The 55,334-nt window shown below is 67.3% G+C and carries 54 protein-coding genes, 2 pseudogenes and 1 riboswitch (2 of these 57 running past the window's edge); of the genes and pseudogenes, 30 read left to right on the top strand and 26 right to left on the bottom strand.

The annotated features are described in order from the left end of the window. Nucleotides 1-493: the 5' portion of a dethiobiotin synthase gene (gene bioD, locus FHW78_RS12695; RefSeq protein ID WP_183641407.1), read on the bottom strand. Its footprint begins 176 nt before the window's first position; 493 of the gene's 669 nt are visible here — the first part of the coding sequence; the start codon lies at nt 491-493; its stop codon lies beyond the left edge, outside the window. Nucleotides 494-688: 195 nt separating this feature from the next. Here bioD and FHW78_RS12690 point away from each other — a divergent pair, with 195 nt between their 5' ends. Then, the gene (locus tag FHW78_RS12690; RefSeq protein ID WP_183640847.1) at nt 689-1,174 is read left to right on the top strand and encodes a GAF domain-containing protein; all 486 of its coding nucleotides are present in this window, start codon (nt 689-691) and stop codon (nt 1,172-1,174) included. Nucleotides 1,175-1,176: 2 nt separating this feature from the next. After that, nucleotides 1,177-1,560: a TfoX/Sxy family protein gene (locus FHW78_RS12685; protein WP_141454604.1), complete on the top strand. Its 384-nt coding sequence runs from the start codon at nt 1,177-1,179 to the stop codon at nt 1,558-1,560. Between the two features lie 6 nt (nt 1,561-1,566). On the opposite strand, the gene cobS is transcribed toward FHW78_RS12685, so the two are convergent. Genes cobS through cobT form a run of 3 tightly spaced genes read right to left on the bottom strand, consistent with a single transcriptional unit; the run spans nt 1,567 to nt 3,967 of the window. Continuing rightward, complete coding sequence (cobS, locus tag FHW78_RS12680) at nt 1,567-2,313, bottom strand: adenosylcobinamide-GDP ribazoletransferase (RefSeq protein ID WP_183640845.1); 747 nt, start codon at nt 2,311-2,313, stop codon at nt 1,567-1,569. Next, entirely contained in the window at nt 2,310-2,906 is a 597-nt protein-coding gene (locus FHW78_RS12675) for a histidine phosphatase family protein (protein WP_183640843.1), read from the bottom strand. Before FHW78_RS12675 ends, cobS begins: the two co-directional genes overlap by 4 nt. After that, a complete protein-coding gene (gene cobT, locus FHW78_RS12670; RefSeq protein WP_183640841.1) occupies nt 2,903-3,967 on the bottom strand; it encodes a nicotinate-nucleotide--dimethylbenzimidazole phosphoribosyltransferase in 1,065 nt (354 codons plus the stop codon). The genes FHW78_RS12675 and cobT overlap by 4 nt, the downstream gene beginning before the upstream one ends. A 168-nt stretch (nt 3,968-4,135) precedes the next feature. Further along, nucleotides 4,136-4,376, top strand: a riboswitch (cobalamin riboswitch). A gap of 125 nt (nt 4,377-4,501) precedes the next feature. On the opposite strand from cobT, the gene btuB reads away from it, so the two are divergent. Beyond that, a complete protein-coding gene (btuB, locus tag FHW78_RS12665; RefSeq protein WP_183640839.1) occupies nt 4,502-6,337 on the top strand; it encodes a TonB-dependent vitamin B12 receptor in 1,836 nt (611 codons plus the stop codon). A gap of 306 nt (nt 6,338-6,643) precedes the next feature. On the opposite strand, the gene dinB is transcribed toward btuB, so the two are convergent. Both dinB and FHW78_RS12655 read right to left on the bottom strand, forming a co-directional pair. Next, entirely contained in the window at nt 6,644-7,714 is a 1,071-nt protein-coding gene (dinB, locus tag FHW78_RS12660) for a DNA polymerase IV (protein WP_183640837.1), read from the bottom strand. Nucleotides 7,715-7,930: 216 nt separating this feature from the next. Further along, nucleotides 7,931-9,367 (bottom strand): PLP-dependent aminotransferase family protein, encoded by a 1,437-nt coding sequence (locus FHW78_RS12655; protein ID WP_183640835.1) that lies wholly within the window; start codon nt 9,365-9,367, stop codon nt 7,931-7,933. Nucleotides 9,368-9,507: 140 nt separating this feature from the next. Here FHW78_RS12655 and FHW78_RS12650 point away from each other — a divergent pair, with 140 nt between their 5' ends. Then, nucleotides 9,508-9,831, top strand: coding sequence for a hypothetical protein (locus FHW78_RS12650; protein ID WP_183640833.1), 324 nt, complete (start codon nt 9,508-9,510; stop codon nt 9,829-9,831). A gap of 28 nt (nt 9,832-9,859) precedes the next feature. Continuing rightward, nucleotides 9,860-10,066, top strand: coding sequence for a twin transmembrane helix small protein (locus FHW78_RS12645; RefSeq protein ID WP_183640831.1), 207 nt, complete (start codon nt 9,860-9,862; stop codon nt 10,064-10,066). Between the two features lie 165 nt (nt 10,067-10,231). On the opposite strand, the gene FHW78_RS12640 is transcribed toward FHW78_RS12645, so the two are convergent. From FHW78_RS12640 to FHW78_RS12630, 3 genes and pseudogenes are all read right to left on the bottom strand, one after another. Next, nucleotides 10,232-10,426: a hypothetical protein gene (locus FHW78_RS12640; RefSeq protein WP_183640829.1), complete on the bottom strand. Its 195-nt coding sequence runs from the start codon at nt 10,424-10,426 to the stop codon at nt 10,232-10,234. Beyond that, nucleotides 10,423-11,574, bottom strand: coding sequence for a PepSY-associated TM helix domain-containing protein (locus tag FHW78_RS12635; protein ID WP_183640827.1), 1,152 nt, complete (start codon nt 11,572-11,574; stop codon nt 10,423-10,425). The genes FHW78_RS12640 and FHW78_RS12635 overlap by 4 nt, the downstream gene beginning before the upstream one ends. Before the next feature lie 8 nt (nt 11,575-11,582). After that, nucleotides 11,583-13,631 (bottom strand): annotated as a pseudogene (locus FHW78_RS12630) (TonB-dependent siderophore receptor). A gap of 225 nt (nt 13,632-13,856) precedes the next feature. Here FHW78_RS12630 and FHW78_RS12625 point away from each other — a divergent pair. From FHW78_RS12625 to FHW78_RS12610, 4 genes are read left to right on the top strand one after another with little or no spacing between them, the layout of a single operon-like run. Next, nucleotides 13,857-14,591, top strand: coding sequence for a DUF3348 domain-containing protein (locus tag FHW78_RS12625; protein WP_183640825.1), 735 nt, complete (start codon nt 13,857-13,859; stop codon nt 14,589-14,591). A 1-nt stretch (nt 14,592) separates the two neighbouring features. Next, nucleotides 14,593-16,689: a DUF802 domain-containing protein gene (locus tag FHW78_RS12620; RefSeq protein WP_183640823.1), complete on the top strand. Its 2,097-nt coding sequence runs from the start codon at nt 14,593-14,595 to the stop codon at nt 16,687-16,689. Then, nucleotides 16,686-17,345 (top strand): OmpA family protein, encoded by a 660-nt coding sequence (locus FHW78_RS12615; RefSeq protein WP_183640821.1) that lies wholly within the window; start codon nt 16,686-16,688, stop codon nt 17,343-17,345. Before FHW78_RS12620 ends, FHW78_RS12615 begins: the two co-directional genes overlap by 4 nt. Beyond that, complete coding sequence (locus FHW78_RS12610) at nt 17,335-17,931, top strand: DUF2894 domain-containing protein (RefSeq protein ID WP_183640818.1); 597 nt, start codon at nt 17,335-17,337, stop codon at nt 17,929-17,931. The genes FHW78_RS12615 and FHW78_RS12610 overlap by 11 nt, the downstream gene beginning before the upstream one ends. 40 nt (nt 17,932-17,971) lie before the next feature. Here FHW78_RS12610 and FHW78_RS12605 read toward each other — a convergent pair whose 3' ends face one another. Continuing rightward, the gene (locus FHW78_RS12605) at nt 17,972-19,501 is read right to left on the bottom strand and encodes a serine hydrolase domain-containing protein (protein WP_183640816.1); all 1,530 of its coding nucleotides are present in this window, start codon (nt 19,499-19,501) and stop codon (nt 17,972-17,974) included. Between the two features lie 56 nt (nt 19,502-19,557). Next, nucleotides 19,558-19,884: a hypothetical protein gene (locus FHW78_RS12600; protein ID WP_183640814.1), complete on the bottom strand. Its 327-nt coding sequence runs from the start codon at nt 19,882-19,884 to the stop codon at nt 19,558-19,560. A gap of 101 nt (nt 19,885-19,985) precedes the next feature. Here FHW78_RS12600 and FHW78_RS12595 point away from each other — a divergent pair, with 101 nt between their 5' ends. The 10 genes from FHW78_RS12595 (at nt 19,986) to fabB (ending at nt 29,287) form a co-directional block, all read left to right on the top strand. Next, nucleotides 19,986-20,591: a sigma-70 family RNA polymerase sigma factor gene (locus tag FHW78_RS12595; protein WP_255443208.1), complete on the top strand. Its 606-nt coding sequence runs from the start codon at nt 19,986-19,988 to the stop codon at nt 20,589-20,591. After that, nucleotides 20,588-21,058, top strand: a complete 471-nt coding sequence (locus FHW78_RS12590) for a hypothetical protein (RefSeq protein ID WP_183640812.1) — start codon at nt 20,588-20,590, stop codon at nt 21,056-21,058. The genes FHW78_RS12595 and FHW78_RS12590 overlap by 4 nt, the downstream gene beginning before the upstream one ends. A gap of 212 nt (nt 21,059-21,270) precedes the next feature. After that, a complete protein-coding gene (locus tag FHW78_RS12585; RefSeq protein WP_183640811.1) occupies nt 21,271-21,945 on the top strand; it encodes an ABC transporter ATP-binding protein in 675 nt (224 codons plus the stop codon). Then, a complete protein-coding gene (locus tag FHW78_RS12580; RefSeq protein WP_183640809.1) occupies nt 21,929-22,912 on the top strand; it encodes an HlyD family efflux transporter periplasmic adaptor subunit in 984 nt (327 codons plus the stop codon). The genes FHW78_RS12585 and FHW78_RS12580 overlap by 17 nt, the downstream gene beginning before the upstream one ends. After that, complete coding sequence (locus FHW78_RS12575; RefSeq protein WP_183640807.1) at nt 22,909-23,898, top strand: HlyD family efflux transporter periplasmic adaptor subunit; 990 nt, start codon at nt 22,909-22,911, stop codon at nt 23,896-23,898. The genes FHW78_RS12580 and FHW78_RS12575 overlap by 4 nt, the downstream gene beginning before the upstream one ends. Then, nucleotides 23,895-25,193: a hypothetical protein gene (locus FHW78_RS12570; RefSeq protein WP_183640805.1), complete on the top strand. Its 1,299-nt coding sequence runs from the start codon at nt 23,895-23,897 to the stop codon at nt 25,191-25,193. Before FHW78_RS12575 ends, FHW78_RS12570 begins: the two co-directional genes overlap by 4 nt. Then, nucleotides 25,190-26,455: an ABC transporter permease gene (locus FHW78_RS12565; protein ID WP_183640803.1), complete on the top strand. Its 1,266-nt coding sequence runs from the start codon at nt 25,190-25,192 to the stop codon at nt 26,453-26,455. The genes FHW78_RS12570 and FHW78_RS12565 overlap by 4 nt, the downstream gene beginning before the upstream one ends. Before the next feature lie 446 nt (nt 26,456-26,901). Continuing rightward, entirely contained in the window at nt 26,902-27,279 is a 378-nt protein-coding gene (locus FHW78_RS12560) for a bleomycin resistance family protein (RefSeq protein ID WP_183640801.1), read from the top strand. Between the two features lie 281 nt (nt 27,280-27,560). Next, nucleotides 27,561-28,076: a 3-hydroxyacyl-[acyl-carrier-protein] dehydratase FabA gene (gene fabA, locus FHW78_RS12555; RefSeq protein ID WP_141454298.1), complete on the top strand. Its 516-nt coding sequence runs from the start codon at nt 27,561-27,563 to the stop codon at nt 28,074-28,076. Nucleotides 28,077-28,078: 2 nt separating this feature from the next. Beyond that, nucleotides 28,079-29,287, top strand: a complete 1,209-nt coding sequence (gene fabB / locus FHW78_RS12550) for a beta-ketoacyl-ACP synthase I (protein WP_183640799.1) — start codon at nt 28,079-28,081, stop codon at nt 29,285-29,287. A 64-nt stretch (nt 29,288-29,351) separates the two neighbouring features. Here fabB and FHW78_RS12545 read toward each other — a convergent pair whose 3' ends face one another. The 6 genes from FHW78_RS12545 to FHW78_RS12520 all read right to left on the bottom strand — a co-directional run bounded on the left by FHW78_RS12545 (nt 29,352) and on the right by FHW78_RS12520 (nt 34,379). Next, on the bottom strand, nt 29,352-29,777 hold the full coding sequence (locus tag FHW78_RS12545) for a hypothetical protein (protein ID WP_183640797.1): 426 nt from the start codon (nt 29,775-29,777) through the stop codon (nt 29,352-29,354). Nucleotides 29,778-29,858: 81 nt separating this feature from the next. Next, a complete protein-coding gene (locus tag FHW78_RS12540; RefSeq protein ID WP_183640795.1) occupies nt 29,859-30,650 on the bottom strand; it encodes a MetQ/NlpA family ABC transporter substrate-binding protein in 792 nt (263 codons plus the stop codon). Between the two features lie 30 nt (nt 30,651-30,680). Continuing rightward, nucleotides 30,681-31,361: a methionine ABC transporter permease gene (locus FHW78_RS12535; RefSeq protein ID WP_183640793.1), complete on the bottom strand. Its 681-nt coding sequence runs from the start codon at nt 31,359-31,361 to the stop codon at nt 30,681-30,683. After that, nucleotides 31,358-32,365, bottom strand: a complete 1,008-nt coding sequence (locus FHW78_RS12530; RefSeq protein ID WP_183640790.1) for a methionine ABC transporter ATP-binding protein — start codon at nt 32,363-32,365, stop codon at nt 31,358-31,360. Before FHW78_RS12530 ends, FHW78_RS12535 begins: the two co-directional genes overlap by 4 nt. Before the next feature lie 476 nt (nt 32,366-32,841). After that, nucleotides 32,842-33,696 carry a PhzF family phenazine biosynthesis isomerase gene (locus FHW78_RS12525; RefSeq protein ID WP_183640788.1) on the bottom strand — a complete coding sequence of 285 codons (855 nt, stop codon included), beginning with the start codon at nt 33,694-33,696 and terminating at the stop codon, nt 32,842-32,844. Further along, complete coding sequence (locus tag FHW78_RS12520) at nt 33,696-34,379, bottom strand: hypothetical protein (RefSeq protein WP_183640786.1); 684 nt, start codon at nt 34,377-34,379, stop codon at nt 33,696-33,698. Before FHW78_RS12520 ends, FHW78_RS12525 begins: the two co-directional genes overlap by 1 nt. A gap of 60 nt (nt 34,380-34,439) precedes the next feature. On the opposite strand from FHW78_RS12520, the gene FHW78_RS12515 reads away from it, so the two are divergent. After that, on the top strand, nt 34,440-35,891 hold the full coding sequence (locus FHW78_RS12515; protein WP_183640784.1) for a PLP-dependent aminotransferase family protein: 1,452 nt from the start codon (nt 34,440-34,442) through the stop codon (nt 35,889-35,891). Between the two features lie 206 nt (nt 35,892-36,097). On the opposite strand, the gene FHW78_RS12510 is transcribed toward FHW78_RS12515, so the two are convergent. From FHW78_RS12510 to FHW78_RS12495, 4 genes are all read right to left on the bottom strand, one after another. Then, nucleotides 36,098-36,502 (bottom strand): hypothetical protein, encoded by a 405-nt coding sequence (locus tag FHW78_RS12510; protein WP_183640782.1) that lies wholly within the window; start codon nt 36,500-36,502, stop codon nt 36,098-36,100. Nucleotides 36,503-36,623: 121 nt separating this feature from the next. Further along, nucleotides 36,624-37,049, bottom strand: coding sequence for a hypothetical protein (locus tag FHW78_RS12505; RefSeq protein WP_183640781.1), 426 nt, complete (start codon nt 37,047-37,049; stop codon nt 36,624-36,626). A gap of 49 nt (nt 37,050-37,098) precedes the next feature. Next, on the bottom strand, nt 37,099-37,341 hold the full coding sequence (locus FHW78_RS12500; RefSeq protein ID WP_183640779.1) for a hypothetical protein: 243 nt from the start codon (nt 37,339-37,341) through the stop codon (nt 37,099-37,101). A gap of 479 nt (nt 37,342-37,820) precedes the next feature. After that, nucleotides 37,821-38,084, bottom strand: coding sequence for a hypothetical protein (locus tag FHW78_RS12495; RefSeq protein WP_183640777.1), 264 nt, complete (start codon nt 38,082-38,084; stop codon nt 37,821-37,823). Nucleotides 38,085-38,578: 494 nt separating this feature from the next. Between FHW78_RS12495 and FHW78_RS12490 the strand changes: the two genes are divergently transcribed. Next, the gene (locus FHW78_RS12490; RefSeq protein ID WP_183640776.1) at nt 38,579-39,154 is read left to right on the top strand and encodes a TetR/AcrR family transcriptional regulator; all 576 of its coding nucleotides are present in this window, start codon (nt 38,579-38,581) and stop codon (nt 39,152-39,154) included. Nucleotides 39,155-39,158: 4 nt separating this feature from the next. Next, complete coding sequence (locus FHW78_RS12485; RefSeq protein WP_183640775.1) at nt 39,159-39,509, top strand: VOC family protein; 351 nt, start codon at nt 39,159-39,161, stop codon at nt 39,507-39,509. Between the two features lie 150 nt (nt 39,510-39,659). Here the strand turns inward: FHW78_RS12485 and glmS are convergent, their stop codons facing one another. Beyond that, on the bottom strand, nt 39,660-41,486 hold the full coding sequence (gene glmS / locus FHW78_RS12480; protein WP_183640774.1) for a glutamine--fructose-6-phosphate transaminase (isomerizing): 1,827 nt from the start codon (nt 41,484-41,486) through the stop codon (nt 39,660-39,662). A gap of 192 nt (nt 41,487-41,678) precedes the next feature. On the opposite strand from glmS, the gene FHW78_RS12475 reads away from it, so the two are divergent. The 7 genes and pseudogenes from FHW78_RS12475 to FHW78_RS12445 all read left to right on the top strand — a co-directional run. Next, on the top strand, nt 41,679-42,956 hold the full coding sequence (locus FHW78_RS12475) for an efflux RND transporter periplasmic adaptor subunit (protein WP_183641403.1): 1,278 nt from the start codon (nt 41,679-41,681) through the stop codon (nt 42,954-42,956). A 97-nt stretch (nt 42,957-43,053) separates the two neighbouring features. Then, complete coding sequence (locus tag FHW78_RS12470; protein WP_225562498.1) at nt 43,054-43,782, top strand: ABC transporter ATP-binding protein; 729 nt, start codon at nt 43,054-43,056, stop codon at nt 43,780-43,782. 10 nt (nt 43,783-43,792) lie between these two features. Beyond that, nucleotides 43,793-45,094 carry an ABC transporter permease gene (locus FHW78_RS12465; RefSeq protein ID WP_183640773.1) on the top strand — a complete coding sequence of 434 codons (1,302 nt, stop codon included), beginning with the start codon at nt 43,793-43,795 and terminating at the stop codon, nt 45,092-45,094. A gap of 88 nt (nt 45,095-45,182) precedes the next feature. Further along, nucleotides 45,183-46,409 (top strand): FtsX-like permease family protein, encoded by a 1,227-nt coding sequence (locus tag FHW78_RS12460; protein ID WP_183640771.1) that lies wholly within the window; start codon nt 45,183-45,185, stop codon nt 46,407-46,409. 58 nt (nt 46,410-46,467) lie between these two features. After that, complete coding sequence (locus FHW78_RS12455) at nt 46,468-47,712, top strand: ABC transporter permease (RefSeq protein WP_183640770.1); 1,245 nt, start codon at nt 46,468-46,470, stop codon at nt 47,710-47,712. 2 nt (nt 47,713-47,714) lie between these two features. Continuing rightward, nucleotides 47,715-49,052 carry a sigma-54 dependent transcriptional regulator gene (locus tag FHW78_RS12450; protein WP_183640769.1) on the top strand — a complete coding sequence of 446 codons (1,338 nt, stop codon included), beginning with the start codon at nt 47,715-47,717 and terminating at the stop codon, nt 49,050-49,052. Then, nucleotides 48,977-50,386 (top strand): annotated as a pseudogene (locus FHW78_RS12445) (HAMP domain-containing sensor histidine kinase); the annotation flags it as partial. The gene FHW78_RS12450 and the pseudogene FHW78_RS12445, both read left to right, overlap by 76 nt. Nucleotides 50,387-50,605: 219 nt before the next feature. Here FHW78_RS12445 and glmU read toward each other — a convergent pair. Beyond that, nucleotides 50,606-51,973 (bottom strand): bifunctional UDP-N-acetylglucosamine diphosphorylase/glucosamine-1-phosphate N-acetyltransferase GlmU, encoded by a 1,368-nt coding sequence (gene glmU, locus FHW78_RS12440; RefSeq protein WP_183640765.1) that lies wholly within the window; start codon nt 51,971-51,973, stop codon nt 50,606-50,608. 90 nt (nt 51,974-52,063) lie between these two features. Between glmU and FHW78_RS12435 the strand changes: the two genes are divergently transcribed. Next, a complete protein-coding gene (locus FHW78_RS12435; protein ID WP_183640763.1) occupies nt 52,064-52,447 on the top strand; it encodes a GtrA family protein in 384 nt (127 codons plus the stop codon). A 134-nt stretch (nt 52,448-52,581) separates the two neighbouring features. On the opposite strand, the gene FHW78_RS12430 is transcribed toward FHW78_RS12435, so the two are convergent. The 3 genes from FHW78_RS12430 to atpG all read right to left on the bottom strand — a co-directional run. Then, nucleotides 52,582-53,004, bottom strand: a complete 423-nt coding sequence (locus tag FHW78_RS12430) for a F0F1 ATP synthase subunit epsilon (protein WP_183640762.1) — start codon at nt 53,002-53,004, stop codon at nt 52,582-52,584. A 148-nt stretch (nt 53,005-53,152) separates the two neighbouring features. Continuing rightward, nucleotides 53,153-54,553, bottom strand: a complete 1,401-nt coding sequence (gene atpD, locus FHW78_RS12425) for a F0F1 ATP synthase subunit beta (RefSeq protein WP_141454321.1) — start codon at nt 54,551-54,553, stop codon at nt 53,153-53,155. Between the two features lie 151 nt (nt 54,554-54,704). Beyond that, nucleotides 54,705-55,334, bottom strand: partial view of a F0F1 ATP synthase subunit gamma gene (gene atpG, locus FHW78_RS12420; protein WP_183640761.1) — the 3' portion only. The gene runs 234 nt beyond the window's last position; 630 of the gene's 864 nt are visible here — the last part of the coding sequence; its start codon lies beyond the right edge, outside the window — the gene reads right to left on this strand; the stop codon is at nt 54,705-54,707.

Below are 55,334 nucleotides of genomic sequence, written 5' to 3'. Positions count from 1 at the left end.
CGGCACGGATGGCGCGCGCGGTCAGCCGCGCATGGTTGAGGCAACCCAGCCGCATGCCCACCACCAGCACCACCGGCAGGCGCAGCGCGCGCACCAGGTCGACCTGATCCAGCGACGCCGACAGCGGCGCCGCCCAGCCGCCCACGCCTTCCACCACCACCACGTCCGCCTGCGCCCGCAACCGCTGGAAGGCATCCACGATCGGCGGCAACGCCAGGACCACGCCGGCTTCCCGCGCGGCGATCTCCGGGGCGAGCGGCGCGGGCAACGCATAAGGATTGAGATCGGCATAGGCCGGACGCGGGTCGCTGGCAGCCAGCAACGCCAGCGCATCCTCGTTGCGCCAACCGTCCACGGTGCGTTCGCAGCCGCTGGCGACCGGTTTCATCCCGACCGCGCGAAGGCCCCGACCACGCAGGGCATATAGCAGGCTGCTGCTGGCGAAGGTCTTGCCGGCCCCGGTATCGGTGCCGGTGACGAAGAAGCTGTGCATCCGTTTCCTGTGGCAATGCGCCCCGTCGGCGCGTGGCCGCCCATCGTAGCGGGCCGGTCCGGCGAAGGCAGCCGCGTGCCAGCGGGACATTCCGACGCCGGCGCGTCCTGTTTTGGCCGGTCATCACGTTGTCTTCATCAATCCAACCATTCCCGGCGCACCGGCCCCCTCGCGGGTTCGGGCTAGAATCCAGTGATGTCCTTCACCAGCCAGACCCTGACCGGCAGCAAACCGGAACAATACGCGCAGCTGGCCGCCCAGGCGCGCGCCCTGCTCAGCGGCGAAAGCGACCACGTCGCCAACGCCGCCAACCTGTCGGCGCTGGTCTACCACGCGCTGCCGGATCTCAACTGGGCCGGTTTCTATTTCCACGACGGCACCGAACTGGTGGTCGGTCCTTTCCAGGGCCTGCCCGCCTGCGTGCGCATCGCCCTGGACAAGGGCGTGTGCGGCGCGGCCGCGCGCACCCGCCAGACCCAGCGGGTGGAAGACGTGGAGGCCTTCCCCGGCCATATCGCCTGCGACAGCGCCTCGCGCTCGGAACTGGTGGTGCCGCTGGTCAAGGGCGATCGCCTGATCGGCGTGCTGGATCTGGACAGCCCGCGGTTGGCGCGTTTCGACGAGGAAGATCAACGCGGGCTGGAAGCCATCGCCGCCATCTACGTGGAGACGCTGGCATGAGCATCAGCACCGCGAAGATGCGCAATATCGGTCCCAAATCGGCGGCCTGGCTGCGCCAGGTCGGCCTGCGCACGCAGGAGGATCTGGTGGCGGCCGGTTCGGTGGAAGCCTTCATGCGGGTCAAGCGCGCCGGTTTCCGTCCCAGCCTCAACCTGCTGTACGCGCTGGAAGGCGCACTGCTGGACTGCCATTGGCAGCACCTGCCGGAGGAACGCCGCAGCGAACTGCTGGTGGCCTACGACGCCGCCGCCGCGCTGCTGCCGCCGCCCCGTGGCCGTCCGGCAGCCGCGCCGGTGACCACCACCACCCATGGGCAGGAAGATGAAGGCAGCGCGCCTTCGATGAACCTGTTCGACTCGCCGGGCGGCGGCGAACAGGACGACTGATCCGCCTCAGGACAGGCGCCACGCCGCCGGCGCGAGCGCCAGCGCCAACAGCAGCAGCGTTTCCAGCACCTCGGTGCTGGCGCCGAGGCAGTCGCCGGAGATGCCGCCGAGGCGGCGCTTCCAGTACCACGCGGTCAACGGTGCCAGCAGCAGGCACACCAGCAACGGCGGCGCCAGCCACAGGCTGATCGCCGCCAGCGCCACGCCCCACGCCCAATCCCAGTACGCGCCTTCGTTGCGGTACCAGGCGAAGCGCTCGGCCATGCCCGCATGCAGCGGCGGCAACCAGCGGCTCCACAACAGCGTGGTGGCCCAGCGCGCCCACGCAGGTACCAGCAGCACGCCCCACAGCCACGCGCCATCGGCCAGTTCGGCCAGCAGCACGAACTTGGCCAGCACCTGCATGACCACGGTGACCACGCCGAACACGCCCATGTGCGGATCCTTCAGCACTTCCAGGAAGCGCTGCGGATCGCGATGCGCGGCACCGAAGGCGTCGGCCACGTCGCCCAGCCCGTCCAGGTGCAATGCGCCGGTGACCCACACCCAGGCCAGCAAGGCCAGCAGGCCGGCCAGCCACGGGCGCGCGTCCAGCGCCCACAGCGGCAGCGCCACCAACACGCCGATCAGCACGCCCACCAGCGGGAAATACACCGCCGTGCGGCTCAGTTCTTCCTCGCGGAAGTCGCGCAGCTGCGGGGTGGGCAGGCGGGTCAGGAACTGCACCGCCAGGATCAGCTTGCGCATGCTCATGCCTGTCGCACCTCGATCAGTTCGCCCCACAGCTGATCCCGGTCATCGATCTGCACGCGCAGGCGCAGGCGGGTGCCGTAATCGATGCGCACCGCCCACAGCGACGCCAGCGGCAGGCCGCAGGCCAGCGCCAGCGCCAGTCGCAACGGGCCGGCATGGCTGACCACCAGCGCGGGCGAGGTGTCTTCGCGTCGCGCCAGCGCGCGCAGGCCGCGACCGACGCGTGCTTCGAAGCCGGCCCAGGGTTCGGCGTTGGGCGGCGGATGCGCGCCGGGATCCCGGTAGAAATCCTGCAAGGCGCGCTGCGAGTGCGGGTCTGCCGCAAGGGTGTCGCGATGGCGACCGTCCCAGTCGCCGAAATCCCACTCCGCCCAGTCATCGGCGATGTCCACCGGCAACGCCTGCGCGGCGGCCAGCGCCTGCGCGGTATGCAGCGCACGCTGGCGTGGCGAACTGATCACCCGTGACCAGGCAATGCCCGTGCAACCGCCGCAGACCGCGTCGGCGGCGCCCGGCAGTAGCGGCGGATCGGTGCGGCCATCGAAATGACCGACGCGTCCGGTCGAGGCGTGGCGCACCAGGTCGAGGATCATGGCGTCTCGTCGCGTCCGGAAACCGCGGCTTCGGCGAAGGTGGCCATGCCGGCGTGCAGCGCGCAGGCCAGTCGCAGCAGCGGCACCGCCAGCGCGGCGCCGCTGCCTTCGCCCAGGCGCAGATCCAGTTGCAGCAGCGGGCGCGCTTCCAGCGCGGCCAGCACGCGCGCGTGGCCGCGCTCGGCGGACTGGTGCGAGAACAGCAGCCATGGCCGCGCCTGGGGTTGCAGGCGGACCGCCGCCAATGCCGCGGCCGAGACGATGAAACCGTCCACCAGCACCGGTACGCCCCGCTGGGCGGCGGCGATCATCGCGCCGGCCATCGCGGCGATTTCCAATCCACCGACACGACGCAGCGCCTCGCGCGCGGGCTGCGGGTGCGCGGCGATGTGCGGACGGTGCAATGCAAGCGCGTCCGCGATCACCCGTTGCTTGTGCGCAATCCGATCGCCCTGCAATCCGGTACCCGCGCCGACCAGTTCCTCCAGCGGCAGGTCCGCCAGCGCGCAGGCCAACGCGCTGGCCGCGGTGGTGTTGCCGATGCCCATTTCGCCGAACACGAACAGATCGGCGTCGCCGGCCGCTTCCACCGCGCGCCTGCCCGCCGCCAGCGCATGCGCGAGTTCATCCTCGCCCATCGCCGCTTCCACGCTGAAGTCGCGGGTGCCCAGGCAGGGCTTGTCGGCGTGCACGCCGGCGATGGGCTGGCTGCCGCGGGTGCCGGCATCCACCAGCCGCAGCGGCAGACCGAGTTCGCGCGCCAGCACCGAGATCGCGGCGCCGCCGTGGGCGAAGTTGTGCAGCATCTGCACCGTCACCTCGGACGGAAACGCCGACACGCCCTGGGCGACCACGCCGTGATCGCCGGCGAACACGATCACCGGCACCCGTGCCAGCGTCGGACGATCGGCGCGTTGCAGCGCCGCCAGTTCCACCGCCAGGGTCTCGATGCGGCCCAGCGAGCCCTGCGGCTTGGTCAGCTGATCCTGGCGCGCGCGCGCGCGTTCGGCGTGTTCGGGGGAAGGTTGCCGGCAATCGGCGAGGATCCAGTCGGAAGACACGAGGCGATTTCTTGCGGCGAGGGAACCGGGATTCTACGGGAGGCCTCGCGCCCATCCCCGTCCGCCCCGATGCATGCCTTGTCTTGCCCGCTTTCCATCGATGCGCGCTGCCGCCCGGGCGCGGCCCGCCCATCCACAGGCTCGGCATCCGCCAGACCGGTATCTGGTAGGATCGCCGCGCTTTCTGGTGACCCGCGGACGATTCCGCCCCGGGTTGAAACGGGAAGCCGGTGAACCCGCGCACGCCATCCCGGCGCTGCGGGTGATTCCGGCGCTGCCCCCGCAACGGTAAGCGAGCCAGGACAGGGCATACGCCACTGTGCATCCGCACGGGAAGGCGCCCTGGCCGGCGATGGTGCCGCCATCGCGCTCGCAAGCCCGGAGACCGGCCCGAAAGACGACTGGTTGCGACGCGGCGGGCGTTGCGGCGGCGAGCGCCGTGCGTACGGCCGTTTCCGCTGTCTTCCCGTTCCCGCGTTGCCGCCTCCCCTCGTTATGCCGCGCGGGAGCGCGCGGCGCATGGAGCCGATTGCAATGCCACCTATCCGTACCCTGTCCCTGGCCGTCACCCTGGCGCTGCCGGGCCTGGCGCTCGCCCAGGACGCCGCCACCGAACTGGACGAAGTCGTCGTCACCAGCACCCGCACCGCGATCGCGCTGGAAGACAGCCTGGCGCCGGCGCAGGTCATCGATCGCGCCGACATCGAGCGCAGCCAGGCGACCTCGCTGCAGGATCTGCTGCGCGGCCGCGCCGGCATCAACCTGACCAATGCTGGTGGCCCGGGCAAGCAGACCTCGCTGTTCCTGCGCGGCACCAACTCCAGCCACACCCTGGTGCTGATCGACGGCGTGCGGGTGAACTCGGCCGACTTCGCCGCCGCCGCCATCCCGGATCTGCCGCTGGCGCAGATCGATCGCATCGAGATCGTGCGCGGCCCGAACTCCAGCCTGTACGGCTCCGAGGCGATCGGCGGCGTGATCCAGATCTTCACCCGCCGCAACCAGGGCACCTACGCGCCGCACTTCCAGATTGGCGGCGGCAGCAACGGCCTGCGCCAGGCCAGCGCCGGTTTCGGTGGCGGCGGCGAACGCGGCTGGTTCGGTGCGGATGCTTCCTACCAGCGCACCGACGGCATCAATGCCTGCCGGGGTTCGGCCACGCTGTTCAAGGGCTGCTATGCGGACGAACCGGATCGCGACGGCTACCGCAACGTCTCGGCCAGCCTGCGCGGCGGCTACAAGCTGACCGACACGCTGACCGCCGAGGCCAGCGCGCTGCGCGCCGAAGGCGCGAACCGGTACGACGGCTACTACAACTACACCGAGAACGTGCAGCAGGTGTTGAATGGCAAGGTCCGCTACGTGCCGACCGACCGCTTCGCCCTGACCGTCAACGTCGGCCGCAGCGACAACGAGACCGACAACTACCGCAACGAAGTCGATCACGACAGCACCCACAACACCCACCGCAACACCGCCAGCGCGCAGGCCGACATCGGCCTGGGCCAGGATCAGTTGCTGACCGTCGGCGCGGATTGGTACATCGACCATCTCGACAGCACCACCGACTACGCCGCCGACAGCCGCCGCAACACCGCCGGCTTCGTCGAGTACCAGGGCAAGTTCGGCGCCCACCAGTTGCAGGCCAGCGTGCGCAACGACGACAACGAGCAATTCGGCAACCACACCACCGGCAACCTCGGCTGGGGCATGAGCTTCGGGCGCGGCTTCAAGCTCAGCGCAACCTACGGCACCGGTTTCAAGGCGCCGACCTTCAGCGATCTGTACGACCCGTGGAGCGGCAACCGCGACCTGGAGCCGGAGAAATCGAAGAGCCTCAATGTCGGTATCGCCCAGAACGGCGACGCCTGGCGCTGGGCGCTGGATCTGTACGAGACCCGCATCGATGATCTGATCACCTATGACGGCAGCAGTTTCGCGATGGTGCAGGTGGACGAGGCCCGCATCCGCGGCGCCGAGTTCACCGTCGACGTCACCCTGGCCGGCTGGGATCTCTCCGCCCAGCTCAGCCACACCGACCCGCGCAACCGCAGCGCCAGCAACAACGACAAGCTGCTGCCGCGCCGCGCGCGCAACACCGGTCGCATCGACGTGGATCGCGCGTTCGGCGACTTCCGCGTCGGCGCGACCGTCAATGGCGCAGGCTACCGCTACGACGAGCTGACCAATGCCACCCGCCTGGGCGGCTTCGCCACCGCCGACCTGCGGCTGGAATACGCGGTCACCCCGGAATGGACGTTGCTGGCCAAGGTCGACAACGTGTTCGACCGCGAATACGAAACCATCGCCTGGTACAACCAGCCCGGTCGCGAATACGGCCTGAGCCTGCGCTACCAGCCCAAGCGCTGATTGCGTGCATGAAAAAGCCCGGCAGACGCCGGGCTTTTTCTTTTTTGCCATCCCTCCCTTGTGGGAGCGACGTAAGTCGCGATACCGGAAAGCCGGAAACTCCGGAAAAGCTCGCGACTCACGTCGCTCCCACAGGGAGACATCCGGGTTACGGAGATTTATCGAACAATCCTTGCTGCTCGACCGCGAGTGCCGGGCGCCTTGTTGCCTTTCTCCCTTGTGGGAGCGACCTAGTCGCGATACCGGAAAGCCGGAAACTCCGGAAGAGCTCGCGACTCACGTCGCTCCCACAAGGAAAAATCCAGGTTACGAGGCGTCTTCAAACAGCCCGGGCTGCTCGACGACATCCTCGCGATCGCGGAAGCCGGACAGGCCCACGCCGACCAGCCGGTACAGGGTGTCGGCCGGCAGGTCCACGCGTTCGCGCAGGGCCAGCGCGATGGCGGTGAACTCCTCGAGGGTGGCCGGCGGCGCTTCTGGGGTGAAGCTGCGGGTGAGGATGCGGAACTGCGCGGTCTTCAGCTTCAGCACCACGGTGCGGCCGACGCGATCGGTCTTGCGGGTCGCTTCCCAGGTCTTGCCGGCCAGGCGCCGCACCGCCTCGCCGATGTCCGCCAGCGGCACGTCGCGCTCGAAGGTGTCCTCGGCGGAAATCGACTGCACCGGCTGATCCGGTTCCACCGGGCGCTCGTCGACGCCGCGCGCACGCCGGAACAGGCTGCCGCCGAAACTGCCGAAGCGCTGTTCCAGTTCGATCTGCGACCACTCGCGCAGTTCGCCCACGGTGCGGATGCCCATCGCGTGCAGCTTGCCCAGCATCACCTTGCCGACGCCGGGAATCCGCTCCACCGGCAGCGGGATGAGGAAGGCGTCCACCTGACCCGGCTTGATCACGAACAGGCCGTCCGGCTTGCGCCAGTCCGAGGCGATCTTGGCGAGGAACTTGTTCGGCGCCACCCCGGCGGAGGCGGTCAGCGCGGTTTCCTCGCGGATCTGCGCGCGCACGGCCTCGGCGATGGCGGTGGCCGAAGGCAGGTCGGTCTTGGGCGCGGTCACGTCCAGGTAGGCTTCGTCCAGCGACAGCGGTTCGACCAGATCGGTCTGGCGCAGGAAGATCTCGCGCACCTGCCGCGACACCGCCTTGTAGCGCGTGAAGTCCGGCGGCACGAAGATGCCGTCCGGACACAGCCGTTCGGCGCGCACCGCCGGCATCGCCGAGCGCACGCCGAAGGTACGCGCCTCGTAGGAGGCCGCGCACACCACCGAACGCGCGCCGCGCCAGGCCACGATCACCGGCTTGCCGCGCAACGACGGATCGTCGCGCTGCTCCACCGACGCGTAGAACGCGTCCATGTCGATATGGATGATCTTGCGCATGCCGGCGGTATTGTAAGAGTCCTGCCGCCCTCTTTTCCTGTGGGAGCGATGTCGGTTGCAATGGCGGGAACCTTACCCTGAGGAAAAACTCGCGACTGACGTCGCTCCCACAAGTGGGGTTATGGATGGCAGGGCCAAGGATTTGAGAATTTTTCCTTGTGGGAGCGACGTCAGTCGCGATGGCCGGAATCGTCCGCTGAGGGAAAAGCTCGCGACTTACGTCGCTCCCACAGGTGGGGACAGGAAGGCGGTGGCCAGCGTGCCCAGAGTCGTGATGGCCTGTTCGGCGCGTGCGTCCAGCGGATGGCCGTAGTTGAGGCGGATGCAGTGGCGGAAGGCGCGGCTGGCGGAGAACATCGGTCCGGGCGCGAGGCTGATGCCCTGGGCGAGCGCCTGCCGGTGCAGGGCCAGCGCATCGACCTGCGACGGCAGTTCCACCCACAGGAAGTAGCCGCCCTGCGGCCGGGTCATCCGCGTGCCCTCGGGGAAGTGCCGGGCGATCGCGCCCATGTATTCCTGCTGCTGCCGTTCCAGCGTCTTGCGCAGGCGCCGCAGGTGGCGCTCGTAGCCACCCTTTTCCAGGTACACGGCCAGGCCGAGCTGGCTGGGCGCCGAGGTTGCCAGCGAGAACGTCAGCTTGTGATGGGCGATCTCGCGCCGGTAGCGACCCGGCGCCACCCAGCCCACCCGATAGCCCGGCGCCAGGCTCTTGGAGAACGATCCGCAATGCAGCACCCGTCCGCCGAGGTCGAACGCCTTGGCCGGCGGCGGGCGGCGTTCGCCGAAATACAGCTCCGCGTAGACGTCGTCCTCGATCAGCGGGATATCGTGACGATCGAGCAGGTCCACCAGCGCCCGCTTCTTCTCGTCCGGCAGGGTGCAGCCCAGCGGATTCTGGAAACTGGTCATCAGCCAGCAGGCGCGCGGACGATGGCGTTCGATGGCCTGCGCCAGCGCGTCCAGATCGATGCCTTCGCGCGGATGGGTGGGCACCTCCAGCGCGTGCAGGCCATGCCGTTCCAGCGCCTGCAGGGCGGCATAGAAACAGGGCGATTCCACCACCACCGTATCGCCGGGCCGGGTGACCGCCTGCAGGCACAGGTTCAACGCTTCCAGCGCGCCGTTGGTGATGACGATCTCGTCGGCCGACACCTGCACGCCGGCGATCAGGTAGCGCAGCGCGATCTGCCGGCGCAGCTGGATCTTGCCGGGGGTCAGATCGTCCACCGTGCTCCACGGATCCAGCGATTGCGCGGCGCCGGCCATGGCCCGGCCCAGTTTGTCCAGCGGATACAGCAGCGGGCTGGGAAACGCCGAACCCAGCGGCACCACGTCGTGGACCATCGCCGATTCCAGCACCTCGAACACCAGTTCGCTGACGTCCACCGGCCGCGCGCCATCGGCTGGCTGCGAGGCGCGCTCGGGCTCCGGCGGCAATGGCCGCGCGTCATCGGCCACGTAGTAACCCGAGCGCGGGCGCGAGCGGATCAGGCCGCGCGCTTCCAGCAGGTAATAGGCCTGGAACACCGTGGCCGGACTGACCTTGCGGCGGGCACTGGTCTGGCGCACCGACGGCAGCCGCTGGCCCGGCCGCAGCAGGCCGTCACGGATGGAGCGGGCGATGTCCTCGGCCAGGGATTCGTAGCGCTTCATGGGAGCCTTCCAAATCAACCGGTTACCGACATGGCGTCAAATCTGATCCGGTTTTCTGGCAAGGATTCTGATTCTTGGACAACTGCTCCGCAATGCCTAGGATCCCCTCCAGACTTCTCCTTCCCGCAAGCCCCGACTCCATGAACGCGCAGGTCGAACTCAATCTGGCCCTGATCCTGTTCCTGCCCTGGTTCGCGATCCTGGCCGCGCTGTACTGGATCTACCCGCGCCAACCGCGCGGTACCGGCCGGCGCCTGTTCGACACCATCGCGCTGGTGCTGGCCACCGCGCTGTCGGCCTGGGGCATGCACTGGGGTTTCCTCAACGCCGATCCCAATGCCGGCGCGATCTGGAAACAGGTGCTCGCCACCTCCGTCGCCTACGGCCTGTTCCTGATGGTGATGACCCTCGCCATCACCGTGCGGGCCTGGTGCATGCCCGCTTCCCCCGCGCGCGCCCGCTGACGCTCGCCCACTTCACCGGACCACGTCCATGAAACTCCTGCTCGTCCTCGGCTTTCTCGGCATCATCATCTACAACCTCGGCGCCGGCCTGTACTACATGCTGGTCGACACCGGCGGCAGCAAACGCACCGTCAACGCGCTGACCCGGCGCATCGGCTTCTCCGTGGCGCTGATCGTGATAGTGATGATCGGCATCGCCAGCGGCTGGATCCAGCCGCACGGCGTGCTGAACTGATTTCGTCGCCAGCGGGTGGCGTTCGACACGCCACCTCGTCCGGGCATCGCGTCAAGAAGCGGCGCCATGCCGATTTCGATCCGACTCAGGCCCGCGCCGTCCATGTACAGGCGGTGCTGCCGCCACTAGGCGCCCTGCACGCGCGCGATTCGGATCCGGGATAGATCAGGAACGCCGGCCGCGCTCGCGTTTGACCCAGGCGCGTATCGCCAGCGCCACCAGCGCGGTGAACACCAGCCACGACACCAGATTGAACAGGCCGTCCCCCATCAGCGCGCTGACCAGTCCGACCAGGCTGGCCAGCGTGATCCACGCCGGTGCCACGAACGGACTGGAAGGACCGCGTCGGGCCCGGCTCATGCCTGCGCCTCGCCGTTGCCGACCAGGCCGCTGCGCTCGATTTCGGTGACGCGCGCCTCGGTGCTGCCACGCTTGAACCACAAGTACAGCCCGGACACCAGCACCCCGATGGTCAGCAGGTCCAGCAGCGCCCACAGGATCTTCAGCGGCATGCCGCCGTAGTCGCCGAAATGCAGCGGCTGCGAAAGCAGCAGCGTGGTCATGTAACCGGGCAGTTCCGGCCTGGCGGTGAGTTCGCCGGTTTCGGCGTCGATCAGCACCGGGCGATACAGGCGTTCGGTCAGCGGCGTGTCGCCGTGCATGAACACGCCGTAGTGGTGATTGCCGCTGTACCCGGTGCCCGGGAAGCTCACGAACGCCGGCACCATGTCCGGCTCGGACGCGCGCGCCGTCGCCACCGCCGCGTCCAGCGAGGCCAGTTTTGCGGATCGCGGGCGGTCCTGGTAACGCGCGGCGAACTCGCCGAGCTGTTCGGCCTGCCACGCCTGTTCCAGCGGACCGGCCAGCGTGTTGATCGCGCCGGTGATGCCGACCACGAAGGCCCAGCCCAGCGTCACCACGCCCAGCACGTTGTGCAGATCCAGCCAGGCCAGCCGGCGGCTGCGACCGGTCCGCAGCGTGCCGAACGGCAGCTTGCGCATGAACGGACCGTACAGCACCAGGCCGGACACGATCGCCACCGCGAACAGCAGCGCCATCGCGCCCAGGAACAACATGCCCGGCAGGCCGACGAAGACGTCGGTGTGCAGCCGGTAGAGGAAATACATCACCCCTTCGTTGAACTGCGCCGCCGGCAGCACCTCGCCCGTGTACTGGTGCAGCACCGCGGTGTGCATCTCCGGCGGCGGCGTGTCCGGCCGCGCGCCGGTGTTGACGTAGACGCTGGGCGAATGGTCGTCCCAGCCGAAGAACAGCGGCACGTCGCCCGGATACTTCGCCAGCGCCTTTTCCACCAGCACGTCGATGTTGGCCGGCTGCGCACCCGGCGCCGCCGCCTCGACTTCGGGATCGGCGCCGGTGAGGTGGCTGATTTCCTCCCAGAACACCAGCGGCAGGCCGGTCAGGCACAGCAGCAACAGGAACAGCGTGCACACCAGGCTGGTCCACTTGTGGACCAGGAACCAGGCCTTGAGCGTGCTTCGCTGCATGGCGGGCCTCAGAAGCGGTAGGTGACGGTGCCGGTCACCATGCGCGGATTGCCGCTGAAGCAGTCACCGAAGTTGCGGCACGGCGCGTAGTACGCCTTGTCGAACAGGTTGGTGATGTTGAGCGCCATCGTCCAGGACGGCATCTGCAGTTCCAGCAGCGCGTCGGCCAGTGTGTAGCTGGGCGTGCGCACCACGATGCTCGCACCGGTGGAGACGGTCGAACCCACATGACGGCCACCGATGCCGGCGCGCAGCTTCATGCCGTCGCCGATCTCGAAGCCCTTGGCGACCCAGACCGAGGCCAGATCCTGCGGGGTGTCGTTCAGGCGCTTGCCCAGTTCCGGGGTGAAGTTGCTGCGGGTGACCTTGGCGTTGTTGTGGCTGTAGGCGGCGGTGACGGTGAAATCGTTGTCCGACACATAGGCGGCTTCCAGCTCCACGCCCTTGGACTCGATTTCACCGGTCTGCACCGTGTTCAGCACGTTGTCCGGGTCGTTGGTCTGGCGGTTGGTCTCGGTGATGCGATACACCGCCAGGGTGGCGAACAGGTTGCGGCTCGGCTGCCACTTCACGCCGGTCTCTTACTGGTCGCCGCGCATCGGCTCGAACGCGCGGCCGTACAGATCCTGGCCCGGCACCGGCAGGAACGACTCGCTGTAGCTGATGTACGGCGACAGGTTGGCGCCGATGTCGCCGATCACGCCGATGCGGTAGGTGGTCTCGTTGTCGGTCTTGTCGCGCAGGCCCTGGGTCTTGGACCGCACGTGGTCGCGACGCGCACCGAGCACGAGCGACACGCGGTCCGCATAGCGGATCTGATCCTGCACGTAGACGCCGGTCTGGGTGGTGCGCTGGTCGGGCAGCCGCCCCCATTCCGGGATGGTGACGCCGGTGGAGACCGGGTTGTAGATGTCGATCGGCGTGCCGGCGCCCGAGAAGCTCAGCGCCTCCTCGCGGAAGTCGGTGTAGTCCACGCCGGCCAGCAGCAAGTGGCGGAACGCGCCGGTGGCGAAATCGAACTGCAGCGCGTTGTCGGTGGTCAGGATCCGGTTGTCCGGCTTCACGCCGTAGGACAGCCGGTTGAGCACGCGGTTGTCGGCATCGATGAAGGGATTCTCCGGATTGCTGTAGGTATCCGGGAACAGCTCGCGGAACTCGGTCTCCGAGTCGATGTAGCGCAGGCTGGAACGCCAGGTGATCACGTCGTTGAAGGCGTGATCGAACAGCACGGTCGCGCTGATCTGGCGCGCGTCGAGCTTGTCGAAATCCTTGTCGCCCAGGAAGGTCGACGGATCCAGCCGACGGCCCGGCGGCGCCTTCAGGGTGGCCGCGACCGGCAGGAACTGCTGGCTGGAGGCGGTGCGATCACGCTGGTAGCTGGCCAGCACGGTCAGGTTGCTGCGTTCGCCGCGCCAGGTCAGCGAAGGCGCCAGGTAGATGCGGTCGTCGTCGATGTGATCGGTCTGCATGCCCGAATCGCGCACCACGCCGACCAGCCGGCCGGCCAGGTTGCCCGAACTGCCCAGCGCGCCGGTGATGTCACCCTGCAGCTGGCGGCGGTCGAAACTGCCGACCTGCAATCCGATCTCACCGGCGGACTGGAAACTCGGGTGCTTGCTCATCGCGTTGATGATGCCGCCCGCGCCGCCGGCGCCGTACAGCACCGACGAGGGGCCGCGCAGGACTTCCACCCGCTCCAGGCCATAGACCTCGGGCCGCGCCATCGGGCTGAAGTTGTAGAGCTTGCGCATGCCGTCCAGGTACTGCACCGGATCCAGGCCGCGCACGGTGCTGGCGTCGCCGCGGGTATCCAGGCCCCAGGCGTCGGCAGTCACGCCGGCGCTGTAGCGCAGGGTTTCCTGCAGGTTGTTGGCGCCGCGATCGATGAACAGGTCCGAGGTCACCACGCCGATGGACTGCGGGGTCTCGGTCAGCAGGGTGTCTGTCTTGGTCGCCGTGCTGGCGCGGTCGGCGACCACCTGCACGCTGTCCAGGGTCCTGGCGTCGCCGGAATCCTGGGCCTGGGCCAGGGCGGAGGCCAGCAGGGAGGGCGCCATCAGCGACAGCAGCAGGCCGTTGCGGCGGCCTCGGACAGGAGCGGGCATTGCGGTTTCCGGTCGGTTGGGAGCCGGAAATTATGAGAAGCGGCACCTTCAAACGCAAATGATTATCGTCCACCTGGACTCCCGTCCGCGGCCGCGCCCGCCAGGCCGGCGGGATGGCGGCTTCGGCCAGCGCTTCATGCAAGCCGTGTAAAATGTGCGTTTTTTCAGCCCCATCGAATGTTGGAAGCCCCCCAACGGGCGGCGATTCGTGGCCCGACGTTCATCCGTCTGCTGGCCCGCCTGACCGCCACGGACGTCCCCTCGCCCACGCAACCGCTGTCGGACCGGCTGAGCCACTGGATCGACTGGACCCACGCCGTCGCCCTGTCCACCGCGCTGGACAGCCGGTCCGAGTCCGATCCGCTGGCCGATCCTTTCGCCGAACCCGCTTCGGCCGAAGCCGTGGAAGCGGACTGCGCCCGCGTGCGCGCCGCGTTGACCCGTGCCATCCACGAAGACTCCGCCTTCGATCCCGCCGCCCGGCGCGGCGGCGCGGAGGATTCCCCCGATTACCTGTTCTTCCGCCAGCGCTACCTGTTCCTGCAACAGTCCATGGACACCGCCATCGGGCTTCTGCGGTCCCGCCTGCGCGACGCGCTGGCGCCGCGCTCGGCGGAACTGGCGCGCCTGGCCGCCGTCGACGCGTCGATGGAACGCGCACTGGCCCGCCGAGAACGCCGGCTGCTGGCCGCCGCGCCCACCCTGCTCGGCCCCCATTTCGAACGCCTGCGCGCGAACGCGTCGGCGATTTCCCCTTCATCCAACGAACCCGGCGAACCCGCGACCGTTTCGGACGCGTGGCTGGACAGCTTCCGCAGGGACATGCGGAACCTGCTGCTCGCCGAACTGGATGTCCGCCTGCAACCAGCCGAGGGCCTGCTCTCGGCCCTTCGCACCCACCTGCCTGGATAACATGCTCAGAAACCTGCTCGCTCCCGTCCTCTTTCTCGCCGGTCTGGCCGCTGTCTGCTGGATTGCGGTGGGCTATGTCGGCGCCAACCCGCTGGCCTTGTCCGTCACCCTGCTGATCGGCGCCTGCTATGTCGTCGGCGGATGGGAGCTGTACCGCTACCGGCAGGCCACCGCCACCCTCGTCGGCGCCGTGGAGGATCTGTCCGCGCCTCCCACCGCGCTGGCCGACTGGCTGGCGCGCCTGCATCCCTCGCTGCGCAACCCGGTGCGCCTGCGCATCGAAGGCGAGCGTGCCGCGCTGCCGGCGCCGTCGCTCACGCCTTACCTGGTCGGCTTGCTGGTGCTGCTCGGCATGCTCGGCACCCTGCTCGGCATGATGACCACCCTGCGCGGCACCGGCATGGCGCTGGAAAGCGCGGCGGATCTGCAGGCCATCCGCGAGTCGCTGGCCGCGCCGGTCAAGGGACTGGGTTTCGCCTTCGGCACCTCGATTGCCGGCGTCGCCGCCTCGGCCATGCTCGGCCTGCTGGCGGCGCTGTGCCGGCGGGAACGCCAGTTGGCGGTGCAATCGCTGGACGCGGGCATCGCCTCCGTCCTGCGCGTGCATTCGCAGGCGCACCAGCGCGAGGAAGCGTTCCGCCTGCTGCAGCGGCAGACCGACGCGATGCCCGCGCTCGTCGATCGCCTTGAAGCGATGATGGCCGCGCTGGAGCAGCAGAGCCGCGCCGCCAACGATCAGTTGCAGGCCCGACAGGATGCATTCCACGAGCGCACCGAGGCCGTGCATGCGCGTCTCGCCGCTTCGGTGGAGACCTCGCTGAAGGAAAGCGTCGGCGAAAGCGCGCGCGCCGCCAGCGCGGCGCTGCAACCGATCATGGAAACCACCATGTCGGCGATCGCGCGTGAGACCACCACCCTGCATGGCGCCCTCAACCAGGCCGTGCAACAGCAACTGGACGGGCTGTCGTCCGGCTTCGCCACCACCACCACCACGGTCGCCGATCTGTGGCGGCAGGCACTGGCCGAGCAGCGCGAGTCCAACGCCACGCTGGTGCAGGATCTGCGCGGTTCGCTGGAGCGCTTCGCCGGCACCTTCGAACAGCGTTCGGCCGAACTGCTGGAAAGCGTCTCCGCGCGCTTCGACGCCGCCAACGGCGCCGCCGCGCAGGCCTGGAACGACACCGCGTCGCGACAGGCCGCCGCCAACGAGGAACTGGCCACGCGCAACCAGCAGGCGCTCGCCGGCGCCGCCGCCACCTTCGAACAGCACGCCGCTTCGCTGGTCGACCGGATGCGGCAGTCCCACGAGGATCTGCAGGCCGCGCTGGAAGCGCGCGACCAGCAACGCCTGTCCGCCTGGAGCGAAGCATTCGCCGCGATGAGCGATGCGCTGGGCCAGCGCTGGGAGCAGACCGGCGAACAGGCCGCCCGCCAGCAGCAGGCCATCTGCGACACCCTCGCCGCCACCGCGCAGGACATTTCCGCGCAGACCCAGGCGCATGCGCGCGACACCATCGCCGAAATCTCGCAGCTGGTGCAGGCCGCCTCGGAAGCGCCGAAGGCCGCCGCCGAAGTCATCGCCGAACTGCGCCAGAAGCTCTCCGACAGCATGGTCCGCGACACCGCCATGCTGGAGGAACGCAGCCGCCTGCTGGAAACCCTGCAGACCCTGCTGGACGCGGTCAACCACGCCTCCACCGAACAGCGCACCGCCATCGACGCACTGGTCACCACCTCGGCGGATCTGCTGGACCGCGTCGGCACCCGCTTCACCGATCACATCGAGGCCGAGACCGGCCGGCTCGGCGACGCCGCCAGCCAGGTCAGCGCCGGCGCGGTCGAAGTCGCCAGCCTGGGCGATGCCTTCGGCGCGGCCGTGCAGCAGTTCGGCGACTGGAACGACCGCCTGGTCGAACGCCTGCAGGGCGTCGAGACCGCGCTGGACAAGTCGCTCGCCCGCAGCGACGAACAGCTCGCCTACTACGTCGCGCAGGCGCGCGAGGTCATCGACCTGAGCATGCTGGCGCAGCGCCAGATCATCGAGGATCTGCAGCAGTTGGCAGATCGCCAGGCGTCCGCTGAAACGGAAGCCGCATGAGCGTGGACATCGAGGCCGAGGTTGAATCGAGCACGCCGATCTGGGCCGCCTTCGGCGACCTGATGTCGGTGCTGCTGGGGGTGTTCGTGCTGATCCTGGTCGGCGTGATCGGCGCGCAGATGCAGCTGTCGCACCGGCTGGACGAGGAAGTCCGCCAGCGCCAGCTCGAGTCGCAGCGGCGCAAGGCGCTGGAACAGGCGCTGGCGGTGCCGCTGGCCGAAGGCCGGGTGACCCTGGTCGATGGCCGCATCGGTATCCGCGGCAGCGTGCTGTTCGCGTTGAACTCGGATCAATTGCAACCCGAAGGCCAGGCACTGCTGAAGAGCCTGGCCGGACCACTGGCCGACTACCTGCGCGCGCGCGACGAGATCCTGATGGTCAGCGGCTTCACCGACGACCGCCAGGTGCGCGACGGCAACCGCCAGTTCCTCGACAACTGGGACCTGTCGGCCAATCGCGCGCTTACCGTGACCCGCACCCTGATCGCCGAGGGCGTGCCCGCGTCGTCGGTGTTCGCCGCCGCGTTCGGATCCGAACAGCCGGTCAGCTCCAACGCCAGCGAGGAAGGCCGAGCGCGCAACCGGCGCGTGGAAATCGCCCCGATGCCGCGACCGAAGGCCGCCGCCGCCGCACCCGATCGCGCACATGAGCGATAACGGCGACCGCTTCCCGACACCCACGCCCGTCCGGCAGTTGCTGGCCGAGGCGCTGGCGCGTCGTGCCGGCGATCGCAGCGATGCCGTGCGACAGCGGCTCGAAGCGCGATTGGCGACGTTGCTCGATGACGGCGACGGCCAAGCTCGCCGCGTGGTCGCCGTCCCCACCCCGCCAACCAGCAGCGTGCTGCGGGAACTGCTCGACCACATCGCCGACCAGGCCGCCGTACGCGACAGCGAGCAGTTGGCGGCCGGTGATTCGCCGCGCCCCGCCTACCCGGAAGTGGCGCAACTGGAAGACGCCCGCCGGCGCTGGTCGCGGATCCGCGCCGAGAGCCAGCTGCGCGAATCGCTGGAAGCCGCGCCGACCGACGCCGGCCCGCTCAATTCCGGCCGGCTGGTGCACCGTTCGATCACCCTGATGCGCGAACAATCGCCCGGCTACCTGCAATCATTCCTGTCCTACCTCGACGCACTGGCCTGGCTGGAGCAGATGAGCGACGGCGGCCTGCTCGCGACCGCAGAAACACCGCGCGCCGCCACCGAGACCAAGCGCACCCGCAAGCCACGCAAGCGTCGCGAATAGCGCCGTTCCATCGTCCCCGCGCCGCTGATGCGGACACCGGTCAGCGCTGCGGCCTGGAACCCTTCGCGGCCGCCGCGCCGTCCGTCTTGCGGAACACCATGCCGTCGAACGCAATCGACTCGACCCGCGCGTCCTTCACGGTGAAAGCCAGCAGCTGGCCGCCGTTGGGCACGAACTCGATGCGCACCTGATCCGCTTCATCGCTGCCCGTGGCCACCGCCTCCAACCGGCCCCAGCGGATGCGCAGGCTGTCGGGACCTTCCGGGGCAACGACCATGTTGCCCAACAAGTCATGATGATAGGTGCCGGCATAGCGATCGCGCGGAAGCGACAGGTGCCAGGCACGCGCGCGGATTTCCTCGCGCTTGGCGAGCGTGCCGCGTCGGAATGCCTGCGCCCTGGCCTGCAGCTCCGCGAACCGGCGCCCGGAATTCGCGGTGACTTCCACTTCGCCCAGCAGCAAGCCGTACACGTGATCGGCAATCAGGTTGGTCAGCTGCGCGCCCAGCACGTCCTCGTTGTTGAGCACGACCAGGCCGATGCCTTCCGCCGGCATGAACGAAAGATGGGCGTGGAAGCCGGCGAAGCCGCCAAAGTGGTGCAGCATCGTCCGGCCCTTGTAGGGTCCGGTATACCAGCCCCAGGCATAACCGCTGCGCTGGAAATCCTGGTACTTCGCCTCCAGCCCGATCCGGGTCTGGTGCGAACGCAGGATCGTCGCCGCCGGCAGGCCGCCGACACGCGCATCCGGAAATTGCGCCAGCAGGAACCGCGCGAGATCCGGCGCGGTCGAGACCAGCCCGCCGGCCGCCTGCATGGTGTCGTCGGACTTGGTGAGGTACAGCGGCACGCGCGGGTCTTCGGACACCATCGAGTAGGGCTTGGCCAGCGTCCAGCCCGCGGCCTGCGCGCGGCTGATCCGGGCCGTGGTGTGGCGCATGCCCAGCGGCTGGAAGATGGCATTCTCCAGTTGCGTCTGCCATGGCGCGCCGAATCGCGTATCCATCCAGACGCTGGCGATGTTGTAGCCCACGTTGGTGTATTTGAAAGTACCGTGCGCCGCTTCGGGATCGGCCGTCGATACTTCCACCAGCGCGCGCCGCGACGCCGCGTCGTGCACGCCGCTGAACGCGGTCGCCCAGGCCAGCGGCGGATTGTCCACGCCGGAGCCATGGACGAGCAGATCGCCCAGGGTCACCGCGTCGGCGTCGAAACCGGTGAAACGCAGATCCGGAAACATTTCCCGCATCGACAGGCGCATGTCCAGTTGTCCGGCGTCTTCCTTGAGCAATGCGTTGAGGGCGAAGAACGGTTTGGTCGCCGAGGCGATGTAGAACACGGTGTCGCGGCTCACCGGCGTACGCGCGGCGATGTCGGCCTCGCCGAAATAGCCCTCGTAGATCACCTTGCCGTCCTTCACCACCGCCACCGCGGTGCCGGAGGGAAGCCCGGTGGCGTCCTTGGTCTGCTGGATGAGGCGGGACAGCGGCGCGAAATCCGGATCGGCGGCGGACGCCGGCGCAGGAAGGGTCGCGACCCAGAAGGCGACGGCCGCCAGGAAGTGCTTCATGGTCGTTTTCCGGTGAAGGGAAGAGACGCCGCCGCGAAGCCGCGGCGGCGGCCGGCTCAGCGGCTGCGGCGTTCCAGCAGGTAGTAGGCGATGTTGCCCAGGCCCGTGGCGCCCAGCAGCAGGGCGATGGTGCCGGGCGTGATCTCCTCCGCGCCGATCAACTCCACCCCGGCGAAACCCAGCGCCAGCGCCAGCATCACGCACCCCCAGTGCAGCGAGGCCTGGCGACGGCGGGTGGTCTCGCCTTCCAGCAGCGAGCGCACCAGTTCCTCGGAACCGCGCGATTCGATGACCCGGCGGCGCGTGTAGGCATCCACCACCGTCTTGATGGAATAGACGATGCCGATGATCAGGGTGATCGGGATGAGCAGTTCGAAGTTCATGGCGGTTACCGGGAGGGATGGGTTGTCGATTGGGATACGGCTACTGGCCCGCCGGTTGCACTTTCGCCGGTTGCAACCGCTCGCCCCTCCGGCGTATCCCTATGCCGATGCCCGCCCCGCCCACCACTGCCGATACCGCCCCGCAGGCCGACCGCGATCTGGTCGAGGCCGTGCTGGCGGGCCGGCGCGGCGCCTTCGAACAGCTGGTGCGGACCTACCAGGGCCTGTGCTGGCGCATCGTGGACGACATCGTGCGGCACCCGGACGATACCCGCGAGCTGTGCCAGGAAGTGTTCCTGCGCATCCACCGATCACTGCACCAGTATCGCGGCGACAGCGCCCTGAAGTCATGGGTGGCGCAGGTGGCCTGTTCGGTCGCGCTGCGGCACATCGAGCGCAAGCGCCTGCCGCTGGCCGACATCCGCGACGACGAGGACGGCCTGGCCCCGGCCGAACGGGTCAGCGACGGCTTCGACCTGGAGACGGCGACGGCCGACGAGGACATGCAGGCGCATCTGCATGCCGCCATCGACGCCCTGCCGCCGCTGCAGCGCATGCTGCTCACGCTCTACCATCTGGAAGAAATGCCCATCGGCGACATCGCCCGTTCCACCGGACTGGCCGAAGGCACCATCAAGAGCCACCTGTTCCGCAGCCGCAAACGGTTGCGGGAGATTCTGGAAGCCCGCATCGGAGTTCCCGCATGAACAACCGCGACAAGAACCCCTTCCACCAGGACGCGCCCCCGCAACCGGCGTTCGACGCCAGCGAATGGGAGCAGCAGGAACGCGGCCTGCGTGCCGCCCATCAGGCCGATGACGCCGGACTGGAAGCGCTCGCGCGCGACTACCGCGTCGTGGCCCATGCCGTGCGCTCGCGTCCACGCAGCGGGCCGCCGATGGATTTCGCGGCGTCGGTCGCCCGCCAGGCCGCCGTTCGCGAGGCCGGCATCGAACGCCTGCTGTCGCGCTGGCTGGTGGTCACGCTGGTGATCGTGCTGGGCATCGTGGGCGTGCGCTACGGCGCCGAGGTCCGGGCATCGTTCCAGCAGGCGCTGGGCGATGTGGCCAGCGGCTGGATCCTGATCGGCCTGGCCTGCGCGGGCCTGTCCTGGGCCTGCGCCCGGGTCCAGTCATTCATGGCGCAGGACCGGACCGCGCATCCTTCGCCCTGAATACGAAAGCCCCGCTCCCCGAACGCTTGCGCATGGGCCACGCCACCCGCGCGGTGCCCGTGACCAAAGATACTTGCCGCCCCGCGCCGGTCCGTTGAAATAACGGATTGGAACGGGACATCGGACGGCATCGACACCGGTCCGCGGGGGATAGGGGAACCTTTACCTTCCGGCGGCGGTCGGTTGCGGTTCGGGGCATCGAGGGAGCGGGAATGATTGAACTGCATGGCGTGCAGCGCCACTACGCCATGAGCGGGCAGACCGTGAAAGCGCTGGCAGGCGTGGACCTGCGCATCGACAGCGGCGAGTTCGTCGCCATCACCGGCCCGTCCGGGTCCGGAAAATCCAGCCTGCTGAACATCCTTGGCTGCCTGGACCATCCGAATGCGGGACGCTACCTGTTCGAAGGTCGCGACGTGGCCACGTTCGACGACGAGGCCAGCAGCGACCTGCGCAACCGGCGCATCGGCTTCGTGTTCCAGAGTTTCCACCTGCTGCCGCGCCTGACCGTGCTGGAGAACGTGCTGCTGCCGTTGCGCTTCCACCGCCAGCCGCCGGCCGGCACCCATGAGCGCGCGATGGCATTGCTGGATCGCGTCGGCCTGGCCGAACGCCGCGACCATCGGCCCAGTGAACTGTCCGGCGGCCAGATGCAGCGCGCGGCCATCGCCCGCGCCCTGCTGCTGCAGCCGGCGCTGCTGCTCGCCGACGAGCCCACCGGCAACCTGGATTCGCGCAGCGCCGCCGACGTGCTGGCGCTGATCGACGAAGTCCATGCCGGCGGCCAGACCGTCGTGCTGGTCACCCACGACAACGACATCGCCACGCGCGCGCCGCGCCAGGTCAAGCTGCGCGACGGGAGGGTCGAGCATGATGCGTTGCAGTAAGACTTTGCTCGCCGGCCTGTGCCTGGCCGCGCTGGCGGTATCCGCGCACGCGGTCGTGCTCACCGGCGAGGTCCGCGCGATCGACGCGCAGCAGATCCTCACCCCGCAGTCGAACAGTTCGCCGGTGGTGATCCGCTACTACGTGCCCGAGGGCGAACGGGTGAAGAAGGGCGACGTGGTCCTGCGCATCGACCCGGGCCAGTCCGCCAGCCGCATTCCCGATCTGGAAGCGGAAATCGAACAGACCCTGGCCAAGAACGCCAAGGACGTGGCCGAACTGCAGGTCAAGGCCGTGCAGGCCGAAACCGAGCTGGTCGACGCCGAAGCCGAACTGGCCACCGCGAAGCTCGACGCGCGCATCCCGCGCGAACTGATTTCCGCGCTGGACTACGACCGCTACCAGGGCGATCTGGATCGCACCACCCGCGAGGCCGCGCTCAAGCGTAAGCAACTGGACGCCGCGCGCGCCGCCGTGCAGCGCGCCACCAGCGATGGCCAGTTGCAGGTCCGCAAGCTGGAACTGGAGCGCGACTACCACACCGCGATGGTGCGGACCTCCGAGGTCAAGGCCGATCGCGATGGCGTGGTCGTGCACGGCTTCAACAACAACTGGATCGGCGGGCGCATCGACGAAGGTTCCTCGACCATGCCCGGCAGCAAGGCCGGCGAAGTGGTCAGCAGCGGACGCATGAACGTGCGCGCCTGGGCGCTGGAGCCGGATCGGCGCGACCTGAAGGTGGGCCAGCCGGTGGAGTTGAGTTTCGACGCCCTGCCCGGCAAGCCTGTCCCGGGCCGCATCGAATTCATTTCCGGTGCGCCCGAACGCCGGCCCGAATGGGGCGAGGGCCGTTATTTCACCGTCGACGTCACCCTGGACTCGGGCTCGCTGGCGCTGATGCCCGGCATGAGCGTGCGGGTGATCGCCCGACCGCCGGCCGCCACCGCGAACGGAGGCAGGGGCCGATGAAACCCGCTCGATTCAACTCCCCGCGTGGCGCCCTGTTTGCCCTGGCACTGGCGTGCGCGCTGCCGGCCACGCATGCCGCCACCCTGCGCGTGGACGGCGAGGTCTACGCGCAGCGCAGCTCGCAGCTGATACCGCCTTCGGTGGATCGCATGTGGCAGTTCAACATCACCCAACTGGCGCCGGACGGCAGCTCGGTGAAGAAGGGCGACGTCGTGGTGGCCTTCGACACCAGCGATCTGGTCCGCCAGCTGAGCGAAAAGCAGAGCCTGCTGCAGGAAAAGAAACGCACGCTGGAAAACCTCAGCCTGGATCTGGCCGAACGCGAGCGCAGCCAGCGGCTGACCACCGCCGAGGCGGAAGCCAAGCACGACAAGGCGCGCCGCAAGACCGAACAGCCGCGGGAACTGATCGCCGCGCTGGAATACGACAAGCTGGTCGAGGAGCGCCGCCGCACCGAACGGCTCGCCGCCCTGGCCCAGGTCGCCGAACGCGCCGCCGCCGAACAGCGCAAGCAGGAATTGCGGCTGGTGAATTCGGAACTGCAGCAGGCGCAGGCCGACGTGACCCGCCTGCAATCCTCCATCGCCGCGCTCAACCTGCCGGCGCCGCGCGATGGCGTGATCATGCACAAGAGCAGTTGGAACGGAGAAAAGTTCGACGTCGGTTCGCAGGTCTGGCGCGGCCAGACCGTCGCCGAGATTCCCGACCCCACCACCCTGGCGGTGCGCGCGCAGTTGCCGGAGCGGGATCTGCAACGGGTGAAGGTGGGCGTGCCGGCGCGGATCGTGATCGAAGGCGGCGGCGGCAGCGTCCATCACGGCAAGGTCGCCAGCATCGGGCGGGCGGTGCGCAGCAAGTCGCAGGTGCAACCCGTGCCCATCCTCGATCTGGAGATTCGCCTGGACGATGCGAGGGCGAAGCTGCGCCCTGGCCAGGCGGTGCGGGTGGAGCTGACCGTCCCGGATGTCGCCGGAGGTGCGAAATGATCCGTTTCCGCCATGCCGGAGCAGTACTGGTGCTCGCCTGTGCGCTGGCCGCCTGCGGCAAGCCCGAGATGCCGGTCGCCACCGAAACGGTCGCGCCGGGGCATCTGCGCATCGCCGTGCGCGGCGAAGGCGAACTGCGTTCGGCCAAGCCCACGCCGTTGATGGTGCCCGGCCAGAACTGGAGCGCACGGCAGGTGGAATGGATGCTGCCGGAAGGTTCGCTGGTGAAGAAGGGCGATCTGCTGGCGCGCTTCATCTCGCCCGATGGCGAGCAACAGTTGGCCCAGGCCATGATCGATCTGCAGCGCAACGCGCTGGCGCGGATCGCGAAGGAAGGCGATCTGGCTTCCGCGCTGGGCCGGGTGGAAGTGGATCTGTCGCAGGTCGCCGTGCAGTTGGGCATCGCCCAGCGCTACGCCGAGGCGGATCTGAGCACGGTGGCGCGCAACCAGGTGCTGGACGCCATCGAGGACAAGGAATACCTGCAGGTCCGCCAGGGCACGCTGCAATGGCGGCGCGATCAATCCGGCGTGCGCGGCGAAGCGGAAATGGCGGTACTGGACGCCCAGCGCGCGACTTTCGACATCAACGCCCAGAGTCGCAAGTCGGATCTGGATGCCCTGGAGCTGCGCGCGCCCAATGACGGCGTGCTGATGCTGTCGGCCAACTGGTCGGGTGACAAGCCCATGGTCGGCGCCAACCTGCGCGCCGGATTCGAATTCGGCAACCTGCCCGATACCGGCGCGATGGAAGTCGAGATCGATCTTCCGCAGATCGAGGCGCAGGGCGTGCAGGTCGGCGATACGGTGGTGCTCAATCCGCTTGGACGCCCGGATCAGCGCATCGAGAGCAAGCTGTCGTGGGTCGCCAGCGCCGCCAAGGTGCGCAACCGCGAAAGCCCGGTTAAATATCTGTCGATGCGCGCATCGGTTCCCACCGCCGCGGTGGAGCGCTACCGCCTGCTGCCCGGCCAGCGTTTCGAGGCGACCGTGGTGCTGCTGGACGCCAAGGACGCGATGGCGGTACCCAACGTGGCGATCGAGCAGCGCGACGGCCGTCACTGGGTGCGTCTGCGCCAGGGCGGCGACTACGTCGCCCGCGAGGTGAAGCTGGGCGTGCGCGGCACTGCGCGCTCGCAGGTGCTGTCCGGTCTGAAGCCCGGCGATCAGGTGCGCCTGTCGCAGGTCGAAGTACCCGTACCGGGCGACGATGCCAAGGACGACGCGAAAGACGCCGGCAAGGACACCGCGCCGGCTGGTGACGGCGCCGACGACAAGCAGGAAAAGAAAGCATGAGTGGTGCTCCGCTGAAGGGACTGTTCAACCGCCTGCCGACCGTCTGGCGCGAGGCCGTGGAGGAGCTTTGGCGGCGGCGCCTGCGCACACTGCTGACCCTGCTCGGCATGATCTTCGGCGTTGGCGCGATCGTGGCGATGCAGGCGGTCGGCGAAGGCAGCCGCCGCGAGGCGCTGCGGCTGGTGGAAGGACTGGGCCTGCACAACCTGATCGCCGAGGCCAAGCCGCAGGACGAAGACACGTTGAAGGAGACACGCGAGCGCAGCCTCGGCCTGACCGTGGCCGATGCCGAAGCCGCGCGCGGTGTCGTGCCCGGCGCCGAACGCCACGCCGCCGAGAAGACCATCCGCACCCATACCGTGTTCAGCGATATCGGCCGCAGCGACGCGCAGGCCAGCGGCGTCAGCGCCGACTGGTTCGGCCTGTCCTCGCTGCGCATCCGCGATGGCCGCGCGTTCAGCGCCGAGGACGAGGCCAGGCTGTCGGCGGTGGCGGTACTCGGCCACCAGGCCGCCGCGGACCTGTTTCCCAAAGGCAACGCGATCGGCGGACTGATCAAGGTCAATCACGTGTGGCTGGAAGTGATCGGCGTGCTGGCCGATCGCGATCTGGGCCAGGACAGTTTCGAGGGCGTGCAACTGGGTTCGGAAAGCAACCGCATCTATGTGCCGCTGGCGAGCGCGCGTGCCCGTTTCCGCTTCCAGCCGCAGGAGGACGAAGTGGATCGGTTCCTGCTCCGGTTGGACGATCCGACCCGGCTGGCGGCCGGCGCCGGCGTGCTCGCGGCGGTGCTGGACCAGCGCCACGCCGGCATGGCGGACTACCAGTTGATCGTGCCGCAGCAGTTGTTCCAGCAGCACCAGCAGACCCAGCGCATCTTCCAGGTGGTGATGGGCGCGATCGCCGGGGTCAGCCTGCTGGTCGGCGGCATCGGCATCATGAACATCATGCTGGCCAACGTGCTGGAGCGGCGCCGCGAAATCGGCCTGCTGCGCGCGCTCGGCGCGCGCCGGCGCGACGTGATCGCCCAGTTCCTGCGCGAGGCCACGGTCATCTGCATCGCCGGCGCTGGGCTCGGTCTGGTGTTTGGCGGCGTGCTCGCCTACCTGATTGCGATGTTCGCCGGCTGGCAGGTCGCCTGGGCTCCGCTGCCGATCCTGCTCTCGGCCGGCTTCTGCGCCCTGGTCGGCCTGGCCTTCGGTGTATATCCGGCACGACAGGCTGCGCAGTTGGATCCAATCGCGGCGCTGCGGCACGATTGAAGCCAACTCAGCCCCTTGACCAGCCATTGGGCTGCTGAAAGCGAAAAATGGGGATTGAGGGGGATTTGATTTTGGCGCGAAGAGCAAATCCGCCGTCACCTGCTTCGCAGGCGCCCGCCCCCTTTTTCGCTTTCAACAGCCCAATGGCTGGTCAAGGGGCTGATCAGGCGGTGGCCGTTTCCCCGGAATAACCATCTGGCTCTTGCCTCTCCCTCGGCAGTCATCCGGCTTTTCCTCCCCCTTTGAAAAAGGGGGACTAAGGGGGATTGGCTCTTCGCACCAAAAGCAAAATCCCCTGTCACCCGCTTCGCGGGTGCCCGCCCCCTTTTCCGCTTTCAACAGCCCAATGGCTGGTCAAAGGGGAGGCAAAAGCTGCCATGCTTCTGCCGAATCCCGGCTTTCGACGGCCGTAAGGCCGGTCATCCCCAATCCCGAATCCCCGCCCCATGCACGCCAAACACATCACCCCGATCCTCAACGTCTCGCACATGGAAAAGAGCTTCGCCTGGTTCAAGGCGCTGGGTTGGGAGAAATGCTGGGACTGGGGCAGTCCGCCCACCTTCGGTTCGGTCGGTTCCGGCGAGTGCGAGATCTTCATGTGCCTGGATGGCCAGGGCCATCGTCAGGATCCCGCCCGTCCCCACGTGGAAACCGGCGGCGTCTGGATGTCCATCTGGGTCGACGACGTGGACAGCATCCACCGCACCTGTCTGGCGAACGGCATCGAAGTGACCTGGCCGCCGACGGACGAACCCTGGGGCGTGCGTGAGATGCATGTCCGCCATCCGGACGGACACGTGTTCCGGATCAGCCAGTCGCGCTAGGGCCAGGCTCCCGCGACATGAGCGTCCTGGACAGCAGCAGCAGGAACAGACCCAACGCGAGCAACAGCGCACGCACTCGCATCGCGCAATTTGCGCACCGTACGCCGGCGGATGCGGTATCCGAGGGTATCCGACCGGACAACGCGCATCCGCGAAAATCCAAGCGCCGCCTTGTTCTTCGTCCGCCTACGCCGGCGTACGGAAACACGAGGCTGATCTGCGTCAATACAGCTGTATGCACAATTGTGCATTATTCTGGTTCCTGACCTGTCGGATCACGCATGAAATCCCCCGCTTCCTTTACCCGGGATCAGCTGCTGGCCAGCGCCCGCGGCGAACTGTTCGGCCCGGACGCCGGCCGCCTCCCCAATGACCCGATGTTGATGTTCGATCGCATCACCGAGATCCGCGAGGACGGCGGCGCGCACGGCAAGGGCATGGTGCGGGCGGAACTGGATATCCATCCGGACCTGTGGTTCTTCAAATGCCACTTCCTCGGCGACCCGGTGATGCCCGGCTGCCTGGGCCTGGACGCGCTGTGGCAACTCACCGGTTTCTATCTCACCTGGATCGGCGCGCCCGGACGTGGCCGCGCGCTCGGCACCGGCGAGGTGAAGTTCACCGGCCAGGTGCTGCCCACCGCCAAGCGGGTGAGCTATGAAATCGACATCAGCCGCGTGATCAACCGCAAGCTGGTGCTGGCCGTGGCCGATGGCCGCATGCTGGTCGATGGCCGCGAGATCTATACCGCGCGCGATCTGCGCGTGGGCCTGTTCACCTCCACGGAGGCGTTCTGAGCATGCGCCGCGTCGTCATCACCGGCCTGGGCATCACTTCCTGCCTGGGCAATGATTCCAACACCGTTTCCGCCGCGCTACGCGAAGGCCGCTCCGGCATCCGCCATCTGCCGCAATACGCCGAGCTCGGCTTCCGCAGCCAGGTCGGCGGCGCGCCGGAGCTGGATCTGGAAGCCCTGATCGATCGCAAGCAGAAGCGCTTCATGGGCGATGCCGCCGCCTACGCCTATCTGGCGATGCGCGATGCGATCGCCGATGCCGGCCTGGACGAAGCGCTGGTCAGCCAGCCGCGCACGGGCCTGATTGCCGGTTCCGGCGGCGGCTCGGCCGAATGGCAGATCGAGGCGGCGGATCTGCTGCGCCAGCGCGGCATCCGCAAGGTCGGTCCGTACATGGTGCCGCGCACGATGTGCTCGACCGTCTCGGCCACGCTCGCCACCGCGTGCAAGATCAAGGGCGTGAGCTATTCGCTGTCGGCCGCCTGCGCGACCTCCGCGCACTGCATCGGCGCGGCGGCGGACCTGATTCGCGCCGGCCGCCAGGACATCGTGTTCGCCGGTGGCGGCGAGGAACTGCACTGGGCGCTGACGATGATGTTCGACGCCATGGGCGCGTTGTCCAGCCAGCGCAACGAGGATCCGACCCGCGCCTCGCGTCCGTATGACGCCGATCGCGATGGTTTCGTCATCGCAGGCGGCGGCGGCATGCTGGTGCTGGAAGACTACGACCACGCGGTCAAGCGCGGTGCGCGCATCCACGCCGAACTGCTTGGCTACGGTGTCACCTCCGACGGCGCCGACATGGTCGCCCCGTCCGGCGAAGGCGCGGTGCGCTGCATGCAGATGGCCCTGGAAGGCGTGGACAAACCGGTCGACTACCTCAACACCCACGGTACTTCGACGCCGCTGGGCGACGTGGTGGAACTTGACGCCGTGCGCAGCGTGTTCGGCGATGCGGTGCCGCCGCTGTCCTCGACCAAGGCGCTGTCCGGCCATTCGCTTGGCGCGGCCAGCGTGCACGAGGCGATCTACTGCCTGCTGATGATGCGCGACGGCTTCATCGCCGGCTCGGCGAACATCGATACGCCGGATCCGCGCGTCGAAAGCTTCCCGATCGTGCGCGAAAGCCGCGACGCGACGCTGGACACGGTGATGTCCAACAGCTTCGGCTTCGGCGGCACCAACGCCACGCTGGTGTTCGGACGGGTCTAGGCAAGGGCCTCGGTTACGGTAGGCGTATCGCGACAACCGAGCCAACTATGTCGCCAGCGGCCGCCTACCGGCGGGCGCTGGCGAGGTATCCCGCCAACGTTCCAAGCAACGCTCCCAGCATGGACGCCGCGACATACAAGACGGTGAGCAGCGCAGGCTGTGTTGACGGCAGCCACAACCCGATCACTACACTGAACGCCTGCGCGATGCCCGACATCAACAGGAATACGAGTGCCGCGTGTTGCAGGCGGCGCTCGCGTTGGCGACAGGCCAGCTGGGCGAATATCAGGAAGTCCACCGATGCCATGATCACAAGGCCAATGGCCGTCTGGCGTATCAGTGCCTCCTTGTCGGAGGCAGCGGACACGAACATGCCTTCAGCCAAGCCGATGGAGAAGTGGATCAGGAACATCAGGATCGCGTACCGGGTGATACGCGCCCAATTCAAGGGTTCTCCCATCTGCACGCGCGGCATGTCTTCATCCGGCAAGACACTCTCTCCTGCTCCCGCACCGGACAACGGACCCCGCTGTTACCGTCATCAGAGACGGCGCGAGCCAGGGTCGCATGATCAGAACGCCGGCAACACCGCGCCCTGGTACTTCTTCTGGATGAACTCGCGCACGGCCGGGCTGGTCAACGCGGCTTCCAGCTTCTTCACCCGCGGGTCGTCGCGCAGGTCCGGGCGGCCGACCAGGAAGTTCACGTAGGGCGATTTCGCGTCCTCGATGGCGAGGGCGTCGCGGGTCGGCTGCAGGCCGGCATCCAGCGCGTAGTTGGTGTTGATCAGTGCCAGATCGACCTGATCCAGCACACGCGGCAGCATCGCGGCGTCGAGTTCGCGGAACTTCAGCTGCTTCGGATTGGCGGTGATGTCGCGCAGGGTCGCCATCTGGTTGGACGGATCCTTGAGCTGGATGACGCCGGCGCGATGCAGCAGGATCAGCGCGCGGCTGTTGTTGCTCGGATCGTTGGGAATCACCACGTCCGCGCCCGCGGGTAGCGCATCCAGCGACTTGTAGCGGCGGGAGTACGCGCCGAACGGTTCGATGTGCACGCCGATGTAGGTTTCCAGCTTCGTGCCGCGATCCTGGTTGTAGGCTTTCAGATAGGGCTCGGTCTGGAAGTAGTTCACGTCGATCTGGCCCTGCACGACCTGATCGTTGGGCTGCACGTAGTCGTTGAACACGCGCACCTCCAGCTTCACGCCGTCCTTGGCCAACAGCGGCTTGACCACCTCCAGGATTTCCGCGTGCGGCACGGCGGTGGCGGCGATGGTCAGGGTATCGTCGGACTTCGCCGCCGGCTTGCAGGCCGCCAGGGCCAGCAGCAGCAGCGACAGCGGGAGCAGCAACTTCTTCATGGGGAAATACCGGGGAGAGGAAAAAGGGAATCAGCGGCGGTTGAAACGCCGGACCAGGCTGTCGCCCAGCCATTGCAATAGTTGGACGATGATCAGCAGCAGCGCGACGGTGATCACCGCCACCGATGTCTGGGATCGCAGGTAGCCATCACGATACGCCAGATCGCCCAGGCCGCCGGAACCGATGGCGCCACCCATCGCGGTGAATCCGATCAGGGCCACCGCGGTGACCGTCGCTCCCGCCAGCAGGCCCGGCATGGATTCCGGCAGCAGCACGCGCCGCACCAGTTGCCACGTGGTGGCGCCCATCGCCTCGCTGGCTTCGATGACGCCCGGATGGACTTCCCGCAGTGCCGTTTCGACCAGCCGTGCGTAGAACGGCACCGCGCCCACGACCAGCGGCAGGATCGCCCCGCGCACGCCCAGCGACGTGCCCATCAGGCTCAGCGTCACCGGGATCAACACGATCATCAGGATGATGAAGGGCGCCGAGCGCACCAGATTCACCAGCAACGCCAGCGCGCCATGCAGCCAGCGATTTTCCAGGCGCTGGCGCTTGTCACTGAGGAACAGCAGCACGCCCAGCGGCAGGCCCAACAGCAGGGTCAATGGCAGCGCGCCCGCGAGCATCAGCAGGGTATCGCCGCTCGCCACCAGCACTTCGCCCCACTTGGCCGGATCCAGTCCCAGCACGGTCGCGATCGTGATCATGCGCGCAGCACCTCGACATCGACGCCGGCCTGTTGCAGGCGGGAGGCGGCATCATCGGCGTCGCCTTCGGTCATCGCGATGGTGAGCTGGCCATACGGCGTATCGCGGATACGGCCGATGCGGCCGCCCAGGATCGTGTAGTCCACGCCGGTCTGGCGCGCGACCTGGCCGAGCAATGGCCGGTAGGTATCGCCACCGAGGAAGGTCAGGCGCAGGATGCGGCCGGGCACGGCGTCCAGCGCGCGGCGCTGTTCGTCCTCGTCCAGGTGTTCGGCATCGACCACGAACTGCCGCGTGGTCGGATGGGCCGGATGCAGGAACACCTGCGTCACCGGTCCGGTCTCCACCAGTTGCCCCGCATCCAGCACCGCCACGCGATGGCAGATGCTGCGCACCACTTCCATCTCGTGGGTGATCAGCACGATGGTCAACCCGAGTTCGCGATTCAAATCCGCCAGCAGGCGCAGGATGGATTGGGTGGTCTGCGGATCCAGCGCGCTGGTGGCCTCGTCGCACAGCAGCAGGTGTGGCTGGGTGGCCAGCGCGCGCGCGATGCCCACGCGCTGTTTCTGCCCGCCGGACAACTGGGCCGGGTAACGATCCGCCAGTGCCCGCAGGCCGACACGGTCCAGCAACTGCGCCACCCGTTGTTCGATCTCCGCACGCTTCATGCCGGCCAGTTGCAGCGGGAACGCCACGTTGTCCGCCACCGTCTGCGAGGACAGCAGGTTGAAGTGCTGGAAGATCATGCCGATGCGGCGGCGCGCGGCGCGCAATTCCGGATCCGGCAGCGCCGCGATGTCCTGCCCTTCCACCAGCACCTGGCCCTGCGAGGGACGCTCCAGGCCGTTGATCAGGCGCAGCAGGGTCGACTTGCCGGCGCCGGACTGGCCGATGATGCCGAAGATCTCGCCCTGCCGGATCTCCAGATCCAGCGGTCGTAGCGCCACGGTTTCGCCGCCGGGCGTGGCGAAGGACTTGCTGATGTTCTTGAACTGGATCATGGCGCCGTGGGCCTGGCGGGAGAGCGATCACCCGCCCGCAGGAACGTGGGAGTGCGGAGGTGCCGCCGGGCTTGGCCGGTACGCGGCAGGGAGCGCCAAGATAGCCTGTCCCCGCCGGCTGTCAAATGCGCCCGGCCAGCGGGATTCCGGCTGCGCGCGGGCAGATGGAAGAAGCGCCGCCGTTCATCCGTCCACGGCAACGGCTTGCGGGTGAGCCGCGCTCGCCGCTGGTGGGAGAGGCAGCGCAGCGGCGAGCACGGCCCATGAACCTGTTTCGACAGCGGAAGGCATCCGACGCAGGCACCGGGCGTGCAACGGCTCTACGGGGAAGCGCAAGGATACCGCCACGCGCCCGTCCGCGTGATGGTCGCGACGAATGTGCTTATGCCGTATTCCCACTTGCCCTCGCGGCGGCTTCCGTCTTCCGAGATCGTCCCTGCCATCGAACCTCGCGATGGTCGCGCGATCGCACCGAATCAGCCTGCCTGGTTTGCGGCGTCCGTGATCCTCACCGCCGTGCCGCTGACACGGATTCCCTCGCGCGGATCCTCCGGCACCGTCACCCCGATCCGGCTCGGCCGCCCGAGATCATCGCCCTGATGAACCCGGAAAACACGATCCGCCGGCAATGCCTCGTTGTGCGCCAGATACGCACCCAGCGCGGCGGCGGCGGCGCCCGTGGCCGGGTCCTCCACCACGCCACCGGGTGGAAACGGATTGCGGGCGTGGAAGGTATCGGCATCCGCGCGCCAGATCAGGTTCAAGGTGGTCCAGCCGCGTTGCGCCATGAGTCCGGAAAGCGCATCGAAGTCGTAATCCAGCCGCGTCAGGCGGTCGCGGGTGGACACGGCGATGATCGGATGCCACGCGCCGGCGTAGGCGACGGCCGGCGCCAGTGCGGGGTCCAGTTCATCGCGATGCCAGCGCAGGACGGAGAGCAGGCGATCCAGATCCTCCGGACCCAGCACCGCCATCTTCGGCTCGACACTGGTCAGCGTGGCGGTGAACTGCTCGTCCACCTGCACGCGCACGCGCCCGGCGCGTGTATGCAGCACCTTCTCACCCGCGCCGTTCGCCTCGGCGTGCGCGACGGTCGCGGCGATGGTGGCGTGTCCGCAGAACGGCACCTCGGCCAGCGGACTGAAGTAGCGCACCTCGAACGTGCCATCCTCGCGCGGCAGCAGAAAGGCGGTTTCCGAATAACCCACCTCGGCGGCGATGCGCTGCATGTCCGCATCCGGCATGCCGCGCGCATCCAGCACGACTCCAGCAGGATTGCCGCCGGCCGGATCCGTGGTGAAGGCGCTGTAGCGGAGCACGTTCGCGTTCATCACGCTTCCTCCGGCAAGGCGGTGCGCGTGTCGGGATCATCCAGCCGCACCACCAGATAACGCAGGAAGAACTGGGTCAACGGCCCCACGCCCAGAGCGAAGATCACCGTGCCCACGCCGACGACGCCACCCAGCAATACGCCGACGATGAGCACGGTGACTTCGATGATCGTGCGCACCTTGCGGATCGACCAGCCGGTGCGACGCGACAGTCCGGTCATCAAGCCGTCGCGCGGGCCCGGTCCCAGCTGTGCGCCGACATAGAGCGCGGTGGCGAAGGCGCAGGTCAGCACGCCGCCCAGCATGTAGGCGATACGCAGCCACAGGCTTTCCGGCGTGCCGAGCATCGCCAGGCTGATGTCGGCGAACGGCCCCAGCAGCAGGCTGTTGGCGACCGTGCCCAGTCCCGGCATCTGCCGCAGCGGAATCCACGCCAGCAGCACGACCACCGCGGTGATGATCATCACCACGCCGAACGACACCGGCAGATGCAGCGACAGGCCCAGGTGGAACACGTCCCACGGCGAGGCGCCGATGGCGCCCTTCACCATCAGGGCGATGGCCAGGCCATACAGCCACAGGCCGACCAGCAGCCGGAACAGCCGCTCGGGCAGGCGCCCGGCCTTGAGCTGCGCGAGGGGGCCGAGATTGGACAGGCCCGAGGAGGGGGAGATCGTTGCCATGGGGCCACCTTGAGGGTAATTGGCCCTTTTCCATAGAGCCAATCGTGCGATAGTGGCCTCATGAATCGCACGTTGGCTCCCGAACGCCTCGCCACCCTGGTCGGCGAGTTCAACCGCTCCCCCGCCTACCGAGGGCTGTGCCAGGCGCTGCAGGAACTGATTGGCGACGGCCGCATTCCCTTGGGCACCCGCCTGCCCAGCGAGCGCGCGGTCACCCTCGCACTGGGCGTCTCGCGCAATACCGTCACCCGCGCCTACGCCGATCTGATCGCCGCCGGTTTCGCCACCGCCCGGCAGGGCGCCGGCACCTTCGCCACGGTGCCGGTGGATCGCCGGCGCGCGCACGATCACGCCCTGCACGCGCTGGGCACGAACCCGGCCATCGAAGGCGCCATCGATCTGAACTGCGCCGCCGGCGCCGCCACGCCGGGCGTCGCCGCCGCGTACGAACGCGCCCTCGCCGCGCTGCCTTCGTATCTGTGCAGCGACGGCTACCTGCCCTCGGGGCTACCCGGCCTGCAGGCGATGATCGCCGAGTCGTATGCGCGGCGCGGCCTGCCAACGGCGCCGGAACAGATCGTCATCACCAGCGGCGCACTGTCGGCGCTGGCCGTCACCGCGCGTGCGCTATCGCGTCCGGGGGATCGGGTGATGCTCGAATCACCGGTGTATTCCAACGCCATCGAAGCCCTGCGGCTGGGCGGCGGCAAGCTGATCAGTTCGCCCCTGGCCAATCCGCTGGGCGAGCAGGGCTGGGATCTGGACGGCATCGAAGCCACCCTGCGACAGACCTCGCCGCACCTGGCCTACCTGATTCCCGATTTTCAGAATCCCACCGGCTTCCTGATGGACGACGCCATGCGCGCGCGCTACGCCGCCGCGTTGCGCGACGCCCGCACCACCGCCATCGTCGACGAGACCCTGCAAGCCACCGCGCTGTCCGACGCGCCGATGCCCGCGCCCTTCGCCGCGCATGCCACCGACGCCATCACCCTGGGCAGCGCATCCAAGATGTTCTGGGGCGGCCTGCGCGTGGGCTGGATCCGTGCGCCACGCCCGCTGATCCGCCGCCTGATCAACGCCCGCGTGCAGTTCGATCTCGGCAGCTCGCTGTTCGATCAACTGGTCGTCGCCGAACTGCTGGCCCAAGCGGACATCCTCGCCAATCGCCGCGAACTACTGCGCCAGCGCCGCGACGCGCTGATCACCGCGCTGCGCGAACACCTGCCCGACTGGCGCTTCCGCCAGCCCGAAGGCGGCCTGACCCTGTGGGTGCACCTGCCCCACGGCAGCGCCACTCGCCTGTGCGCCGACATGGAACGCAGCGGCATCCACCTCGCCCCCGGCCCGGTCTTCAGCGTGGAAGGCGGTGCCGACGGTTGGCTGCGGATTCCGTATGCCAAACCGGAGGAGGAACTGGTGCGGGCGGTGAAGCAAGTGGCGAAGACGTGGGCGGTGGCGCCGAGGGACACACACGGCAGGCATGAGGTGTCACGGCGGTTGATCGCGTGATGCTGCCGCGGGGAAGCCGCTTCATTTTCATATAGCAAGAGCAAATCCCCCTCAATCCCCCTTTTACAAAGGGGGAAGCAAAGCAGACTCCCACTTGGCTGCGGGATCACGGAGGGAAGCAACCCTGATAGCCCCCTTTGAAAAAGGGGGCGGGCGCCTGCGCAGCAGGCGACGGGGGATTTGCTCTTGGCGATGCAGCGGGAAATCTACGTAGCCCGCTCCACCCCATAAGTCCACAGCGGCCGATACGCCCCCCGATGCCACCACGCCAGCAACAGCAGCCAGGCGATGTGGAAGGTCCCCCAAGGCGCATTGTCGTTGAGCAAAAGATGGAACAGGAAGATGCCGGCCACCAGCGGAAACAGCACCACGATACCCAGCGGCGCGGTGCGCCGGATCAGCAGGAGCAATCCACCCACCAGGCAGGTGGCGGCAATCAGCGGATCGACGATCCCGCTGGCGCTCAGCGCCAGGGTCAGCGTCCGCGCGGGTGGCGTTTCCTCAGGTACGACCCACGGCTTTCCCAGCATCCAGTGAATGAACCACGAACCGCCCACATACACGTAGAAAAAACCGAACAGCCAGCGCATTACCGCCATTACCTTGCCCATGCCTGTCTCCCGCGCCCATCGTTGAAATGCCGATATCGATTTCCGCTACGTTGCGGAGGACCGTCACCGGCCAGTGTTTGAGCGCGTTGCCGACCAGGGTGGAAGAGGCGGCCGGAACTTGTCAGTGCCCGGTCCAGCTATAAACCAACTGCCGCTGCGGATCCCACATCACCCAGCGTCTGCCCGCACAGGCGCGGATTTCACCGGCCCCCTCGCCTACCCGTTGCCAGGCGTCCCTGGCGAATCGCGGGAATCGCTGCATGACCTGCGGGGATGACAGGACCGGAGACTCCTGGCTCGCGCATTCATCCGGGTTCTTCCAATGACCTGATTTCAGGCGGAACACCAGCCAAGACTCGTTGGTGTCGCTATCGTGGGTCTCCCGGATATCAAATGCGTCGTCGGGAATCCATTCGGGAAGCCAGCCGGACTGGAAGGCATTACGGGAGGCGACCTCGGCCCGATCCTGATACCGCGCTTCCGTCACCTCGCACCCGGACAAGACAACGGCCGCGACAACCATCAACAAGCAATGACGCAGATGCATTCGGTCCTCCCTGATGATTCCGTTTCAGACAACCGCAAAGGCCGACGTTCTACCGCCCAGTACGAGGCCTGCGCGTTACCAGCCAACGCCCCACTACGACAAGAACGAGTCCGGCGAACAGGAGACCCCATATCTCCATCGATGAGGGAGGGATACCGAAAGGATCGGCATCATCCGCCTGCTTGATGCCCGGATCGAGGCCGCCCAGCAGTCCACCGAACATCATGAAACCGCCGATCAACACGACGGCGTGCCCCATTACCCGGCACAGGAAATTCAGCGGCCCGCTCATGCGCCCTCCTCCCGGGCGTCGAGGTTCCTGGCATATCTTATCGAGGAAGTTCGGGCCCGGGTCGCCGGCAAGAAGATTCGTTTGCGCGTGTTCTTTTGCCATTGATTTCGGCGAGCCGTCTGCTGCGCTTTATTGAGGCAAGAGCAAATCCCCCTCGGTCCCCCTTCTTCGAAGGGGGAGGCAAAGCGGATTCCCGCTTATCGACAGGATTCAGGAAGCAGACCCGATAGCCCCCTTTTGCAAAGGGGGCGGGCGCCTGCACCGCAGGCGACGGGGGATTTGCTCTTGGCGATGCAGTTGGAATCCAGTCAGTCGCTACGACCAAGGACGACTCGAATCAAGCCGGAGATGAAGATACCGACCCCGGCGGAAACAGCACCACGACGCCGGGCAGCGCGGTGCATCGATGATCCGACATCCCGGGATGTCGGATCGGGCACCTTGCGCAGGGGTGCCTATGTTGGCGAATGCCTGTCGGCTCAGTGCTTGGTATCGGGATTCGGCGGAGGCATCCAGGCCATCCGGTCGAGGACGTGCTGGGCCTGCGCGGCGAATGCGTCGAAGCTGGCGTGCCAGGCCTTGATCGGGATGTGCGGATCCTTGTCTTCTTCCACCGCCATGCACGCCAGGCTCAGGTGGCTCATCAGGCGGAGCTGGCCTTGCAGGGAAAGCAGGCGCAGGTAGCCCTCGTCGGTCAACAGGTAGCCGGAACGGCGATCGGGGGGCGGTTGGGTCTTGCTCATGCGGGTACTCCTTTTCCGTGTGAAAACCCGCCTGCGGAAATGCAGGCGGGTGTCGGGAGGTTAGGAAAGCCGCATAGAGTCGGCGGGCGTATTCCCTCTTGCGAGGTCTTGTATTAGCCGCCCTCCCGACGTGGAACTGCTTACGTCGGTAGTACCGATGAACTGGTACGAATTGGCCACTCAAATATTCTTGTGGCTTGACTCTATGCTGGAGTTCCTACGCTCCGGGAATGGAGTCTGCTGAGTGCGGCGCGTCGATTCAATAGATCCGGATTCAATGTTAGTCGTTGAACTCGCATGTCATTCCTGGCGAAAAATTCGATAGGCAGCCTCATTCGTGACGCCTCATCGGCGATGCCCACTTCGCTGAACACCTGCACTCGATAGTGGCACCGCCATTTCACCTCCCGCATTGGAAAAAATGGCCACATCGGAAGCACTTTCCGGACAAACAAGGCCCACTGTCCGACACGCTTCGTGGGAAGATTCCCGCCATGACCCAGGCCGACCCACATGCCGATCCCCGCTGGCAGCGCACCCATCAGGATCTGCTGGCCGCGTTCCTTTCGCTGGTGATCGGCCGGCGTTATCACGACATCCGGATTGCCGACGTGCTGGCGCGTTCCGGTGTCAGCCGCTCGACCTTCTACGAGCATTTCCGCAACAAGGACGAACTGCTGTCGGCAAGCCTGGAGGAACCTTTCCGGAGCCTGGCCGGCTTGATCACGGATGACACCGACGCCGCACGCGTCCGCATGATGCTGGACCACTTCTGGACCAATCGCGCGTTGGCCCCCAGCCTGTTCCAGGGACCGGCGCTGCGGGTCGTCCGCAGCGCATTGGTCACGCAAATGGAAGCGGCACTCGACCGCGGGGAGTTTCGACTGCGCATCCCGGCGCGGCTGGCAGCGCATTCACTGGCCGACGGCATGTTCTCGCCCATCACGGCCTGGTTGTTGGGCGAGTCCACATGCGGCTCCCAGGATCTGGCGATTGCGTTGCAACTGACCACGGCTGCAACGGTGCGGGCATTGCAGACGGATTCCCTCCCATCCGGCGACACGGAGTAGACCCATGAAGATGCAACGCCTGATTCCCATGCTGCCGGTCCGTAATATGCCGGCCAGCGTGGACTTCTACGGAAAGCTCGGCTTCGCGGTGGAAAACCGCAACGACGAGTGGCGCTGGGCCATGCTGGCCTTCGACGAATGCCGGCTGATGGTGGACGAGTCCATCAACATGCCGCCGGATGCACCGCGCACGTCGGTGATCTACCTCTATCCCGACGATATCTTTGCCTACCACCGCGAGGTGCGTCGGCGCGGCGTGGTGGTGCCTTCGATCAGCCACCCGTTCTATGGCATGAGCGAGTTCCGGATTGAGGATCCGGATGGCAACCGGTTGTGGATTGGGCAGAAGGGGTGAAGGTGGGGTGGCTGGTCGTCTTGTCCAACCTGGTGTGCGCCAAAGGCAAATCCCCCTCGGTCCCCCTTTTTCAAAGGGGGAGGTAGAAGCACCAGAATTCTGATGGTTTTGGGAGACAAACAAGGGCCGCTTTCGCGGCCCTTGTTTCAATCACTCCACCGTCACCGATTTCGCCAGGTTCCGTGGCTTGTCCACGTCCGTCCCTCGTGCCAGTGCCGTGTGGTACGCCAGCAACTGGACGGGAATGGTGTGCACCACCGGGCTCAGCACGCCGGTGTGGCGCGGGGTGCGGATGACGTGCACGCCTTCGGATTCGGTGAAGTTGCTGTCCTGGTCGGCGAACACGAACAGTTCGCCGCCGCGCGCGCGGACTTCCTGCATGTTGGATTTGACCTTCTCCAGCAGGGTGTCGTTGGGCGCGATGACGACGACCGGCATGTCGGCGTCGACCAGCGCCAGCGGACCGTGCTTGAGCTCGCCGGCCGGATAGGCCTCGGCGTGGATGTAGGAGATTTCCTTGAGCTTGAGCGCGCCTTCCAGGGCGATGGGGTAATGCAGGCCGCGGCCGAGGAACAGCGCGTCGGACTTGGGCGCGAAGCGTTCGGCCCAGGCGGCGATCTGCGGTTCCAGGTTGAGCGCGTGCTGCACGCTGCCGGGCAGGTGGCGCAGCTGCTCCAGGTAGTCGGCTTCCTGTTCCGGAGTGACCTTGCCGTGCAGTTTGCCCAGCACCACGGTGAGCTGGAACAGCGCGGCCAGCTGGGTGGTGAAGGCCTTGGTGGAGGCCACGCCGATTTCCGCGCCGGCGCGGGTGTAGCAAACCAGTTCGCTGGCGCGCGGGATGGCGCTCTCGGGCACGTTGCAGATGGACAGGCTGTGCTGGTGGCCGAGCGACTTGGCGTACTTCAGCGCTTCCATCGTGTCCAGCGTTTCGCCGGACTGGGAGATGGTGACGATGAGGTGCTTCGGATTGGCGTAGGCGGCGCGGTAGCGGTACTCGCTGGCAATTTCCACGCTGCACGGCAGGCCGGCGATGGACTCGATCCAGTAGCGCGCGGTCATGCCGGCGTAGTAGCTGGTGCCGCAGGCGAGGATCTGCACGCCCTCGATGTCCTTGAGCACCGCTTCGGCGTTGGCGCCGAACAGGGTGGGCAGGAAGCCGCCGTCGATGACCGCCTCGATGGTGTCGGCGATGGCGCGCGGCTGCTCGTGGATTTCCTTCTGCATGAAGTGGCGGTACGGGCCCAGTTCCAGCGAGGCCAGCGACACGTCGGAGACGTGCACGTCGCGCTCGATGGGCTGGTCGTTGCCGTCGAACACGCGCACGGCCTGGCGGGTGACTTCGGCGGTGTCGCCTTCTTCCAGGAAGATCACCCGGCGGGTGGCCTGGATGATCGCCGACACGTCCGAGGCGATGAAGTTCTCGCCCTCGCCCAGGCCGATCAGCAGCGGGCAACCCATGCGTGCGCAGACCATGCGCTCGGGTTCCTTGCGGCTGACCACGGCCAGCGCGTAGGCGCCGGTGAGTTCCTTGACCGTGCGCTGCAACGCGGTGAGCAGGTCATCGCCACCCTTGAGGTGGTGGTGCATCAGGTGGGCGATGACTTCGGTATCGGTCTGCGACTCGAATTCGTAGCCCAGCGCGCGCAGCTTCTCGCGCTGTTCCTCGTGGTTCTCGATGATGCCGTTGTGCACCAGCGCCACGCCGTGGCTGATGTGCGGATGGGCGTTGGCCTCGGTGACCCCGCCGTGGGTGGCCCAGCGGGTATGGCCGATGCCCAGGCTGGCGTTGAAGCCCTCGGCGGCGGCGGCGTTCTCCATCTCCGACACCCGGCCGGTGCGGCGGACGCGGCGCACATCCTTCTGCTCGACCACGGCGATGCCGGCGGAGTCGTAGCCGCGGTATTCCAGCCGCTTCAGTCCCTCGATGAGTACCGGTACCACGTCGCGATCGGCGATCGCTCCCACAATCCCGCACATAGAGTCTTGTCCACCTGAGTCAAAACGAGTCCCGATTGTAACGGGGGTGGACACAACGGACAGTGTCCGCGCCGGTGTCCGCGGACACCCGGACACCGTTCCAACGCCCTTCTCCCCCTTGAAAATCAAACAGTTGCGATTGGCACGCATCCTGCTTTGACGGGGCGTCTTCCCAATAAACGCATGCCATCGATGATTCGGGACACCTCCGCGCAAGATCGCCCCCTGAGTGCCGGCCCCACCGCCACCGCCGCCGCGCCCTGGAAGCGCTGGCTGCTGCCGGCCGCCGGCGGCCTGGCCCTGCTGTTGGTCATCGGCTTCGCCGTGCGCGGCTGGGTGGGCGGCAGCCGGTCGTTCGATGGCGCGCGGGTGCGTATCGCCGAGGTCAAGCGCGGCGATCTGGTGCGCGACATCTCCGCCGACGGCCGCCTCATCGCCTCCAACAGTCCCACCCTGTACGCCATTGCCGGCGGCGTGGTGACCCTGAAGGTGGTGGCCGGCGACAAGGTCACCAAGGGCCAGGTGCTGGCCGAAATCGACAGCCCGGAACTGCGCAGCAAGCTGGCGCAGGAACAGGCGGCCCTGGCCGGCCTGGAAGCCGAGGCCAGCCGCGCCACCCTGGACGCGGCGGTGACCCGCGCCAATGCGCAGAAGGCGCTGGATCAGGCCGACATCGATCGCCAGGCCGCCCAGCGCGATCTGGAACGCTACGAGCGCGGGTTCAACGGCGGCGCGGTGCCGCAGATCGACGTGGCCAAGGCCAAGGACGATCTGCGCAAGACCGAGATCGCCATGGATCACGCGCGCAAGGATGTGAACCTGCAGGGCCAGGGCGCCAGCCTGGATGCGCGCAACAAGCAGCTGATGGCCGAGCGCCAGCGTTCCATCGTCGCCGAGGTGCAGCGCCAGGTCGATGCGCTGACCCTGCGCTCGCCGTTCGATGGCCAGGTCGGCCAGGTGCAGGCGGTGCAGCGCTCCAACGTGGCGATCAACGCGCCGGTGATGAGCGTGGTGGACCTGTCCAAGTTCGAAGTGGAGATCAAGGTGCCGGAGAGCTTCGCCCGCGATCTGGCGATCGGCATGCCGGCCCAGCTGACCAGCAATGGCCAGCCGTATCCGGGCGAGATCTCGGCGGTGTCGCCGGAAGTGGTGAACGGCGAAGTCAACGCGCGCATCCGCTTCAGCGACAAGCAGCCGCCGGGCCTGCGCCAGAGCCAGCGCCTGAGCGCGCGCATCCTGATGGACACCCGCCGCAACGTGCTGATGGTCGAGCGCGGTCCGTTCGTCGAACAGTCCGGCGGCCGCTACGCCTACGTGATGGACGGCAACTCGGCGGTGCGCCGCCCGGTGCAGATCGGCGTGAGCAGCCTGAGCGCGGTGGAGATCGTCAGCGGCCTGCAGCCGGGCGACAAGGTCGTGGTGTCCGGCAGCGACCAGTTCGGCGATGCCGAGCGGGTCTCGATCAACTGATTCATCGACTCACCGTCTTCCCGTTTTCGTACCCGCCATTCCGTACTTCCCGTATTCCCAGACTTCCATGCTACGCACACACCAGAAGGACTTCGCCATGCTCGAGATGCGTTCGGTTTCCAAGGTCTACCGCACTTCCCAGGTGGAGACGCACGCGCTGCGCTCCCTCGACCTGCATGTCCGCGAGGGCGAGTTTGTCGCGGTGACCGGGCCGTCCGGCTCGGGCAAGACCACCTTCCTCAACATCGCCGGTCTGCTGGAAACCTTCACCGGTGGCCAGTACACCCTGGACGGCCAGGACGTGAGCGGGCTGTCGGATGACGCGCGCAGCAAGCTGCGCAACCAGAAGATCGGCTTCATCTTCCAGAGCTTCAACCTGATTCCGGATCTGAACCTGTTCGACAACGTCGACGTGCCGCTGCGCTACCGCGGCATGAGCGCTTCCGAGCGCAAGCAGCGCATCGAGGACGCGCTGACCCGCGTCGGCCTGGGCTCGCGCATGAAGCACTACCCGTCCGAACTGTCCGGCGGCCAGCAGCAGCGCGCGGCGATCGCGCGTGCCCTGGCCGGCACGCCCAAGCTGCTGCTGGCGGACGAACCGACCGGCAACCTGGACTCGCAGATGGCCCGTGGGGTGATGGAGCTGCTGGAGGAGATCAACAGCCAGGGCACCACCATCATCATGGTGACCCACGATCCGGAGCTGGCCGCGCGCGCGCAGCGCAACGTGCACATCGTCGACGGCGCCGCCACCGACCTGACCACCGAGCCACGCCTGATTTCCACGGTGGGCCTGGACGTCAATCTCGCTCCCGCCCAGGCCTGAGGAACTGACCATGTTCGGTTACTACTTCCAGCTTGCCCTGCGCAGCTTCAGGCGCAACAAGGTGCTGACCGCGCTGATGGTGCTGGCCATCGCGCTGGGCATCGGCGCCAGCATGACCACCCTGACCGTGTTCTACATCCTGTCCGGCGATCCGATGCCGGGCCGCAGCCACACCCTGTTCTACCCGCAGATGGATCCGCAAAGCATGGACGGCTACACCGCTGGCGAAGAGCCGGAGGAGCAGGTGACGCGTTTCGACGCCGAGGCGCTGCTGCGCGAGAAGAAGGGCGATCGCCAGGCGCTGATGACCGGCGGCGGCGTCAGCATCGAGCCGGAGAAACAGGGCCTGTCCCCGTTCGTGGTGGACGCGCGCTACACCTCGGCCGATTTCTTCCCGATGTTCGACGCACCGTTCGCGCAGGGAACGCCCTGGAGCGCACGCGAGGACGATACCCAGGCGCGCGTGGCGGTGATCTCCCAGAAACTCAACGAAAAGCTGTTCGACGGCGGCAACAGCGTGGGCAAGTCGATCCGCATCGACCAGAACGAGTTCCGCGTGATCGGCGTGCTGGAGGACTGGCGCCCCACCCCGCGCTTCTATGATCTGAACAGCGATCGCTACGGCGAGGTGGAGCAGGTGTTCCTGCCGTTCTCCACCGCGGTGAACATGAAGTTCGGCCGCAACGGTTCGATGAACTGCTGGGGCGACAGCCAGGGCGACGAGACCGGCGTCAATGCGCCCTGCACGTGGATGCAGTACTGGGTGCAGTTGGATACGCCGGAAAAGGTGGAAGCCTACCGCCAGTACCTGGTGAATTACTCCGACCAGCAGCGCCGCGCCGGCCGTTTCGAGCGGCCAACCAACGTGCGCCTGCGCAACGTGATGGAGTGGCTGGACTACAAGAAGGTCGTGCCCAGCGACGTGCGCCTGCAGACCTGGCTGGCATTCGGCTTCCTGCTGGTCTGCCTGATCAACACGGTGGGCCTGCTGCTGGCCAAGTTCATGCGTCGCTCCAGCGAAATCGGCGTGCGCCGCGCCCTGGGCGCCTCCAAGGGGGCAATCTTCACCCAGGCGCTGGTGGAAGCCGGCACCATCGGCCTGGCCGGCGGCGTGCTCGGACTGGGACTTGCCCTGCTGGGCCTGTGGGCAGTACGCCAGCAGCCGGCCAGCTACGCCGAACTGGCGCACCTGGACCCGGTGATGCTGCTGACCACGTTCGGCCTGGCGATCCTGGCCAGCGTGCTGGCGGGCTTGCTGCCCGCCTGGCGTGCCTGCCAGGTGACCCCGGCCATCCAGCTCAAAACCCAATGATCCAGTCGCCGCTCCGGCCGATGGACGCGCGGTAGCTCTCTCTCCCGCACGCCTCGGCCGGAACGGCAACTCTCCCGGAGCACACCTCATGGATATCCGCCCCATCTTCACCGCGCTGCGCCGGCACAAGACCGCCGCCGCACTGATCGTCATCGAGGTCGCGCTGAGCTGCGCGATCATCTGCAACGCCCTGTTCCTGATCAACGGACGACTGGAGCGCATGGACCGCGTCAGCGGCCTGGCCGAGAAGGAAATCGTGCGCGTCCAGCTGGCCGGCATCGGCCGCGACGAGAATGCCGAAGCACTCACCAAGGCCGATCTGGCGGCATTGCGCGCACTGCCCGGCGTGAAGGCCGCTTCGGTGACCAACCAGGTGGCATTCAACAACAGTTCCTGGAACAGCGGCGTCCGCCTGAACCAGCAGCAGACCCATCAGAATCTGAACGCCACCGTCTACATGGCGGACGATCAGTTCCTCGATACCCTCGGCCTGAACCTGGTGGCCGGGCGCAAGTTCAACAGCGATGAATTCCTCGAATGGGAAACGTTGAACAAGCCCGACACCCCCGGCACCATCCCGGCGGCGATCATCACCCGCAGCATGGCCAACGCGCTCTATCCGGATGGCAGCGCGCTGGGCAAGACGTTCTACAGCTGGGGCGATGAACCCATCAAGATCATCGGTATCGTCGAACACCTGGTGCGGCCAAGCGAACAGGGCGGACCGACCGCGTACGAGTACTCGATGATGTTTCCGATCCGGGTGCCCTTCAACATGGGCGGCCATTTCCTGATCCGCACCGATCCCGAGCGCCGCGCCGAGGTGCTGAAGGCTGCGGTGGACGTGCTGCAGAAGAACAGCCCCAATCGGATCATCCTGGAGCAGGACACCATCGAGGAGATGCGGAACGACTTCTACCGGCAGGACCGCTCGATGGCCTGGCTGCTGGTGGCGGTGTGCGTGGCGCTGCTGATCGTGACCGCGCTGGGCATCGTCGGCCTGGCCAGCTTCTGGGTGCAGCAGCGTTCCAAGCAGATCGGCGTGCGCCGGGCGCTGGGCGCGACCCGCCGGCAGATCCTGCGCTACTTCCAGACCGAGAACTTCCTGCTGGCCTCGCTGGGCATCGTCATCGGCATGGCGCTGGCCTACGGCATCAACCAGGTGCTGATGGGCAAGTACGAGCTGGCACGGTTGCCGCTGTACTACCTGCCGGTGGGCGCGGTGCTGCTGTGGCTGCTGGGCCAGATCTCGGTGCTCGGCCCGGCCATGCGCGCGGCGTCGGTGCCGCCGGCGGTGGCGACCCGTAGCGCCTGACTCCGTTCCACACACGCACCCCGCCACGGCGGGGTGCGTTCTTCCCTCCGGGTGAAGCATGGACGTCCGTTTCCCCTATCGACTTCCACAAGTCCCGCGACTTCCACGCCTGCCGCTGTGCCGGCATCCTGGCCTGACATCGTTGCTGGTACTGGAAGTGGCGGTGGGTTTCCTGCTGCTGTACCTGGCCTGGCAGGCGCAGGTGAATTGGCGGCGTGCGCTGGCGGCGCCCAGCGGAATCGATGAAACCACCCTGCTGGTGGTGCCTCCGATGGGACGGGCCGGCGATGTCATCGACGTACCGGCACTGACGCGGACGCTGCGCGCACTACCCGGCATCCAGGCCGTGGCCGCCAGCAACCAGGTGCCGTATGCGCGCACGTCATGGAACAGCGCCGTGGGCGATCGACCGCCAGTGGGTCGCGACCGCGTTGCCAGCGTGTACATGGGTGGTGCCGGCCTGATGGCCGCGCTGGGCGTGCGCGTGGTTGAAGGCCGCCGCCTGCTCGCCGCGGAAGAGGAAGTGATGGACCCGGACGTCCGGCATGACACGACGCTACCGGCGGTGATCACGCGCGCACTGGCCGAGGATCTGTACCCGGGCCAGTCGGCGCTGGGCCAACCGGTAAAGGGGCTTCCGCGCTCCGTGCACGTCGTTGGCGTCGTCGAACGGATGCCGCTGCCGCTGGGCAGTCGCGGGCATGCCTCGCCGGGCGCCGCGATCTTCCTGCCGCTGCGTCCGGGCGACGCCTCCTGGGCGCATCTGCTGATCCGCGTCGCGCCGGGACAACGCGACGCGGTGGCGCAGCGGGTCCATGCCTTGCTCGTCGCGAGCTTCCCCGAACGACCGGTCGCCATGCCGTTGCGGATGGACGAGATGCGCCTGGATACCCTGCACGCGGAGCGTCGCTGGATGTGGACGACACTCGCCTGCGCGGCCGGCTGGTGGCTGCTGACGCTGCTGAGCCTGGGCGTGGCCGGCCAGTTGTGGGTGCAGCAAAGCGCGCTGCGGATCAGCCTGCATCGCGCGGTCGGCGCGACCGCGCGGCAGATCCGGCTGGCGGTGCGCTGGGAGCATTTCCTGATCACCCTGGCGGGTATCGGCCTGGGCACCATCGCCACGCGCGGCCTGTTCCACCGCCTGCCCGCACCGTGGACGCTGGAACCGGCCTCGCCACTGTGGCTGGCCGGCGCGGCACTGGTGATCATGGCGGTGGCGCAACTCGCCGCGACCTGGCCCGCGCGCCGCGCCGCCAACGTCGCGCCGGAGCGCGTGACGCGCAAGCCCTGGGTTAGGCTATAGGCATGCCCATCATCCTCGTCATCGACGACAACCGCGCCGTCAGCACCGCGCTGGAAGTCCTGTTTTCCCTGCACGACATCACCACCCTGCACGCAGAATCGCCGGAGGCCGGCCTGGCCACGCTGCGACAGGAGCCGGTAGACCTGGTCATCCAGGACATGAATTTCTCCGCCGACACCACTTCCGGCGCGGAAGGCGAAGCACTGTTCGCCGAAATCCGCGCGCAGCACCCGGATCTGCCGGTGATCCTGCTGACCGCCTGGACCCACCTGGAAGCGGCGGTGAACCTGATCCGCGCCGGTGCGGTGGACTACATTGCCAAGCCCTGGGATGACCGCAAGCTGCTGGCGACGGTCAACAACCTGATCGAGCTGTCCGAGGCGCGCAGCGAACTGGATCGCCGGCGCAGCCGCGAGCGCCAGAGCCGCGGACAACTCGCCGCCCGTTACGATCTGCGCGGACTGGTGTTCGAGGATCCCGCCAGTGAACGCATGATCGCGCTGGCCTGCCAGGTGGCGCGTTCGGATCTGCCGGTGCTGATCACCGGGCCCAACGGCAGCGGCAAGGAAAAGATCGCCGAGATCATCCAGGCCAATTCCAGCGTGAAGGCCGGACCGTTCGTGACCCTCAACTGCGGCGCGTTGCCTTCCGAATTGATCGAAGCCGAGCTGTTCGGTGCCGAGGCCGGTGCCTACACCGGTGCCAACAAGGCGCGCGAAGGCAAGTTCGAGGCCGCCGATGGCGGCACCCTGTTCCTCGATGAAATCGGCAACCTGCCGCTGGCCGGGCAGATGAAGCTGTTGCGGGTCCTGGAGACCGGTCGCTTCGAGCGCCTGGGTTCCAACCGCGAGCGACGGGTGACGGTGCGGGTGATCAGCGCGACCAACGCCGACCTGCCGGCGATGATTCGCGAAGGCACGTTCCGCGAGGACCTGTACTACCGGCTCAACGCGATCGAACTGAACCTGCCGCCGCTGGCCGAACGGCCCGGCGACATCCTGCCGCTGGCCGAACACTTCCGCCCGGCCGACAAGCCGATTGGCGAATCGGCACGCGCGGCGCTGGTGCGACACGGCTGGCCGGGCAACGTGCGCGAACTGCGCAACGTGATGCAGCGCGCCGGCCTGCTGGCCCAGGGCGCGCGCATCGAAGCGGCGGATCTCAACCTGCCCCGTTCGGCGCCGGTGCGCAGCGTGCCGTCCGACGAACCGGACAAGGCGGCGCTGGAAAGCGCGCTGTCGCGTGCCGGCGGGGTGATCGCGCAGGCCGCCGCCGAGCTGGGCCTGAGCCGGCAGGCGCTGTACCGGCGCATGGACCGCTACGGCATCCCGCGCGAATGACCCGTCGCTCGCTCGCCGGCCGCCTGCTGTTGTGGCTGCTGCCTTCGATGGCGGTGGCGATCGGCCTGCCGCTGCTGTTGCACCGCTGGCTGGACGATGATCGGCTGGCGTTCCTGCTGTCGGCACTGATCGTGCTGCCGCTGGTCATGCTGGCGGTACGGCGGGCGCTGGCGCCAATGAACTCGCTGTTCCGCGCCCTGTCCGGCAGCGTGAACAGCTACCGCGATGGCGAGTACAACTTCGGCATCCATTGGGACAGCCCGGACGAACTCGGCGCACTGGTGGCCTCCCACAGCGAACTGGGCGACGTGCTGCGCGAGCAGCGCCAGAGCCTGGTGCAGCGCGAGCTGCTGCTGGACACGATGGTGCAGAACACGCCGGTGGCGATGCTGCTGCTGGCCACCGGCGGCGACGGCGTGCGCCGGGTGGTGTTCGCCAACGTCGCCGCCCGCAAGCTGTTGCATGGCGGCTGGAAGCTGGAGGGGCAGAATTTTGATCTGCTGCTGGAAAGCGCGCCGGTGGAAATGCGCGAGGCATTGTCGCGTGGCGGCGACAGCCTGTTCGCGGTGGCCCAGGCCGACAGCGAGGAGGAGGAACAGGTCTACCACCTGGCGCGCCGCTACTTCCGCCTCAATGGCCGTCGCCACGAACTGCTGCTGCTGCGCCTGCTGACCAGCGAACTGCGCCGGCAGGAAGTGATGACCTGGAAGAAGGTCATCCGCGTGATCAGCCACGAACTCAACAATTCGCTGGCGCCCATCGCCTCGCTGGCCCACTCGGGCAGCGAGCTGATCCGACGCGGCCGCCATGACCGGCTGGAGGAGATCTTCGCCACCATCGAGGATCGCGCCCGCCATCTGGAAGGCTTCATCCGCGGCTACGCGCGCTTCGCCAAGCTACCGCAACCGCAGCTGCAGACAATCCATTGGAACACCTGGCTGGAAGGCCTGCGTCGGCAGATCACCTTCCAGCTGGAAATGCCCGCGGACGATCTGAGCAGCCGCATCGATCCGGCGCAGCTGGAACAGGCCCTGCTCAACCTGCTGAAAAATGCCCACGAATCGGGTTCCAGCGTGGACGGCGTTGCGATGAAGGTCACCCGTCTGCCGGACTGGATCCGCCTGGAAGTGATGGATCGCGGCAGCGGCATGAATGATGCCGTGCTGCAGAACGCGCTGGTGCCGTTCTATTCGACCAAGCGCAACGGCACCGGCCTGGGCCTGGCGCTGACCCGCGAAATCGTCGAGGCCCACGGCGGCCGCCTGTCCCTGCACAACCGCGAAGGCGGCGGCCTGTGCGTGGCGATCCAGCTGCCAGACAATCCGGGTGCCTGAAGCGTCGCGCGCACCCTCCCTTCCTGTGGGAGCGACGTAAGTCGCGATACGCGGAACACCCGGCATGCATCGTGATACGAATGCATGTGGCAAAGGCTCGCGACTTACGTCGCTCCCACATGGCAGGTCATGGACTCCCGTAGAGCGGAGCTTGCTCCGCTGCACGGAAATCATCACCGCATCCTGAAACCCCGCGAGCCGGGCAAGCCCGGCTCCCCCTCAGGATTTCTTCTTGGGGCGCTGCCAGCCCTCGATGCTGGCCTGACGACCTCGGGCCACGGTGAGCTGATCGGCCGGCGCATTCTTGGTGATCACCGATCCCGCGCCGATGGTCGCATTGCGACCCAGCGTCACCGGCGCCACCAGGGAGGAATTGGAACCGACGAACACGCCGTCCTCGATGGTGGTGGTGGACTTGTTGACGCCGTCGTAATTGCAGGTGATGGTGCCCGCGCCGATGTTGACGCCGGCGCCGATGACGGCGTCACCGAGATAGGTCAGGTGGTTGGCCTTGCTGCCCAGGCCCAGGGTGATCTTCTTGGTCTCGACGAAGTTGCCGATGTGCACGCTGTCGGCCAGCACGGTGCCGGGACGCAGGCGCGCATACGGGCCAATCTGGGCCTTGTCGCCGCAGACCACGCCTTCCAGGTCGCAGTGGGCACGCACCACGGTGCCGGCGCCCAGCTTGACGTCCTTCAGGCGGGTGAACGCGCCGATGCGCACGCCATCACCCAGTTCGACTTCGCCTTCCAGGATCACGTCCACGTCGATTTCGACATCGCGCCCCACCTTCACGGTACCCCGCTGTTCGAAGCGCGACGGATCCAGCATGCGCGCGCCCTGCGTGCACAGCGCGCGCGCGGCGCGCAACTGGTACGCGCGTTCCAGCTGCGACAGCTGCCAGGGATCGTTGGCGCCCTCGGCCTCGATCGGATCGGCCACCAGCACCATCTCGGCCGGGCTGAACTCGCCCGCGGCCGAAGCGAAGATGTCGGTCAGGTAGTACTCGCCCTGGACGTTGTGGTTGGACAGCGCCGACAGCCAGCGCCGCAGCGCGGTGGATTCGGCGGCGATGATGCCGGTGTTGATGGTGCGGATGCGCCGCTGTTCGTCGCTGGCGTCCTTGTGCTCGACGATGGCGGCGACCCGGCCCTCGGCATCGCGCACGATGCGCCCGTATCCGCTCGGATCCTCCGGCTCGGCCACCAGCACGGCGACTCGGCCGGGCGCGGCCAGCAGGCGTTGCAGGGTCTCGGCCCGGGTCAGCGGCACGTCGCCGTACAGCACCAGCACGCTGGCAGCATCCGGCACCTGCGGCATGGCCTGGGCGACCGCATGGCCGGTGCCCAATTGCTGGGCCTGGTGCGCCCATTGCAGATCCGGCTGATCGGCGAGCGCCGCCTGCACCTGATCGCCGCCATGCCCATACACCACGTGGATGCCGGCCGGCGCCAGCGCCCGCGCCGCCTCGATGACATGGGCAAGCATCGGCCGCCCGGCAATCGGCTGCAGCACCTTCGGCAACGCCGACTTCATGCGCTTGCCTTCGCCGGCGGCCAGGATGATGACGTGCAGGGGGTGGGTCATTGGCGTTCCTGTAGAGACAGTCCTTGAAGCTCGATTCTAAGCCACCGTCGCGGGTAGCATGTGCGCTCCCCGATTTTCGCCGGCATCTCTTTGAGCCTGTTGCAGCAAGCGCCCCGTTACGTCATTGCCGGCATCCTCCAGTTGCTGCTGGACTGGCTGCTGTTCGTGGCCCTGACCGCGCTGGGTGTGGCGCCGGCACCCGCCAACCTGGCCGGCCGCGCCAGCGGCGCGCTGCTCGGTTTCTGGCTCAACGGGCGCTGGACGTTCGCGCAGTCGGGCAGGCCCAAGCTGGGGTGGCGCCGGCTGCTCCGCTTCATCGTGGTCTGGCTGACGCTGACACTGGTCAGCACATGGCTGGTCGCCGCCATCGCCGCCGGGCTTGGCCTGCAGCAGGCCTGGCTGGCCAAACCGCTCGTTGAAGGTGGCCTGGCGGTGGTCGCCTTCTTCCTCTGGCGTCACATCGTCTATCGCTGAGGAAGGGTTCCTCACGCATCGCGGTGGTCGATCGCGGCAGACGGCCTGCGCCAGCCCCGCCTGCGCAGCGGACGGAAAAGAAAACGCCGGCCCAGGGCCGGCGTTTTCCATGACGCGAAATGGCATCGCGTCGTTCAGTGCTTCAGGTTCTTGCGCAGGCGCTCCAGCGCGCTCAGCTGGGCGATGCTCATGGCCAGCTGGGCCTGGGCTTCCTCGGCGCTCATCTTCGGATCCTTGTTGGCCAGGACGCGCTCGGCTTCTTCCTTGACCTTGCGGACCGAGGCTTCGTCGATGTCCTGCGCGCGGATCGCGGTGTCGGCCAGCACGGTGACGACCTGCGGCTGCACTTCCAGGATGCCGCCGGAGATGGCGAAGTCCAGATGCTCGCCGTTCGGCAGGGTCACCACCACCTTGCCCGGCTTGAGGCGGGTGATCAGCGGCGCGTGCTTGGGCGCGATGCCCAGTTCGCCGAGCTCGCCGGTGGCGACGACCAGGGTGGCTTCACCGTGGAAGATTTCCTGTTCGGCGCTGACGATGTCGCAACGGATGGTGCTCATGTTACCTCGCTGTCGCGGGGCGGGATTCGGGATTGGGGATTGGGGATTCGGCAAGCGCCGAAGCGCTCCTCATCCACACCCTATCCAGCACACGAATCCCGCTCTTGCGAATCTCTAATCCCGAATCCCGAATCCCAAGAAGGAGCGCTTACGCGCCCATCTTCTTGGCCTTCTCGACCGCTTCCTCGATGCTGCCGACCATGTAGAACGCCTGCTCCGGCAGGTGGTCGTACTCGCCGTCGACAATCGCCTTGAAGCCGCGGATGGTGTCCTTCAGGGCGACGTACTTGCCCGGCGAGCCGGTGAACACTTCGGCCACGTGGAACGGCTGGCTGAAGAAGCGCTCGATCTTGCGGGCACGCGACACGGCCTGCTTGTCCTCTTCGGACAGTTCGTCCATGCCCAGGATCGCGATGATGTCCTTCAGTTCCTTGTACTTCTGCAAGGTGGCCTGGACACGACGGGCGGTGTCGTAATGCTCGTGGCCGATCACGTTCGGGTCGAGCTGGCGGCTGGTGGAATCCAGCGGGTCCACGGCCGGGTAGATACCCAGCGAGGCGATGTTGCGCGACAGCACGACGGTGGCGTCCAGGTGGGCGAAGGTAGTCGCCGGCGACGGGTCGGTCAGGTCGTCCGCGGGCACGTACACGGCCTGGATCGAGGTGATCGAACCGGTCTTGGTCGAGGTGATGCGTTCCTGCAGGACGCCCATTTCCTCGGCCAGGGTCGGCTGGTAGCCCACCGCCGACGGCATGCGGCCCAGCAGCGCCGACACTTCGGTGCCGGCCAGGGTGTAGCGGTAGATATTGTCGACGAACAGCAGCACGTCCTTGCCCTTGCCCGAAGCATCCTTCTCGTCGCGGAAGTACTCGGCCATGGTCAGGCCGGTCAGGGCGACGCGCAGGCGGTTGCCCGGCGGCTCGTTCATCTGGCCGTACACCATCGCCACCTTGTCGAGGACGTTGGAGTCCTTCATTTCGTGGTAGAAGTCGTTGCCCTCGCGGGTACGCTCGCCCACGCCGGCGAACACGGACAGACCGCTGTGTGCCTTGGCGATGTTGTTGATCAGTTCCATCATGTTGACGGTCTTGCCGACGCCGGCGCCGCCGAACAGGCCGACCTTGCCGCCCTTGGCGAACGGGCACATCAGGTCGATGACCTTGATGCCGGTTTCCAGCAGGTCGTTGGCCGAGGACTGGTCTTCGTACGACGGGGCCGCACGGTGGATTTCCCAATGGTCGCTGGCCTGCACCGGACCGGCTTCGTCGATGGGCGTGCCGAGCACGTCCATGATGCGGCCCAGGGTGCCGTTACCCACCGGCACCGAGATGGCGCGGCCGGTGTTGACGGCGACCAGGTTGCGCTTCAGGCCGTCGGTCGAGCCGAGGGCGATGGTGCGCACGACGCCGTCGCCGAGCTGCTGCTGCACTTCCAGCGTGATGGCGGTGTTGTCGACCTTCAGCGCGTCGTACACCTTCGGCACTTCATTGCGCGGGAATTCGACGTCAACCACCGCACCGATGATCTGAACGATCTTGCCCTGACTCATTTTCGTTGCTCCGATTATTTAATTCGCTCGACCAGCCAAGCCGGTCTCTTCAGTGATTCGGGATTGGAGATTCGTGATTCGGGATTCGTGAAAGGCGCGCTGCGCTGCTCTTTCGAATCCTGATTCCCGATTCCCGAATCCCCGTTCCTACTTACACCGCCGCCGCGCCGCCGACGATTTCCGAGATTTCCTGGGTGATCGCCGCCTGGCGGGCCTTGTTGTAGACCAGGTTCAGGGTGCCGATCAGCTTGGTCGCGTTGTCGCTGGCGGCCTTCATGGCCACCATGCGCGCGGCGTGCTCGGATGCCAGGTTCTCCAGCACCGACTGGTACACCAGCGCCTCGATGTAGCGGGTGATCACGTGGTCCAGCACGGTCGCCGCATCGGGTTCGTAGATGTAGTCCCAATCGTGGTGGGCCACCTGCGTCTCCGCCGCCGGCAGCGGCAGCAGCTGGTCGAACGAGGCGCGCTGCGTCATGGTGTTGACGAAGCCGTTGTACACCACGAACACGCGATCCAGCTTGCCTTCGGTGTAGGCATCCAGCATGACCTTGATGACGCCGATCAGCTGGTCCAGCTTGGGGCTGTCGCCGAGGTGGGACACGCTGCCGACCAGGTTGACCTTGATCCGGCGGAAGAACACCGAGGCCTTCTGGCCGATGGTGACCACGTCGACTTCGGCACCCTTGTCCTGCCAGCCGCGCACTTCGTCCAGCATCTTGCGGAACAGGTTGTTGTTGAGGCCGCCGGCCAGGCCGCGATCCGACGAGATGACGATGTA

Origin of the sequence: Pseudoxanthomonas sp. OG2 (assembly GCF_014192765.1) — a bacterium.
GTDB classification, from domain to species: domain Bacteria; phylum Pseudomonadota; class Gammaproteobacteria; order Xanthomonadales; family Xanthomonadaceae; genus Pseudoxanthomonas_A; species Pseudoxanthomonas_A beigongshangi.
The sequence above is the reverse complement of the archived record's forward strand: the minus strand, read 5'-3'. Positions and strand labels throughout refer to the sequence as shown.

Bases quoted from the DNA above. Each gene is read 5' to 3' on its own strand.
- FHW78_RS12690 (WP_183640847.1), top strand. From the start codon at position 689: ATGTCCTTCACCAGCCAGACCCTGACCGGCAGCAAACCGGAACAATAC.
- btuB (WP_183640839.1), top strand. From the start codon at position 4,502: ATGCCACCTATCCGTACCCTGTCCCTGGCCGTCACCCTGGCGCTGCCG.
- dinB (WP_183640837.1), bottom strand. From the start codon at position 7,714: ATGCGCAAGATCATCCATATCGACATGGACGCGTTCTACGCGTCGGTG.
- FHW78_RS12430 (WP_183640762.1), bottom strand. From the start codon at position 53,004: ATGAGCACCATCCGTTGCGACATCGTCAGCGCCGAACAGGAAATCTTC.
- FHW78_RS12535 (WP_183640793.1), bottom strand. From the start codon at position 31,361: ATGATCACGATCGCGACCGTGCTGGGACTGGATCCGGCCAAGTGGGGC.
- FHW78_RS12650 (WP_183640833.1), top strand. From the start codon at position 9,508: ATGAACGCGCAGGTCGAACTCAATCTGGCCCTGATCCTGTTCCTGCCC.
- FHW78_RS12655 (WP_183640835.1), bottom strand. From the start codon at position 9,367: ATGAAGCGCTACGAATCCCTGGCCGAGGACATCGCCCGCTCCATCCGT.
- cobS (WP_183640845.1), bottom strand. From the start codon at position 2,313: ATGAGCATGCGCAAGCTGATCCTGGCGGTGCAGTTCCTGACCCGCCTG.
- FHW78_RS12505 (WP_183640781.1), bottom strand. From the start codon at position 37,049: ATGCATCTGCGTCATTGCTTGTTGATGGTTGTCGCGGCCGTTGTCTTG.
- FHW78_RS12490 (WP_183640776.1), top strand. From the start codon at position 38,579: ATGACCCAGGCCGACCCACATGCCGATCCCCGCTGGCAGCGCACCCAT.
- FHW78_RS12605 (WP_183640816.1), bottom strand. From the start codon at position 19,501: ATGAAGCACTTCCTGGCGGCCGTCGCCTTCTGGGTCGCGACCCTTCCT.
- FHW78_RS12620 (WP_183640823.1), top strand. From the start codon at position 14,593: ATGCTCAGAAACCTGCTCGCTCCCGTCCTCTTTCTCGCCGGTCTGGCC.
- FHW78_RS12590 (WP_183640812.1), top strand. From the start codon at position 20,588: ATGAACAACCGCGACAAGAACCCCTTCCACCAGGACGCGCCCCCGCAA.
- FHW78_RS12565 (WP_183640803.1), top strand. From the start codon at position 25,190: ATGAGTGGTGCTCCGCTGAAGGGACTGTTCAACCGCCTGCCGACCGTC.
- FHW78_RS12510 (WP_183640782.1), bottom strand. From the start codon at position 36,502: ATGGGCAAGGTAATGGCGGTAATGCGCTGGCTGTTCGGTTTTTTCTAC.
- FHW78_RS12540 (WP_183640795.1), bottom strand. From the start codon at position 30,650: ATGAAGAAGTTGCTGCTCCCGCTGTCGCTGCTGCTGCTGGCCCTGGCG.
- FHW78_RS12520 (WP_183640786.1), bottom strand. From the start codon at position 34,379: ATGGCAACGATCTCCCCCTCCTCGGGCCTGTCCAATCTCGGCCCCCTC.
- FHW78_RS12615 (WP_183640821.1), top strand. From the start codon at position 16,686: ATGAGCGTGGACATCGAGGCCGAGGTTGAATCGAGCACGCCGATCTGG.
- FHW78_RS12625 (WP_183640825.1), top strand. From the start codon at position 13,857: ATGTTGGAAGCCCCCCAACGGGCGGCGATTCGTGGCCCGACGTTCATC.
- FHW78_RS12485 (WP_183640775.1), top strand. From the start codon at position 39,159: ATGAAGATGCAACGCCTGATTCCCATGCTGCCGGTCCGTAATATGCCG.
- FHW78_RS12645 (WP_183640831.1), top strand. From the start codon at position 9,860: ATGAAACTCCTGCTCGTCCTCGGCTTTCTCGGCATCATCATCTACAAC.
- fabA (WP_141454298.1), top strand. From the start codon at position 27,561: ATGAAATCCCCCGCTTCCTTTACCCGGGATCAGCTGCTGGCCAGCGCC.
- FHW78_RS12635 (WP_183640827.1), bottom strand. From the start codon at position 11,574: ATGCAGCGAAGCACGCTCAAGGCCTGGTTCCTGGTCCACAAGTGGACC.
- FHW78_RS12475 (WP_183641403.1), top strand. From the start codon at position 41,679: ATGATTCGGGACACCTCCGCGCAAGATCGCCCCCTGAGTGCCGGCCCC.
- fabB (WP_183640799.1), top strand. From the start codon at position 28,079: ATGCGCCGCGTCGTCATCACCGGCCTGGGCATCACTTCCTGCCTGGGC.
- glmS (WP_183640774.1), bottom strand. From the start codon at position 41,486: ATGTGCGGGATTGTGGGAGCGATCGCCGATCGCGACGTGGTACCGGTA.
- FHW78_RS12580 (WP_183640809.1), top strand. From the start codon at position 21,929: ATGATGCGTTGCAGTAAGACTTTGCTCGCCGGCCTGTGCCTGGCCGCG.
- FHW78_RS12610 (WP_183640818.1), top strand. From the start codon at position 17,335: ATGAGCGATAACGGCGACCGCTTCCCGACACCCACGCCCGTCCGGCAG.
- FHW78_RS12500 (WP_183640779.1), bottom strand. From the start codon at position 37,341: ATGAGCGGGCCGCTGAATTTCCTGTGCCGGGTAATGGGGCACGCCGTC.
- FHW78_RS12570 (WP_183640805.1), top strand. From the start codon at position 23,895: ATGATCCGTTTCCGCCATGCCGGAGCAGTACTGGTGCTCGCCTGTGCG.
- FHW78_RS12525 (WP_183640788.1), bottom strand. From the start codon at position 33,696: ATGAACGCGAACGTGCTCCGCTACAGCGCCTTCACCACGGATCCGGCC.
- FHW78_RS12460 (WP_183640771.1), top strand. From the start codon at position 45,183: ATGGATATCCGCCCCATCTTCACCGCGCTGCGCCGGCACAAGACCGCC.
- FHW78_RS12585 (WP_183640811.1), top strand. From the start codon at position 21,271: ATGATTGAACTGCATGGCGTGCAGCGCCACTACGCCATGAGCGGGCAG.
- FHW78_RS12600 (WP_183640814.1), bottom strand. From the start codon at position 19,884: ATGAACTTCGAACTGCTCATCCCGATCACCCTGATCATCGGCATCGTC.
- FHW78_RS12595 (WP_255443208.1), top strand. From the start codon at position 19,986: ATGCCGATGCCCGCCCCGCCCACCACTGCCGATACCGCCCCGCAGGCC.
- FHW78_RS12530 (WP_183640790.1), bottom strand. From the start codon at position 32,365: ATGATCCAGTTCAAGAACATCAGCAAGTCCTTCGCCACGCCCGGCGGC.
- glmU (WP_183640765.1), bottom strand. From the start codon at position 51,973: ATGACCCACCCCCTGCACGTCATCATCCTGGCCGCCGGCGAAGGCAAG.
- FHW78_RS12495 (WP_183640777.1), bottom strand. From the start codon at position 38,084: ATGAGCAAGACCCAACCGCCCCCCGATCGCCGTTCCGGCTACCTGTTG.
- FHW78_RS12470 (WP_225562498.1), top strand. From the start codon at position 43,054: ATGCTCGAGATGCGTTCGGTTTCCAAGGTCTACCGCACTTCCCAGGTG.
- FHW78_RS12450 (WP_183640769.1), top strand. From the start codon at position 47,715: ATGCCCATCATCCTCGTCATCGACGACAACCGCGCCGTCAGCACCGCG.
- FHW78_RS12640 (WP_183640829.1), bottom strand. From the start codon at position 10,426: ATGAGCCGGGCCCGACGCGGTCCTTCCAGTCCGTTCGTGGCACCGGCG.
- FHW78_RS12675 (WP_183640843.1), bottom strand. From the start codon at position 2,906: ATGATCCTCGACCTGGTGCGCCACGCCTCGACCGGACGCGTCGGTCAT.
- FHW78_RS12515 (WP_183640784.1), top strand. From the start codon at position 34,440: ATGAATCGCACGTTGGCTCCCGAACGCCTCGCCACCCTGGTCGGCGAG.
- atpD (WP_141454321.1), bottom strand. From the start codon at position 54,553: ATGAGTCAGGGCAAGATCGTTCAGATCATCGGTGCGGTGGTTGACGTC.
- FHW78_RS12455 (WP_183640770.1), top strand. From the start codon at position 46,468: ATGGACGTCCGTTTCCCCTATCGACTTCCACAAGTCCCGCGACTTCCA.
- FHW78_RS12560 (WP_183640801.1), top strand. From the start codon at position 26,902: ATGCACGCCAAACACATCACCCCGATCCTCAACGTCTCGCACATGGAA.
- FHW78_RS12575 (WP_183640807.1), top strand. From the start codon at position 22,909: ATGAAACCCGCTCGATTCAACTCCCCGCGTGGCGCCCTGTTTGCCCTG.
- FHW78_RS12465 (WP_183640773.1), top strand. From the start codon at position 43,793: ATGTTCGGTTACTACTTCCAGCTTGCCCTGCGCAGCTTCAGGCGCAAC.